Below are 57,671 nucleotides of genomic sequence, written 5' to 3'. Positions count from 1 at the left end.
GCGACGTACTCGTCGGGCGACCCGCAGAACATCGGGCCGTGATCGTCGATAGCGTCGTCATGGTAGAGGCTGCGCAGGAGCCGCAGATCGCCCCGGTCTATCGCATGGCAATAGGTCCAGGCGAGTTGCTGGAGCGCGAACTTATCGACCATCTCCGAGCTGTCGACGACGTGCGGCTCCAGCGTCGCGGTCCTCGTCGGGGAACGACCCAAGGTAGTCATCCCGAATCTCCTAGAGGCCGTACCCGCCGGACACGTTCAGCTGCTGCCCGGTGATGTAGGCCGCGTTGTCGGATGCCAGGAACACCGCGGCCCGACCGATTTCCTCCGGCTTGCCCCAGCGCTTGAGCGCAAGCATATGCAGCGTTTCGTCGATCCACTTCTGGTCGAACTGGCCCTGCTCCAGCAGCTGCGGGAACATGCCGGCCTCGATGACACCGACCAGGACGGAATTCGCGCGGATGTTGTAGCGGCCTTCCTCGCGGGCGAGGCCCTTGATCAGCGACTCGTTGGCGGCCTTCGGCGCGACCGACAGGCCGTCGCGGTCCGGCCAGCGCAGATGGCCGGCAGAGCCCAGCGTGACGAACGAACCGCCCCCCGAGGCGCGCAGGTGCGGCAGCGCGGTCTTGGCGGCATTGAAGAAGCCCATGACCTCGACATCGATGGCGCGCTTCCAGTCGTCATGGCCCATCTCGCTGATATGGAGCTGGTTCACGAAAGGCCCGGCGGCCCAGACGATGGTGTGTACGCGGCCGTGGATTTCAATGGCTGCGTCCAGCGCCGCCTGGATCTGGGCGACATCGGTGACGTCGACCTGATGCGTGCTCGCGTCGACGCCCTCTTGCCGAATCTGGCCGGCGACGCGCTGCGCCACCTCGGCCTTGCTCCGGTAGGCGACTGCGACCGGCACACCCGCGCGTGCGAACTCAAGGGCCACGCCTTGCCCGATGCCACCGCTACCGCCAAATACCAAAGTGGCGCCTTCCGGGAATCCGCTCTTTCTCATCGTTGCCTCTCCTTTCCTCGGTAGATCGACAGGTTGTCGTTGAGAAAAAGTATCAGCAGCAGACCCCACATGAACCACCCAATGCGGGGCTATTAAGAAAGTATCTCCGGGCGATACTTCAAGGTGTCGCGCTGCGGTACGCCGCCCGCACGACGCACCGAACGGCCGACGTCACTTGGCCCAGAAGATTCGCGGATCGGTCAGGCGAGCCATGCACAGCATGCTGTACCACTCCGTCTGACCCTCAGGCAGGGCGCGATCGTCGCTCGCCAGCTCGCGCATGCGTTGCGAAAGCGACGCCATCATCTGGCGCAACTGGTCTATCGACCCGCGCGACAACTTGACGGTTTCGAGCTGCCAGAGCGACTGCGGGTCGTGGAAGTCCATCGCCTCGAAATGCCGGCGCATCGCGTCGTCCACCGCCCGCCGCAACGGGCCACCCGGAATCCACTCCGGATGCCGCACCGTCAGCAGACGGACACGGTTGCCGGGAAACAGGTCGAGCAAACGGAGTTTTTCGAGCCGCCTCAGGTGAAGGAAGATGCCCGCCTCGTCCAGCTCGAACTCCAGCTGAATCTCCCGGGGCGTCCAGTCGTAGCGCAACAGCAGAAAGATGAATGCCGTGAACGGAGCATCGGCCAACCCCTGTTCCTGCTCGATGCTCAAAGTCTGAATCCTGCTATCGCTGCGCCGCGCCGCCAGTTCGGCAAGATCGATCAGGCGCACGCCCGCCATGGCGCAAACCGATTCGAGCATCGACACGCTCAACCCATGCCCGGTCAACTTGCGCTTGATGGTCGTCTCGCTCAGGTTCAACTGCTCGGCGATATCGCAATAGCGGATATTGCGATCCTTCAACAGGCGCTTGAGCTCCACGAGCAGCAGCGATTCATCGGTGGCGCCATCGAGGTTCTTCGGATGCATTGGGGCGTGTTCCCGTCGCACATTCGGAGCGTTGCAACGCCGTGCCGAGTTGCGCTGTTCGGTGGGCATGAAGGGTCGGCACGCACTATATCTCCCGCCAACCTGGCTGAGTAGGCGATGCGCTCCTGGGTGCACGCCCGCCGCGGGGTTTGGCAAAAACCGGCAACGCTTACGCTGGGCTTTTTACGCACGGTCCCGCAAAACGGGCGGGATCATCTCAATGGAGGGACTGGCTTTCACCGTGATCGTCGGCGAAGGTCTTCGCCACTTGATGGAACGATTCGTGGATCGCAAGGAAGGCAGCCACGATGTCGGGGTCGAAATGCGAGCCGCTGCCCTGCTGGACGATGCGCACCGCCTCTTCGTGGGGAAACGGCGGTTTGTAGACGCGTCGGGAAATCAGGGCGTCGTACACGTCGGCGAGCGCCATCAGGCGCGCCGAAATGGGGATAGCGTCGCCTGCCAGACCTTGGGGATAGCCGGAGCCGTCCCATTTCTCCTGATGGGAGTACGCGATCTCACGGGCAAGATGCAGGAAGGTGCTGGGCTCCTCCATGAGCTGCTCGGCCTTGACGATGGCGTCCCTGCCCAGCGTGGTGTGGGTCTTCATGATCTCGAATTCATCGGGAGTCAGCTTGCCGGGCTTGAGCAGGATCGCATCGGGCACTCCAACCTTGCCGATGTCATGCAGCGGGGCGGACTTGAACAGCAACTCGGTGACTTCATCGCTCAGAAAGTCGAAAAACCTGGGATGCGTCTGCAGCGCCTGTGCCAGCAGCTTGACGTAGTGCTGGGTGCGGCGGATGTGGTTGCCGGTTTCGTTGTCACGGGCTTCGGCAAGCGACGCCATGGCCATGATGGTGACGTCCTGGGTCTTCTGGATCTGGCGCGTACGCTGGGCGACCTCGTCCTCCAGACGCATGTTCTGGTCCCGGAGCTGGTCGGCGGCGGCCTTGAGCGCCAGGTGGTTGCGTACCCGGGCCAGCGCGACAGGTGGCGAGATGGGCTTGGTAATGTAGTCGACCGCACCGCAGTCCAGCCCCATCTGCTCGGCCTCGGCATCCGTCCTGGCGGTCAGGAAGATGATGGGAATCTGTTGCAGGGCCGGGGTGGCTTTCAAACGACGGCAGACCTCGTAGCCGTCCATGTCCGGCATCATGATGTCGAGCAGGATCAGATCCGGCAGCGGCAGCATGGCGGCCGCCTGCAAGGCGCGCGTGCCATTGGTGGCGATGCGCGTGCGGTAGCGGTCCTTGAGCAGGCCCGCCATGAAGGCGATGTTCTGCGGCGTGTCATCGACGATCAGGATCGTTGGCAGAGGGGCGGCATCCTGCACGCTGCTCATGGGGTGAATTCCTCAAGGGTGATGCCAAGGGGTTGGACCGTGCGCCGCAGGCGCTCCAACGCCACGTCGAAATCATAGTTGGTCACGTCCGACTCGAAAGCCGCGAAGTCGCCGTTTGCCGTAAACAGCGTCTTCAGCACCTCCAGATGGTCGAAGAGGTGATCTACCGCCTCTCCATCGGCAGATGCCAGAAGTGACGCCAGCTTGCCGGCGGCAGCCTTGGCATCGCCAGGGGAAACCGGGATCGCCATGGGCTGCCCAGGGCTGTGCGGCGCGACCGCCGGGCCAGCCTGCTTGCCGATCCAGCGCGCAATCGTCTGCAGGACCAGGGCCGGCTCCAGCGGTTTGGCAATGTGATCGACCATGCCGGCGTCGAGGCACTGGCGGTACTCATCGGCCAGGGCATGGGCGGTCATCGCAATGATGGGCAGGCTGTCGAAGTGGGCCTCGGCGCGAACCAGACGCGTGGCCTCAAGACCACCCATCTCCGGCATCTGCAGGTCCATCAGCACGACGTCATAGTGCCGCGGGCCCTTGCTGCGGAGGATCTCCAGGGCTTCGCGCCCGTTTCCGGCAAGCCGTACTTCGGCTCCCGCGCCTTCGAGCAGTTCGCAGGCAATCTGCTGGTTGATGCCATTGTCCTCCACCACCAGCAACCTGGCGCCGCACAAGGGCTGATGCGCCGCATTGCCTGTGCCGATGGACGCGCCCGCCGCTGTGCGCGCCGAAAAGAGCTGGATCAGAACATCGGCAAGAGAGGATGCGCTCACCGGTTTGTACAGCACGGCCTTGATGTTCTCCGGATGGCCTTGCGCCCTGTCCGTTTCATGTTCGTCCCCGCCGAAGGGCTGGAGCAGGACGACCGGCAGCGCGGGCTCTTCGCGAGCCAGCATCTGCGCCGCCGCAACCCCATCCATCGCGGGCATCCCGCTATCCAGGAGCACCACGCCGAAGGGGGGATGTGCTGCCGAGCGGATGGCATCCCGGGCCTCCTCCTGGGAGGAAACCGCCTGGGGTTTGAGCCCCATGGTTTGCAGCATCTGCGACAACAGCCCGCGCACGGCTGCGTTGTCATCGATGACCAGGGCATGCATGCCCTGGAGCGCCTCCGGCAGGGTGTGACGTGGTAGCAAGGCGCCCTGCTCCCGGGTAAACCATGCCGTGAAGCTGAAGGTGCTCCCCTGACCAGGGGTGGAGTCGACAGTGATCGTTCCGCCCATCAGGTCCACGATGCGCCGGCAGATGGCGAGCCCAAGCCCCGTGCCGCCGTATTTGCGCGTCGTCGACCCATCGGCCTGACTGAAGGCGCTGAACAGATCGCCCTGCTGCTCGCGCGTCACACCGATGCCCGTGTCACTGACCTGGATCTGCAACTGCACGCGATCACTGTCGTGGCCCGCCTGGCTTACCCGGACGACAATCTGCCCATGCTCGGTGAACTTGACCGCGTTGCTGAGCAGGTTGGTGAGCACCTGGCCGAGCCGCAGGGGATCGCCGCACAGCGTCAGGGGCACGTCCTCGGCGACGTCGCAGAGCATCTCCAGCCCCTTGCTCGTGGCTTTCTGCGCAACCAGGGCGATGCTGCCACCCAGTACCTCGTCCACGCGAAACGGTACGTGCTCCAACTCGAGCTTGCCGGCCTCGACCTTGGAGAAGTCGAGGATGTCGTTGATGATCCCGAGCAACGCCGTGCCGGCGTTGTGGATCTTTGCGATGTAATCGCGCTGCTTGGGCGACAGCTCGGTCTTCTGGGCCAGGTGCGCCATGCCGATGATGGCGTTCATCGGCGTACGGATCTCATGGCTCATATTGGCCAGGAACATCGATTTGGACTGGGTGGCCTCCTCGGCGGTCTGCTTGGCGATGCGCAGATGCGCGAGCAACCGCTCCTGCTCGTTGGTCAGCTTCTCGAGATCCTGGGTGCGGGCCACCACTTTGGCCTCCAGGTCCCGCGTGGCCTCCAGCAACATCACGCGCATGTGCTCCTGGGCACCGACCAGTTTGTCGATTTCGCGGGTATGGGTGGATAGCTGCACCGGCTCATCGAGTTGCATGTTGCCGATACGTTCGCTTTCCGCCGCCAGATGGTCCACCACGTTGGCGAACCGCCTGGAAAAACGATGCGCCACCAGGAACACCAGCCCCAGCACGGCCAGGATCATGAGGCCCATCGCCGTGGCATGCCAGTTGGTGGTCAGGGTGAAATCGCTGCGCGGTCCGAGTGTTGCAACCTGCAGGCGCATATCGCCGAACTGCAACGGCCGGAACCTGGCGATCCAGGGCTCGGAGGCGACATCGAAGAAAACCGGAGCGTCGACGGGGTTGCCCTGCGCACGCCATGACGAAAGCGCGGCGGCCAGTCTGGTCGCCCCCGCCTCTTCCGCCGACTTGGAGAGCCAATCCGCAGGATTGTCCTCGGGGGACGCCGCCAGGAAACGGGGACGCGCCAACAACCTGGCATCCTGGGTCAGCAAGGCCGCACTGCCGTTGATACCGACCTGGAGCTGTGAAGTGAAGCGGGAGAGGTCATACAGGAGCAGGTCCAGTGCCACGACCCAGGACTCACCGGCCTGGGCTCCACCCCCGCGCAGTGTGGCGGTGATGCCGATGTCCTTGCGCTCGAAGAAGGGGTATGGCGCCGTCCAGTGGACCTGGTCCGCCGAAGCGGCCTGGGCCTCCTTGTACCAGGGACGCGTGCGGGCATCGTAGAGGCGCACGATACGCTCCTCGCGCAGGAGTCGGCCCGCATCGTCGTAGTGGAACCAGCGCTGCACGGCGCCATCCCTGGGAATATTGGCGACGCGCACGATCCAGCTCGCACCATGGTCCGACTCCGGGTTGAGTTCGATATAGCGCCCCTGTCCGTCGGCGAAGATCACCCCGGCAATCTGCCGCTGAGCCCTCAAGGCCGGGATGAGCAGTTTGGCGAAGGCGTCGGGTGCCTCGGTATCCAGCACTCCGCTGCGGCCCCATTCCCGCAGGGTGTTCAACTGTTCGGTGGCTCGGCCAAACAGCGCACCGACATCGCTCTCCACCTGCTCCGATGCCCGGGCCATTGCCGTATTGGCCAGTTCGTCCTGCGCGGGACGGGTCACGACGAGGTAGGTGGCAATGGCAAAGATCGCGAACGCCAGAACCACGATGCCGAGGATCCGGTAGAGCAGATAGTCGTGGATGGCCGGCCGATCATTGGATCGACTGGCGCGTGCTCTCAGCCGAGCGAGGATGTCTGCGAACCCCATGCACTCCCCCTCCCTTTACAGTGGCTGTCCGTGCTGAGGATCATTCTGGCATGTGCCTCGAAAAAATACCGCCATGCCATAACCCATACGGGTTCGAGAAGCTTGCCCGGGGATGTGGATGTGCCCGGCAGCCCGCCAGCCCGCGAAGGGGTCACCGTCCTGAAATCGGGGGGGCTGAATGCGTCCTGCGCTGCAACGATCAGGGCGCACCTGCGTGAAAGTCCGATTCGGGTTGAGTCCTCAGTCGAAAGCTACCGGGGGACTATGCTCCGTCTTAATCAGAAGAAGCATGGTCTGCTATCGGCCATTAGCGGACATTCATCAACGAAAGGACTGGCTCGATCGTCCACGCAGAAGAAGCACCTCGCATGTGCTTGGCACGGTCTTCACCAGGCCGTTCATTCCAATGCGCTACTCTTCGATGAGTAGCTGAATATTCCACTTGGAGAGTCATGCCATGTCGCTGGACAGAGCATCACAGGAGTTGCGCGTAACATTGGCAGAGCTGAGCTTTCGAAATGAGGCTTCGGCAACAGTATTGGAGCTGGCCGCACTGGAGCTTCCGCCCGGCCAGGCAGACAAAGTGAGAGAAGTAATCAAGTTGCTAAGAGCTGATGCCGGAAAGATTCGCATTCTGGCCGAGCGCACTCAGGCCGGAGAGATAGCGGTGCTGCAATGAAAGAGGCGGAGCGACAGCTACGCTCTGCACTGCGAACGGCCTCGTTCAACAATGCCGCAGCGGCCGATTTGATCCGAACCTTTGCAGCCATGGTAAGAGACAAAGGGGCAGCGGGGAGACTACAGGAAATGGCCGGTCAGCTGGATATCGATGCGGATACGCTTGAGGTCTTTGTGTCTGAAATCAATGAAGGCAGGATCTCGCGCACACCGTAACCGTAGATCCCACAGGCGCCCGGCCCTTCGACGAAACCGTGACCTGCTCCAGATCAGTGGCGTTTGCTCCCTGCCTCATTGAACAACCTTAACGTGACGCTAGGGTTTAGAGGGCTCCAGTTCTATCACGCCATCAATTCCCTCAAGCAAGGCAAGAAGACGGTGGCGTAAGGAGTAAAGCTCCGCAGCCACTAAAGCCTGAGGGCGACCTGCCATGCTCAAGAATGCACTAAGAGCCGCATCAGAGTTTCCAACCAATGAAATTAGGTGCTCACCTCGTGGCCCCGAGGTACCGGCTACCCAGTTCTTGACTGTCCGCTCGTTAGCATTAGTCCAGCGCATCAATGTCTTGGTTGCTTGATGCGTAGCTCCTAGCTCGCCTTGCAAGGCGATAGAGATCTGCTTGGCGTATTGTTCTGCGCTTGGAAAAAAATTGCCCGTTTTCGTAAACATTTTTCCTACCCCCGTCTTCTACCTTTTGTTAATCAACACCAGCGAAACGCTGGATGAAGACTGACTGGGGCATTTGCCGATGCAAACATTCATTGGCTCTGAAGAAGATAGGAGAGCGTCAAGACTGCGCAAAGCTGCTGCGTATGTGCGAATGTCTACCGAGCATCAGCAGTACTCGACCGAAAACCAACTCGATACTATTCGTCTTTATGCCGCCGCCCATGATCTGGAAATTTCTCGCACATATACAGATTCGGGAAAAAGCGGCCTGCGGCTTGAGGGTCGAGATGCTCTTAAGCAGTTATTCGATGACGTTGAAAATGGACTCGCCGACTACTCAACCATTCTTGTCTACGACGTCAGTCGTTGGGGGCGCTTTCAGGATCCCGATGTCAGCGCAAGCTACGAGGTTCGTTGCCGACAGGCAGGGGTGTCTGTTCAATACTGCGCTGAACAGTTCACTAATGATGGATCACCGGTCTCGAACATCATAAAAAGTGTAAAACGGATGATGGCAGGAGAGTACAGCCGAGAGTTGTCTGTAAAAGTGTTTGCAGGCCAATCTCGGCTGATAGAACTTGGCTATCGGCAAGGTGGTCCAGCAGGATTTGGTCTCAGACGACAATTAATAGACGCCAACGGAACCCCTAAGGGCGTGTTGGATTCTGGAAAGCATAAAAGCATTCAGACTGACCGCGTGGTTCTCGTTCCGGGCCCTGATGATGAGATCGAAATAGTTCAATGGATCTACAGACTATTCGTTGAAGAGGGGCGCAGCGAACGAGAGATTTCAGACTGGCTTAACACCCGTGGAGTTTTAACTGACAGAGTGCGTCCATGGACCCGGGGCACCATCCACCAAATACTGATCAATGAGAAATATATTGGAAACAATGTATGGAATCGCTGCTCCTTTAAGCTCAAGCAGCAAAGAGTTCGCAACAAGCAGGATGAATGGATTAGGGCTGATGGTGCATTCCTACCTATAGTTAATGCAGTATTATTTCGCGCAGCTCAAGAAATAATTCAGACTCGCTCATACAGAATGTCTGACGAGGAAATGCTGAATAAACTACTGGAAATCTACGCACGAAACGGCTATTTGTCAGGACTTATTATTGATGAAACTGAAGGATGCCCATCCAGTAGCGCATATCAGCATAGATTCGGAAGCTTGCTGCGCTCCTACGCCCTAATTGGCTACACCCCCCAGCGCGATTACGAGTACATCGAAGCAAATCGCCGTCTTCGCCAGATGCATCCGACCTTACTTCAACGTGTCATAGGTGACATTTCGGCAGCCGGCGGGCACGTCGTGATTGATCCAAAAACTGATCTAATACAATTAAATGAGGAATTAATAATTTCTCTGGTGTTGTGCCGTTGTCAGACCTCAGCGATTGGGGCTAGGCGCTGGAAAATTCGCTTCGACCTAGGCGCAGCTCCCGACATCACAGTCGCAGTTCGCATGATAGAAGGAGAAGAGTCACCCCTCGATTATTACGTCCTGCCAACCATCGATATAGTTTCATCGAACTTGCGACTTGCAGAATCTAATCCTTCAAGCCTTGAAATCTATCGCTTTGACAACCTTCAGATCCTGGCTGAACTATCACGTCGCTCAGCGTATAGGAGAGTTGCATGACGGCCATCCCCAGCAACCGCAAAGCACCTCTGCACGTCGCCGAAGAGTCCTCCATTCGCTTAATCAATCTAGAACGTATTCGAATCCTCAACCCAAGGGGGCGTAACCGACGGGTTTTCGCCAAGTTGGTTGAAAATATCTCAGCCCTTGGCCTTAAGCGCCCTATTACTGTGACCCCAGTAAATGATGCTGCCGAGGAGTGCTACGAGATTGTCTGTGGGCAAGGCCGGTACGAGGCATTTCAAGCCTTAGGGGAAACAAGCATCCCTTGCATTGTCGTCAGTGCTCGTGAGGCAGACCGATTTCTCATTAGCCTTGTCGAGAACCTGGCTCGCCGCAAACACTCCAATCGAGATCTGTTGAACTCGATCCAAGTGCTTTGCGAGCGCGGCTATTCAGCTGTGGAAATCGCTGCCAAAACCTGCCTCGATACCGGTTATATCACCGGCATCCTAATGCTATTACGAAATGGAGAGGATCGGCTGATTGCGGCCGTCGAGAAAGGGTGGCTACCCATTAAGTTCGCCACGGATATTGCACGCGCCAGTGACAGCGAAGTCCAACTGGCCATGATAGAAGCTTACGAAACAGGGCTGCTCAAAGGAGATCAACTGCTTCGGGTACGTCGACTGATTGACCGTCGTAAGGCGTTAGGTAAGCGCTTTAGTCCTGTGTCAGGTAGCGAGCGTCTGAATACTCCACAGAAGCTACTCAGCGCCTACCAAGCCGAGGTTCGTCGGCAGAAAGTGATGATCAAGAAGGCTGATATCAACGAACAGCGCTTGCTCATCATTGTGACGGCCCTGCGCAAGCTGTTTGCAGATGAGTACTTCTGCACCCTGCTCCGCAGCAAAGGGATACAGGACATGCCCAAACCTCTGTCGGACCGAGTTCAGGGGGAAAACTCATAATGGGTAACGTCAAGCAGGCCTTTGAGCAACGCGTTATCGTCGTACCTGTTGAGCGCATCCTACCTACTCGAAAACTGGGAAAAACGACTTACACGAGCAAGAAGTATTTGAGCATCCTCAGCTCAATCCGCGAACTCGGAATCATCGAGCCCCTGGCTGTACACCCTAAGCCGGTGATCGACGCTGGCGTGACCTCGTACATCTTGCTCGATGGCCACATGCGCCTTGAGGCACTCAAGGCGCTGGGAGGTACTGAAGCACTATGTTTGATCTCAACCGACGACGAGGGCTTCACCTACAACCGGCAAATAAATCGACTAACGCCTATTCAAGAGCACAAAATGATCCTTGCAGCACTGAAGAAAGGTGTCTCAGCGGATCGAATTGCACAAGTCCTAGGCATGAATGTAAATCGCATCCATGCGCGCGCCAATCTTCTGAAAGGTATTGCACCCGAGGTAGTGGAACTGCTCAAGGTTCGAATGGTGGCTAATGAGGTCTTCACAGTGCTGCGTCGGATGAAGCCTATCCGCCAGATTGAAGCCGCGGAAATGATGATCAGTGCGAATTGTTTTACCCACAACTATGCGCGAATGGTTCTAGCTGCGACCCGCCCCGAATTCCTGGTCACACAGAAAAAATCGACTACCGAGATCAGCTCAGTCGACATTACTCGTATGGAACGAGAGATGGAGAACCTCCAGCATGACTATCGGCAGGTGGAAGATACCCTTGGTGAAACTATGCTCGTCTTGGTCGTTGCTAAAGGCTACTTAATGCGCGTCTTGCGCAATGAGTCGATCGCTGGCTATCTCCATCAACATCATGCTGATTTGCTAGAAGAACTGGTGTCCATCATGGAGGCAGTTAGCACCGATGCTCGGCATCTGGAGCGGGAATAGCTGTGTCCGCTATGGGTCGTCAACAGCCGCACACTAAAGACGACACTGCTCCCCCAGCAACCAACCTAACCCGGCTGCGCATCCGGCCCGCTGCACGGCAGGTGCAGGGTAAAGCGGGTGCCGCTCCCCACCCCATCGGCTTCGTCCGCCGCCACGCTTTCCACGTGCAGGCGTCCGCCCAGCACCTCGGTCACGATCTGGTGCGAGATGTGCAGTCCCAGGCCGGTATTGCCACGGTGGCGGCCGGTGGTGAAGAAGGGTTCGAGGATGCGCGGCAGCTCATCGCGCGGGATGCCCTTGCCGTTGTCGCTGAACCTGATGACCACGCCTGTCGGCCCATCGGCGGCAATGGCAATGCTGATGCGCCCCGCCCTGCCCTCGGGGAAGGCGTGATCGAGGGTGTTGCCCAGCAGGTTGGAGATGACCTGCCCCAGCGGCCCCGGGTAGCTGTCCATCCAGAGTCCTTCCGGCAGATCCAGCACCAGTTGAACCGGCTGGTGAGGGTCCCAGCGGCGCAGGCGCACATCGGCGTCGAGTATCGCCTCGGCCAGGTCGAAGCGACGTTTCTGCAGCGTGGTGCGATCCATCGCCACCTGTTTGAAGCGCTGCACCACGCCCGCCGCGCGGGTGGTCTCGGCCTGGGCGATGGCCAGGGCTTCGCGGCTGTCCGCCAGGAAGCGATCCAGGTCGGAACGGCGCAATCCTGCGTCGAGGCGCCGGAGCAGTTCGTCCAGGCCGCTCTGTGCGGTGGAGAGCGCAAGGCTGGCGCCGCCCAGCGGTGTGTTCATCTCATGGGCAACGCCCGCGACCATCAGCCCCAGTGAGGACAGGCGCTCGACCCGCGCCAGCTCCGCCTGCATCGCCTGCATGTCGCGCCCGGCTTCGATCAACGCGCTATTGGCCCGCTCCAGCTCGCTGCGCCGCAGTGCCTCAGTCTCCATGCTGCGCATCAGGCGCAGGATGAGGAACCCCGCAAGGCCAACGATGGAGAGCGCCAGCACGGCAACCAGCAATTTCCAGCGCCAGCCCAATGTACCGATGGCCGAGTCCGGCACCTCCACCAGCACGCGCAAGCCGAAACGATGGGTATCGACCTTGGCCCCTTCGCGGCTGTTCAGCACTTCGGCGCTGTTCAGGTCGATCCACGACCAGTCGCCACCCTCGCCGATCCAGTGACCGTTCTTGCGCGCCTGCATCGCCTGCCACAGACCGGGCTGGCTGACGCCCAGGCGGTGCTCGCCGTTGCCCAGTTGCCAGTTCCACTCGTCCTCGGCGCGCGGCCCGACAATCCAGTAACCCTCACGGTTCACCAGGTAGAGTTTCACGCCCTGCCGGGAGCCCAGCATGCGCAGGCGATCGAGCAGGCGCTGGGCACGGTAGTTGAGCACCACCACGCCCCGGCGGTTGCCTTGGTCCAGTACCGGGCTGGCCACGCGCAGCGTCGGTTGCAGCGGTTGTTCGACGACGCCGTGTTCGGTGTTCAGGTCCAGTTCGGAGAAGTAGATGCTGCCGGCCGGCAAGCCGACCGCCTCGCTGAAGTAGGGAGCCTCGGACCGGTTCTGCAGTTGCTCGGGCAGCACCAGCTCCACATGGCCATCGCGATTGTTGACGCGCAGGCGCTCATCGCCGTTTTCGTCGATCCAGCGCACCTGGTCGTAGTTGATGGAGCTGCTCGAAAAACTGAGGAACAACCGGGCAGCCATCGAATCGGGGCGGGTGTCGGTGCTGATCAATTCCGGCGGCAGGTCGGCGAGGAAGACCACGTCATGGCGCAGCAGGTCCAAGGACCGCGTCAGAATCTGCACCGTCTCCTCGCGCACGCTGTCGCGGGCACGCAGGGCCGGCTCGCGCGCCACGCGCTCCAGCTCGTTCCACAGCAGCGGCAGGCCCAGGAGCAGGAGCAGCAGCCAGGGGACGACCAGGGTCAGCAGGTGGCGCCGGTGCTGCCGCAGGAAGTGGCCATTGAACCGCAGCCAGCCATGGCGCTCAGTGGGCTGGATTACGGCTTCTTCAGCTATGCCGTTCACGTAAACGCTCGATGAAGGCATCCAGCGGTTCGGGGCGGCCGAACAGGTAGCCCTGGGCACGCTGGCAGCCATGTTCGCGCAGCCAGGTCGCCTGCTCGTCGGTTTCCACCCCTTCGGCCAGTACGCACATCTGCATGCGATGGCCGAGGGCGATGATCATGTCCGCGATGCTCTGTTTGTCATCGACCAGGCCGATTTCGCGGACGAAGCGCTGGTCGACCTTGAGGGTCGAGGCGCAGATCGAATTCAGGTAGCTCAACGACGAATAGCCGGTGCCGAAGTCGTCGATGGCGATGGAGAACCCGGCCTGCTCCAGGCTGCGCAGGATGTTGCCGCCGGCCTGCTGGTCGCTCATGGCCGCCGATTCGGTGACCTCGAGCTCGATGCGCTGGGGGCGGATGCCGTGCTGGCGGACCACCGCCACCAGCTCCTCGGAAAACTCCTGCCGCGCCAGTTGCAGGGGCGACACGTTGACCGCCAGGGGAAGATCGGGGAAGCCGGCTTGGTCGAGCGCCCGCGCAGCCGCGCAAGCCATTTCCAGGATGCGCTTGCCCAACGGCACGATCAGGCCATTGGCCTCGGCGATGGGGATGAACACGCCGGGCGGCACTTCCGTCCCGTCGGCATCCGCCCAACGGGCCAGGACCTCGGCGCCGCACACCTGCCCCGTGGCCAGGTCCACCTGGGGCTGGAGGACGATACGAATGCCCTCGGTATTGCGCAGAGCATGGTAGAGCGCATGGGACTGCTGGAAACGCTGGCTGGTCTCCTCCTCCATGCCCGGCTGGTATTCGCACAGCAGCGACGCCTGGCTACGCGCCCGCTTGAGCAGCAGCAGGCCCGCGGCGATGGCGCCACGGGCCGAGCCGTTGTAGGCGTCCAGGTCCAGGCGCGCCGCGCCGATGCCGATGAAGGGGGAATGCGCGCTCTCGTCGAACAGCTCCAGGCTGCGGACCTGTTGGGTGGAGAGGCGCTGGGTCGGACCGAGGATCGCGAAGGTATCTTCATGCAGGCGCGCGACCAGGCAAGGCGGCGCAAAGCTGGCGCGCAGGCGCCGGGCCATGCCCTGCAGCATCAGGTCGCCCTGCTCGACGCCCAGCGACAGGCTGCCCTCGGCGTACTGGTCGAGGTCCACCAGCAACAGCGTGCGCCCGCACGGCGGGGGCAGCGCCAGGACGCTTTCCAGCTCGCGGAGCAAGGCGTTGCCATTGGGTATCGAGAGGAGTTCGTCTTCGTAGGCGATACGATCGAGGCGGCTGCTCAGGGCTACGTTGATCAGGCCGGAATTGACCTGGGTGGAGAACACCCGCAGCAATTCGCGCTCGGTCTCGTCGAGATGCCTGTCGGTCGCCAGGTAAGCGGCCGCATGGGGCACGCCGTGGGTGCCGGGGAAGAACAGCACTTGGCTGTCGGCCGTGGCGATGGCGGTTTCTTCCTGCATGGCCCGACTCAGCAGTGCACGGATCGGCTGGTCGTCCAGCGATGCCAGCGGCCGAGCGAGGTTTCCGGCGAAACGGCCGGCTGCCGCGCTGATGCTGGCGTGCAACGGCACTTCCTCATCCTGCCCGGCCTGGACGCAGACCAGGCCATCCGGCGCCACCCCGAGCAGGCCTGACAGCTCGCAGATCATCCGCGCCGAGAAATCTTCCAGCCCCCTGGCCAGGGTCAGGCTGTTGCTGGCTTCGACTATCGCCTGCAAGCCGCGCTTGGCCCGGCTCAGCGCGCGAATCTGCTGCCAGGTGCGCAGGTTGCCGGTAAGGATGCTGTGCAGGCGCTCCTGGCTCATGTCGGTCTTGAGCCAGTAATCGCTGATGTCCAGGTGGTCCAGTGACGCCTGCATCGGCGCCATGCCGGGCTGGCCGGTCAGCAGAATGATCCGCACGTCGGCATTGCCCTGCACTTCACGGACATTGCGCACCAGACGCAGGCCGGCGTCGTCGCTTTCCATCACCACGTCGAGCAGGACCACAGCCAGCTCCGGTGTCTCCACCATCAGCTTGGCCGCCTCCTCCGCCGACCCGGCAGTCAGCAGACGCAGCGATTGGTCCTGGTAGCGGTATCCCAGCAACGCCGCCTGCAGCGAGCGTTGAAAGCCAGGATCGTCATCGACGCTGAGCACCAGCAAGGGCTCTGTTTCGGTCAGCTCTCCGGCCGGTTCTTCCGGGGAAAACTGGAACATGCCCTCGTCGTCATTCCCTCGCATCGCTCTCTCCTTGTCCCGCGCGTCGACGGCCTTTGCGGACCCGCATGCGTTATCGGTATAGAACAGGGGGTGGCATTAGGCCAGTAGCCTCGGAACTGCCCCGACGGCCTGTGCGGAGGACCTTCGGCGCTGGGGCAATGGCGCCATATTTGCGACGCAATGAGGCGCAGGATCGGGGGAGATTATGCGTTTTCGAGCGCTGGATACGATCCAGGCAAATGCACGCCATTTCGCAGCGCACTCATGAAGAATCCCCCTCAAGCCGCACATGTCGACACGCCGTGAGCAGCGCCAGGTCATAGAGGATCTTGAGTACGCCGCAGACGAGCAGCGGCGCGGTGAGCCAGCCCAGCCCGATCAATCCGCTGGCGAGGGTCGGGGCAAGGGCCGCGGCGAGACTGCGCGGCACCGCCGTCAGGCTCGCGGCGGCCGCTCGTTCCGCCGGCGTGACGACGGCCATGACATAGGCGCTGCGCGTGGGTACGTCGAGCTGCGACAGCGCGCTGCGCAGCAACAGCATGAACAAGGCGAGCGGCAATGACGGCATGAAGGCCGCCGCGATCAGGCACAGGCTCGATGGGATGTGGGTGAAGACCATGGTGTTCAGCAGGCCGATCCTGCGCGCGAGCGGCGCCGCCGCCAGCTGGGACCCGGCGCTGAGCAATCCGGTGCAGAAGAAGAACTGCCCGGCGGCGCCGATGGAAAGATCGAAGCGCGTCATCAGCCAGAGCGTCAGCAGCGCGTTGACCACCAGCCCGCCCGCGAACGCATCGACGCTGAACAGCAGCGCGAGGCGCACGACGATCCAGCGCGACGGCCCGAGCGGCGTGCGAGCGCTGGTCGGCACGCGCCTATGTGTGGGCATGTGCCGGTACAGCGCCAGGATCGCCAGCCCCGCCAGTGCGTAGAGGACGAACATGCCGCGCATGGACGGGAGTGCGGCGATGCCGAAATGGGCGGCGATCCATGCGGGCGCTCCGGCCAGCAGCGCGCCCAGAGCGCCGGAAAGCGCCCCGACCAGGCTGTAGCGCGCGAAGAGTGCCGTGCGTGCCCGCGCATCCGACGCTTCGGCCAGGCAGGCATGCTCGATGGGCAGGAACAGGCTGACATCCCCGGCGCTTGGGTTCATGGTGCCGAGGAAGGCCACCACGAGCAGAGGCCAGAGCGTCGAGAAGCTGGAAAAGCCGATGCCCGTGGCCACCATCACCCCGGCCGCGACCAGCAGCAATGAGCGGCGTGGAAAGCGATTGCCCAACATGCCGACCAGCATCGTGGCGATCGCGGAGCCCAGCAGCGTCGATGTACTGATCAGCCCGACCGAGAGGGTCGACATGCCGAGCGCGAGCAGGTAGGCCGGCAGCAGCACCGCAACGAAACCGTCGCAAAAGCCCCGCAGACTTCTCGCCAGCAGCAGCCGCCACACACCCGTCTCGACGCCCGCCAGAGCGAGCCTTGAGCAGAGGCGTGTGATGAGTGGAATCATCGCGATATCCCCGAGGCGCACCCGCAGCTTGAAGACGGGTGACCATCCGGCCGAAGCCGTATTATAGTAGAGATTACAACCAAACCCGTTGATTACTCTACATGAATACTTGGCTCCTGCTGGTGCTCGGCCTGCCGACCGCCAATGCGACCGAACGCATGCGCGCCTGGCGAGCGCTGAAGGCCTGCGGGTCGGCAGTGCTGCGCGACGGGGTCTACCTGCTGCCCGACCACGCCGGCGGCCGGGAAGCCCTCGAAACGATCGAGCGGGAGGTACTCGCCATCAATGGCACCGCCTATCTGCTCACGCTCAGTGAGTCCAGCGAGCGCTTCATTCCGCTGTTCGACCGCAGCGAGGAATACGCCAGGCTGCGCGACGATATCGCCGGTTGCCTCGGCGAACTGACGGACGACAACGCCCTGCAGACCGCACGGCAGGTCCGCAAGCTGCGCAAGGCGTTCAGCCAACTGGCCGCCATCGACTTCTTTCCCAACCCGGCCAGGCAGCTCACCGATTCGGCCCTGCAGGCGCTGGAAACCGCCATCAGCCGCGCCCTCTCGACGGACGAACCGAGCAGCCACGAAGAGACCATCACGCCGCTCGCGCCGGAAGACTTCCAGGGCCGCCGCTGGGCCACGCGCAAACGCCCCTGGGTGGACCGCCTCGCCAGCGCCTGGTTGATTCGCCGCTTCATCGATCCGACGGCGCGGATTCTCTGGCTGGACTCCCCGCACGCCTGCCCCGCCGATGCACTGGGTTTCGACTTCGACGGCGCCACCTTCAGCCACGTCGGGCAGCGCGTCACCTTCGAAACCCTGCTGGCCAGCTTCCAGCTCGAAAGCCCCGCCCTGACGCGCCTCGCCGCCGTCGTTCATTACCTGGACGTCGGCGGCAGCCAGCCCGCCGAGGCATCGGGCATCGAACGCGTCCTGGCTGGGCTGCGGGAAAGCATCACCGATGACGACGCGCTGCTGCAGGCAGCCAGCGGCATCTTCGACGGCCTGTTGACCGCGTTCGCGACTGACGAGAAGAACCATGACTGACTCCACCGCACCTGCCGCCGAAAAGGCTATTGCCCCCAGGGCGCCCATCGGCCTGTTCGAGGCCTTCCTGTTCTGGCTGAAGCTGGGCTTCATCAGTTTCGGCGGCCCGGCGGGACAGATTTCGATCATGCACCAGGAGCTGGTGGAGCGCCGCCGCTGGATCAGCGAACGACGCTTCCTCCACGCGCTGAACTACTGCATGTTGCTGCCGGGGCCGGAGGCGCAGCAGCTCGCCACCTACATCGGCTGGCTGATGCACCGCAGCTGGGGCGGCGTGATCGCCGGAGCCCTGTTCGTGCTGCCGTCGCTGTTCATCCTGATCGGCCTCTCATGGGTCTACGTCGCCTTCGGCGAAGTGCCGGTGGTGGCCGGCATCTTCTACGGCATCAAGCCCGCGGTGACCGCCATCGTCGTCCATGCGGCGCACCGGATCGGCTCGCGAGCCCTGAAGAACGCCTGGCTATGGGCCGTGGCGGCAGCCTCCTTCGTCGCCATCTTCGCCCTCAACGTGCCCTTCCCCATCATCGTGCTGGTGGCCGCGATCCTGGGCTATGTCGGCGGGCGGCTGCTGCCGGGCAAGTTCGTCATCGGCGGTGGCCACGGGGCGGCGAAGACCGGCTACGGCCCCGCGCTGATCGACGACGACACCCCGGCGCCCGAACATGCGCGCTTTCGCTGGGGCCATCTGCTGCGCCTGGCCCTGATCGGGGCGGCGCTCTGGCTGCTGCCGATGGGCCTGCTGGCGGCCTCGTTCGGCTGGCAGGGAACCCTGACGCAGATGGGCTGGTTCTTCACCAAGGCCGCCCTGCTGACCTTCGGCGGCGCCTATGCGGTGCTGCCCTATGTCTACCAGGGCGCGGTTGGTCATTTCGGCTGGTTGTCACCCACCCAGATGATCGATGGCCTGGCCCTGGGCGAAACCACGCCGGGGCCGCTGATCATGGTGGTGGCGTTCGTCGGCTTCGTCGGTGGCTACGTGCAGCCGATGTTCGGCGCGGACCATCCCTTCCTGGCGGGCGCCATCGCCGCGAGCCTGGTCACCTGGTTCACCTTCCTGCCATCCTTCCTGTTCATCCTCGCCGGCGGCCCGTTGGTGGAGTCGACGCACAACGAGCTGAAATTCACCGCACCGCTGACCGGCATCACGGCGGCCGTCGTCGGCGTGATCCTCAACCTCGCCCTGTTCTTCGGCTATCACGTGCTCTGGCCGAACGGATTCGGCGGCGCTTTCGACTGGCCGTCGGCCGTGATCGCCATCGCTGCGGCGCTGGCCCTTTTCCGCTTCAAGCGCGGCGTGATCCAGGTGCTGTTCGGCTGTGCCCTGGCGGGTCTGGCGGTGCATTTGCTGCGCGGTTGACGGCCTCTGCCGACGATCCATCGCAGCGTAGGGCGGACGGGCGCGGTGTATCGGCGTACAACCGCGAACGGTTGTACGCCCTACGCTCCCGGCCGTTCCGATGTTCCCGTAGGAGAGACCGGGGTACGGTTCGGGTGCGGGAGCAGTCGTATTCCTCCGGACAATCCGCGCCTGCGCTTCCCCCTCACCCCAGCCCTCTCCCTCAGGGAGAGGGGGCAGCCCGTGCCGGCTGACGCTTACGTTTCATCCTGCACCGAACGGTCCCCTCTCCCCTCGGGAGAGGGTTAGGGTGAGGGGCTCTTGGGCTCGCAGGAGAGACAGCGGCGTCTGGCGAGCTCTTGTCCGCGATCCGCCGGCAAGGCCGGCGCTGTATCGGGTTCGCGAGCAAGCTCGCTCCTACGAAAGGCGCACCGGCGCTGGGGCATGCCTGTAGGAGCGAGCTTGCTCGCGATCCGCGGGGCACGATGTCCATTGCTGACAGGCCCCATGCTGAATTCCGGCTGGTGCCCCTTCAGGCCGGCACAAGCGCTGCTCACGATGAAGCCGCGGCCCCACGCTCACCCCAGGATCAGATACGCCTTGCGCACCTTCTCGATGATTTCCCACTCGCCGTGGGTATTCGCGGCGAAGTAGATCGAATCACCGGCCTTGAAGGCGATGGGCTCGCCGCCGTCGGGGGTGAACACGCCCCGGCCTTCGATGAAGTAGCTGTACTCGGCCTGCATGATGGCCCGGCGCAGGCGACCGGGGGAGCACTCCCAGAAGCCGCTGGAGGCGTTCTGCGAGGCGAGCTCCTGGTGCGCGGCGGTGCTCGCCATCGGGATCGGCGCGCCGATCGGGATGCCGGCCGGAGCGGGCTCGGAGAACTGGGCGTTGTCGAGACGGAACAGTACGGGGGTCATGGGTTTCCTCAGGCTTTGTCTTCCAGTCCAGCGGGCGCAAACCGGGCCATCAGTACGTCGAACTGATTCGCCGGCTTGCCATTGAGTTCGGCGCGCTCCTTACGGATGACGGCCTTGCGTACCATCGAGCCGCCGATGAAGCGCACCGGCTCGGGTGGGAACGACTTGCAGCGGCGGCCGACCAGGGCGCAACCGCTCCACTGATCCTTGCGCCCCAGCGCGAGGCTGGCCAGGATGCGGCCGCCCAGGCGGCTCGGGCCGACGCCGTTGCCGCTCCAGCCGATGCCGTAGTGAATGTTGTCGCTGCCGGCGATGTGGCCGAACACCGGCAGGCTGTCGTAGGTGCGGTCGATCGGACCGGACCAGGAATGGGTGACCAGCGTGTCGTTGAGCATCGGGTAGGCGCGGCGCAGGTCGGCTTCGGTCAGGGCGATGCCCTCGGGGTCTTCGCTGAATACCGGCCCCATCTTCGAGCCATAGCTCAGCGAGCCGGTGCCCTTGCCGAAGGCGATGCGCTCGTCGGGCGTGGTGCGGTAGTAGTCGACCAGCAACTGCGAGTCGGTGATGGCTTCCGCCCCGCTCCACCCCAGGCGCTCCAGGCGCTGGCCCAGCGGCTGGGTCACCACGATGGAGCTACCCACCGGCACGAAAAGCTTCGCCAGCTCCGGGATGGCGGCGGACCAGGCGTTGGTGGCCAGCACGACCTTCCCGGCCTCGACCCGGCCCTTCGCGGTCAGGAGCGTAACCGGGTGCCCCGGCTGGATCTCGGTGACGGGCGTGTTCTCGAAAATCTCGACACCCGCCTCCAGCGCCACGCGCCGCATGCCCCGGACCAGTGCGGCCGGCTGCACGGTGGCATTGCTGCGTTCCAGCACGCCGGCGATGTGCACGTCGGACCCCGAACGCCTCGCCACCTCCTCGCGGGACAGCCGTTCGAAGGGCTGGAAGCCCAGGCGCTCGCAGGCGGCCAGGGTGGCATTCCAGCTGTCGACGTGGGCCTTGCAGGTTGCCGTCCAGAGCCAGCCCTTCTGCCGGAAGGACGCGTCGATCCGGTGGCGCTCGCAGAACTCGCCCAGCTCCGCGATCGCGCGCTCCGCGCTGGTCGCGAGGAAGGTCGCCTGCTCGGTGGAGCAGAACGAGGTGAGCGACTGGATCTTCGGCCACCACGACATGACGAACCCGCCATTGCGCCCCGACGCGCCGCCGCCGCAGACGTCCTGCTCCAGCACCATGACCCGGCAATCGGGCTCGTGCTCCTTGATCGTCAGGGCCGTCCAGAGGCCGACGAAGCCTCCGCCGACTATCACGATATCGGCGCGATGGTTGCCCGAGAGCGGAGACGGCAATTGCAGGTCGGGCTCGGCGGACAACATCCAGAAACTGCGCTTCAGCGGCGGCACGGCTGGAAATTTCATCTCGGGTCTCTTGGCAAGTGAAATCGTCGGTCGCGCCAGCCGGGCGATACGCGTCCTCGCAGGACAACCCACTGGCTGGCGATGGGTCCGGAGGCTATCCGCAGGCAATCTAAAAAACAACGATATTTTTTACTTAAAGAAAATTTTGTAGTTATTTTTTAACAACGCAGATTTCTCCTATTTATCGTCCTTTTCTTCCTAGCTCGCAGCTCCCCGCCCCCCGAACAATCAGCACCAGGCCGGCCACGTCGGCCGCCATGACAAGACAGGAGGGGTTGCCTTGGACATCCATCGCGAAGGCAGGAGCGCCCGCTACAGCCAGTGCGTGCGCTTCAACGAATGCATCGAAACCTCGGGCATCGTCGCCCGTGATCCGAGCCAGGACATCGCCGAACAGACCCGCGACGTGCTGGAACAACTGGAAGCCGTGCTGGACCTGGCCGGCGCCGACAAGACGCGCCTCGTCCGCGTGCAGATCTGGCTGGCCGACATGGCCGAGTTCGACGCCATGAACCGCATCTACGACGCCTGGGTGGACCCGGAGCATCCGCCGGCGCGGGCCTGCGTCGGCGCGGCCCTGGCAGACAGCCGCTACCGCCTGGAGATCCAGGCCAGCGCCGTGGCCTGACGGCGCTCCCCGCTCAATTACAAGAACAATCACACCTGGAGGTGCCTGTGCTGCACGACGTCGTTTTCCTCGACCGCGACGCGTTCCCCGCGAGCGTGAAGATCAGGGAACTGCCCTTCCCCCATCGCTGGAGCTGCCACGACTACACCGCGCCCGACGAGATGGTGGCGCGCCTGTCCACCGCCACCGTGGCCATCACCGGCGGCGTGCCGATCACGGTGGCGCAACTGGAACAACTGCCTGCCCTGCGCATGATCTCCCTGGCGCTGACCGGCACCGATATCGTCGACCTGGACTACTGCCGCCAGCGCGGCATCCATATCACCAACGTCCCCGGCTACGGCACCCACGCGGTGGCCGAGCACGCGCTGGCGATGATCTTCGAGCTGTTGCGCAACGTCGGCCGCTACCACCGCCTGCTGCTGGATGAACGCCAGCGCGGCCAGCCGCTGCAGCCGACCTACTTCGACTATCCCATCCGCGACCTGCGCGGCAAGGTGCTGGGCATCATCGGCCACGGCCCCATTGCCCAACGCCTGGGCGACCTCGCCTCGCGCCTGGAGATGCAGGTGTACTTCCACGACCGCGACGGGCACTACCAGGGCGAGCGGTACCTGCCCCTGCAAGCGCTGCTCGCGCGCAGCGACGTGGTCTCCCTCAACTGCCCGCTCACCCCGCAGACCCGTGGTCTGATCGGCCGCCAGCAATTGGAGTGGATGAAGAAGGATGCGCTGCTGATCAACACCGCACGGGGCGCGGTGATCAACGAGCCGGACCTGATCCGGGCGCTGCAGGACGGCGAGATCGCCGGCGCCGCGCTCGACGTCGTGACCCACGAGCCGATCACCCTCGACGAGCCGCTGCTGCACCTGGCCGCCACCCACAACCTGATCCTCAACCCCCACGTTGCCTGGAGCAGCGCCGAAGCCATGCAAGGGCTGATGGATAGCGCACTGGAGAACGTCGAGGCCTTCGTCGCCCGGACGTCCTGAAGCCCCTGCCAGAGTCCGTTCAGGGTCTCGCCGAGCGCAGCGCAGGCAGCCCCTGGACAAGCTCTTACCCCTACAAGAACAACAAGAGGCAAGCCATGCAAAGCGTCGACCTATCGAGTTCCCCCGCCGTCGAAAACTCCCCTATCCGCCCGCTGCACCTCCAGGCCGCCGTGGGAGGCGTGGGCGGCCAGTTCTGCGATGGCTATGTGCTGGGCATCATCGGCATCGCCATCAGCCTGGCGACCACCCCGCTGGGGCTGGATGCCCTGTGGCTCGGCCTGCTCGGCGGAGCGGCCCTGATCGGCCTGTTCCTCGGCAGCCTGCTGACCGGCCCGCTGGCCGACCGCTACGGGCGCAAGCACATCTACCGCTGGAACATGGCGCTGTTCTTCGGCGCCTCCATCGCCCAGTTCTTCGTCCAGGACGCCCAGCAGCTGCTGGTCCTGCGCCTGCTGCTGGGCTTCGCCCTGGGCTCGGACTTCGTGGTCGGCGTCTCGCTGGTGGCGGAGCTGGTGCCCCGGCGTTTCCGCGGCCCCCTGCTGGCGTTGATGGCGGTGTCCTGGACGCTCGGCTTCACCCTCTCCTACATCGTCGGCTACCTGATGCAGTCGTGGGGCGATGACGCCTGGCGCTGGATCCTGGCCAGCAGCGCGGTGCCGTCCCTGCTGGTGCTGCTGGTGCGCCAGGGCACGCCGGAGTCGCCGCTATGGTTGATGAAACAGGGGCGCTACGCGGAAGCGCAACGGGTCGTCGAACGCCTGGGCGGCGGTGATCTCCCGGTGGAGGAACGGGGCACGGCCAAAGCCTCCTGGGGCCAGCTGTTCAGCCCCGAGCACCGGCGCCGCACCCTGGTCGGCATGGTGTTCTACACCTGCCAGGTGATCCCCTACTTCGCCATGAGCACCTTCATCCCGAGGATTCTCGAAGCCCTGAAGATCGAGGACAGCTACACCGGCGGGCTGGTCTACAACATCTTCCTGCTGGCCGGGTCGGTCGTCGGCCTGCTGCTGATCAACCTGCTCACCCGCCGTGCCTTCCTCATCGGCACCTTCAGCATCAACGCCGTCGCGCTGTTCGTCCTGGCGACCTGGAGTGGTATGCCAGGGCTCTACGTGGTGGGCGTGTTCGCGGTGTTCGCCTTCGTCATGGCGGCCTCCGGGGTACTGGAGTTCGCCTACACCTCGGAGCTGTTCCCGACTCAGTTGCGCGCTTCGGGCGTTGGCATTTCGGTGGCCGCCAGCCGGGTCGGCGCGGCGTCCTGCACCTTCATCCTGCCGGTGGTGATGGAGCGTTTCGGCGCCTCGGCGGCGATCGGCCTCTGCGTCACGGCGCTGGTCATCGGCACCGTGGTCTGCCAGCGCTGGGCACCGGAAACCAACCCGCGCTACGTCGGCTGACCCACTGACCGCCAACGGCCCGCCCGCGCACCGCGCCGGCGGGCCGTTGGCGTCTTGTCATTGCAGGCGTTCGGCGTCGTGCCGCAGCTTGCGGAACAGATGCGGCGTCTCGCCATAGCTCCGGCGGAACTGCTGGATGAAGTGCGAGGCGTCGGAGAAGCCCGTGGCATAGGCGATCTGCGTCACGTGCAGGCTGGTGTCGCTGAGCAGCTTGCGCGCCTCCTGCAGGCGCAGCTTGCGCCAGAACTGCGCGGGCGGCTGGCCGGCGTTGGCCAGGAAGGCGCGGTTCAACTGCCGCTCGTTGCTGCCCAGTTGCAGGGCCAGCTCCCTGATCGTGCAGTGGCTGTCGAGATGGGCGCGCATGTAATCGAGCGCGCGCTGCACCAGCGGGTCCTGGTAGACATGCGCCACGCTGTTGTCGGTGCCGCGCCGGATGTCCTCGTCGGCCACCAGCAGGTACTCCAGGCTCTTCTGCGCGCGGCGCTTGCCGCAATGACGGCCGATGATCTCCGCGGCCAACTCGAATGCCGAACCGCCGGGACAGGTGAACACGCCGTTGTCCTCGATGTAGCTCTTGTCGACCACCGCCTGGGTCTCCGGGAACAGCGCGGCGAACTGCTCCTGCACGGTGAAATGCACCGCGCAGCGACGCCCCTTGAGAATGCCGGCCAGGCCCAGGGTGAAGTAGGAGGCGCACAGCGCCACCAGCGGCACCTTGCGCGCGTGCAGGCGGCGAATGTAGTCGAGCAGCGCGGGCGCCGGGTTCATCACCCCGGACAGCAGCCCGCCGGCCAGCACCACGTAGTCGTACTCCGCATCCGGGTCCAGGCGCCGGGTCGGCGCAATCGGCAGGCCGCAGCTCGCGCTGACCGGTTCGCCCGCCACGCTCAGCCATTCCCACTGGCAGAGAATCTGCCGGCTCTCGAAGGAACGGTCGGCGGCGAAACGCAGCGCGTCGACGAAACCGGCCACCGGGGTCAGGGTGAACTGATCGATGAGGACGAGGGCGACCCGCAGGTCGGGCTTGAGCACGTGCTCGAGCGAGTCCTCATCGGGCGTGGGGTGGCTTGGGTTCATCGGCAATCGGGTCGACGGGCGGATCGGGGGACCATCCTATGCCCAAGCCGCGGACGCGGACAACAAGGGCGGCCGGGAAGCCGCAACGGCCCCCTGCCCGCCCCTGCGGCCCCTTACTTCAGCTGGCCGCCATCGAGCTGGCGCTCCCGCTCGGCCAGGCCATTGGCCAGGGTCTTGAGCTGGGTATCGGCCAGGCCGCCGGGCAGCGGATCGATGCCGGCGGAGGCGAAGATCTGGCCATAGCTATTGCGCAACTCGGCGTAGGCCAGGTCGCGACGCAGGTCGGCCTGCAGGGCATTGAGCTCGCCCTGGATCAGCTCGAGTTCACCGATACCCTGGGCCTGCTGGCGATTGCGCAGCTGGCCGACGATCTGGTTGTCCAGGCTGGCCAACTCCTGGGTGGTGAGGAACTGGCGACGCGCCTCGCTGTAGTTGGCGTTGGCCACATACAACTGCGCCAGCACCGCCATGGACATCGCCTGGCGCCGCGCCGCATTGACGTCTTCGCCCGCCTTGGCCGCGTCGATTGCGGCCGGTGCGGAGAGCACGTTGAACAGGTTCCAGGTGACCTTCACGCCATAGTCGGCCCAGCGATCGTTCACCAGGAAGGAGTTGCTGTCGTAATGCCCGCCCGCGGAGAACTCCAGGCCCGGCAGCATACGCAGCATGGCTTTCTTGGTTTCGGCGGCACTGATGCGCGCCTGGTAGTCCTGCTCGCGCAGCTCCGGACGGCTGGCCAGGGCCTGCTGTTCCAGCGAGTCGAAGTCGGCCTTGAGCTCGGGGACGTCGTAGCCCTCGGGCACCGCCAGGGTCAGATCGGTACCCAGCGGCAGGTTGATCAGGGTGGCCAGCTCCGTCTTCGCCAGGGACAACGCGCGCCGCTGCTCCTCCAGCTGTCGGCTGGCCTCGATCAGCGCGCGCTGGTAGCTCAGCGCCTGCACCGGGTCGCCGATGCGCTGCTGGCTCATCTGCTGGCTGTCCTTGCGGGCGCTGTCGACGCGCGCCATCAGGCTGTCGATCTGCCCCAGCAGGCGTTGCGCGGCGATGGCGCGCCAGTAGGCCGAGCGGACGTCCTGGATGATCGTCTGCACCACCTTGCGGCGGCGCTCCTGCACGATCAGGCGCTGGTCGGCCTGTTGCTTGGCGCTGACGTAGCTGACGCCGAAGTCGAGCACGTTCCACACCATGGTCAGGTCGGCGACGTCGCGGTCGCGGTCCTGCGAGGTGGACGGCTCCAGGGACTGGGTGTTGGTCAGCACGCTCTGGCTGCTCGACGCACTGACATTGTTGCGGCCGACGTAGCCGGCCTCCAGCGCCATGCGTGGCAGCATGTCGAAGGTGGCAAGGTCGAGCTGGCGACGCGACAGCGCCTCCTCCATCACCTTCAGGCGCGACTCCAGGTTGTACTTCACCGCACGGGCCATGGCGTCGTGCAGGGTCAGCGGGCCGCTGAGGGGCTCCTGGTCCTTGAACATCGCCTTGAGGTCATCGCGGGCGCGCTGCTCGCTGACGCTGCGGTCGATCGGCTGCGTGGTCACGGCGCAGCCGCTGACAGCGAGCGCCAGCAGGCTGACGCTCAGTAAGGTCATCTGTCTCTTCATCCCTGGCCGTCCCCCTGGTTACGGCTTTTTGTTGCTCTGTGTGCGACGTGCTGTGCAATGGTCATCAGGATGCTTCGCGGTCCTGGGCAATCTGCCCTAGCGCCCAGGCCAGGTCGCGCATCGGTTGTTGTTCGGTTTCGTGGATCTCGTGCAGCTGCTGCGCCAGCGTCGGCGCGCCGAATATGCCGCGCAGCCCCTGGTCGATATCGCCGCTGCGGCGCTCGAACACCCTGAGTGGCGTGCTGTCGTCGAAGCCGTCTCGGTTGAAGATGCCCGACAGCGTGCTGCTGCCGAACACCCCGGCATCGCCGCCGCCAAAGCCGAGGAAGCCTCGGGCGCTGCCGTCGCCGAAGCTGGCATCGCCAAACACCTGGGCCAGGAAGCTCTGCGCGGGCTCGCCGTTGCGGATGAAGATGTTGCCCAGCGTCGGCACCTCGCCAAGGCTCGGCGGCGTGAACAGCGATGGCGGCAACAGGGGCGAGAGCGGCGGCGGCGCGACGATCACCGGCACGCTGGGCTGCAAGGGCGTCGGCGTCGGTAGCGCTGGCGGGGTGGGCGTCGTTACGCGGAATTGCGGATCACCGTCGGAGAGGGCTCCGATGGCATAGCTCTCGCCATTGAACGCCTGCGCCAGCACGTTGCCCACGCCGTCGATGATCCCGCCGGCGTTGACCCTCAGCCCGAGGTTACCCACGCCCCGGATGTCGCCGACGCTGACGCGCCAGGTCCTGGCGTCGACCTGGGTCACCGAGCGCACGCTGCCCTTGGCGATGGCGCTGGTGACCACGGTGAAGTCGGCGCTGTCCACGCCGCTGACGTTCTCGTCGAAGCTCACCAGGAAGTCCACCGTCTTCGCGTTGGTGGGCGACGGGTCGAGGCGCACCACACTGGTGACGCTGGGCGCCCGCGTATCGACCAGTACGGCATGGCTGTCGCCGACGTTGTTCAGACTCGGATTCATGTCGTTGCCGACGGCGTCGCTCAGACGCCCGCCATTGGCAGACAGGCCGGTCACCTGGATGCCATCGGCGTCGTTGTCACCGGGCTGCACGGTGTAGCGGAAAACCAGGACGGAACTGCCCGAACCGCTGAGGTACTGCGCAAACACCGTGCGGCCGCCATCCAGGGTGATGGCCAGGCGCGGCGCGCCGGTGCTGGTGTCGACGGTCACCGCCTCGCTGAGGTTGACGGTGAAGTCGAGGTTCTGTCCCGCCACGTAGGTTCCGTTGGCCGGCACGCTGACACTGGTGACGGTCGGCGCGACGCCATCGACGGCGATGTCGTGCTGCGCGGCGATGGAGTCGGCGCCAACGGCAGCCGGCAGGGTCAGGATGGCATCGCGGTTGCCGGCATTGCGGATGCTGCCGCCGTTCAGCGCCAGCGCGCCGCTGGACTGCTGGTTCAGGTCGGCGCTGAGGTCGCCGGCCTGCACGGTGTAGCGGAAGGTCAGCGTATTGCTGCCCGAACCGGACAGGTAGATTGCGCTGCGATCGATCAGACCGGTTTCCAGCAGCAGCGTGGGGACGCCGCTGCCGGCGTCGACGATCACCACCTGGTCGAAGGTAACGGTGACGGTGATGACGTCGCCCAGGTGATAGCTGCCGTTCGGGTTGCTGACGCCGATATGGGTGACCACCGGGTTGAGCGGGTCGACGGTGATGGCGATGGCGTCGGTATCCACCAGGGCGCCACCGCTGCCGCTGTTGCCCAGGTCGCTGGTGCTGATCTGCAGGCCGGCCGGACCGTTGTAGCCGCCGGTGGGGGTGAAGGTCAGGCCGTTCAGGGCGGCATTGATATCCGCCAGGCTGCCGCGGAAGACCAGGCTGGCGTCCGCGTTGCCGTCGCCGCTGATGAAGGTCAGGCCCGTGAGGCTGCCCAGGGTGAGCACGCCGTGGCTGGCCGTGAGGGTCACCTGCAGTTCGCCACTGCCGGCATCCACGTCGCCGATGCTGATGAGGTTGCCATTGCCGACGCTGAACACCAGGCTGCCGTCCTGGTCCAGGCTCTGTGCGCCCGGCACGCCATTCACCGGCGCGTCGTTCACCGCGCTCACCGCCAGGGTGACGCTGGTGCTGTCGGTCAGTGCGCCACCGCTGCCGGTATTGCCGCCATCGTCGATGCCGATGCTGAGGGTGACGTTGCCGTTGGCATTGGCGGCCGGCGTGAAGCTCAAGCCATTGGCGGCGATGAAGGCATTGATGTCGGCGACGCTGCCGACCAGGGTCAGGCTGCCGGTGCCCGAGCCGGACACCGTTACGCCCGCGCCACTGCTGGCAGTGAGCGCACCGCTGGCGACACTGAAGTGCGCGGTGACGCTGCCGCTGCCCGCATCCACATCGGTGAAGCTGATGCCGCCCAGCGGCTGCGGTGTGTCCTCGACGACTGGGATGCTGCCGGGCGCGCTGATGACCGGCGCATCGTTGACCGCGACCACCGAGACGTTCGCGGCGATCGCAGCGCTGGTGCTGTCCACCCCGCCACTCGCGGTGCCGCCGCTGTCGCGGACGCCGACCAGGGTAACGCTGCGGGTTCCGCTAGCCGGCGCCTCGCTGCTGTTGCGGTAGCTCATCCCATCGATGACGCTGCTGGCGGCGGCGGTACTGAGGCCCGCATGGGTCAGGGTGACGGTGGCGGTTCCGCCGACGACGCTGACGCTGTAGGCGATACCGGTAGTCGAGGTCAGGCCGTTGGCACCGTTCACCAATGCGATGTCGGTACCGTCGATGCGCAGGATCTCGCTGGCGCCATCGGCCAGCCCACTGACGGTGAAGGTCAGCCCGGTGATGCTCTGGCCGGCTTCCACCGTATCGATGCTGACGCCGCTGAACAGGTCCACGGCGCTGCCGTTCTCGGTGAGGGTGACGCTGCCGCCGGTGGCATTCACCAGGGGCGCATCGTTGACCGCCACCAGGCTGACCAGGGCGGTGCCCACCGAGGTGGCACCCTGGTCATCGGCGAAGGTCCAGTCCAGGCCCACACTGGCGACCGGGTCGTCGGAGGCGTTGGCGTAGGTCAGCTGCTGCAGGATGTGGTTCACGTCGGCGCGGGTCGGCGTCTGGCCGTTGGCATTGGTGAAGGTCAGGGTCAACTGCCCGGTCACGCTGGTATCGAAGCTGGCGATCACCTGGCCGTTCTTGACCAGGGTATTGCCCACGCGGGTGATGCCGTTGCCCGCCTGGAAGCCGAACAGGTCGCTGGCATCGGCACCGGTATGGCGCACCACCACCAGCGATGCCCCGCTGTAGTCGCCAGCGCCGCCATTGAGCGCGTCGAGGTCCGCATCGGCAACGCTTGCATCGGAGTCGATGACGATGGCGGCGCCGCCTTCGGTGTAGCTGCCGCCGCCGCCCAGGTTGCTCAGCACAGGGGCGGCGTTGGCCTCCACCGCGCCGATATCGACGGTAGTCCCGGCTGAACGCGCCTTGCCGTTGGCATCGATCGGCAGGGCCTCGCTGGTATTGCCGTCCTTGTCCAGGTCGAAGGTGTCGGTGGGGAGAGCGGCCTTGCTGCCGGCCTTGAGCAACGCGCTGCCCGCCTGAGGCTTGTGGGTCAGCACGGTGCCGCCGTTGTTTGCCAGGTTGCCCAGCAGCAAGCCGGCGGTGCCCTGGTTGTTGAGTACACCAGTGGCCGTGGTGATGCTGACGTTGGAACCGAAGAAGCTGTTGGTGGCGGTTTCGACGGTGTTGCCCACGTCGTCGGCGGCGCCGCCGGTGGCCAGGGGCGAACCGCCCACCGCCGCGGTGGCGCCAGCGCCCGAGGTGTTTCCGGCCACCACCGTATTGACGAAGGTTTCGATGCCGCTGGCGTTGATGCCACCGCCAGTGGAGGTCGAGGCGTTACCCACCACCGTGACGTTGTAGAAGAAGGCGGTGCCGCTGGTGACGCGGATACCGCCCCCGAATGAACTGGCACCCAGCGCGGCGTTACCACTGAAGGTGCTGTTGATGATGACCAGCGGATTGGTGCCACCGAACTGCAGGCCGCCGCCGTGGGCGCCCGTGCCGGTGGTGGTGTTGCCGCTCACCGTGCTGTTGATCAGGTTGAGCGCGCCGTTGTTGGATACCACCCGGATGCCACCACCAAAGGTGTTGCTGGTGTTGCCGCTGATGGTGGAGTTGATCACGGTCACCGTGGAGGCGGTGGCATACAGGCCGCCACCGCCGCCGCCGATGTCGGTGTTGTTGCTGATCACCGAGTCGCGCAGGGTCAGGCTGCTGCCTGCGCCGATGTACAGGCCACCACCACCGCCGCCGGTAACACCCTGGGTCAATGTCAGCCCGGTGATTTCGACGCCGGTGACGCTCGAGCCCACCGCCATCACACGGCTGGCGTGGTTGCCGGAAAGGGTCACATCGGCAACGCCGTCGTCGTTGAGATCGCCGTCGATATTCAGGTTGCTGTAATGGATATCGAGCTGCGTGCCATTGAGGACGATGGTGCCGCCCTGGTTGCCGGCCAGCGCGCCGTTCAGGTCGAAGGTGATGGTGTCGCCCCCGCGCGCCCAGAACAGGGCCTCGCGGATACTCAGGCCATTGCCGTCCGCCTGGTCGGCGGCGAAGCTGGCGGCCGTGCTCTGGTCGGCGCCGGTATCGAGGTCGGAGGTGACCACCAGGGTGGAGTTGTTGACCGTGACCGCCACCAGGTCGGTATCGCTGTTGCCGACCGAATCGGTGGACTGCAGGCTGATGCTGCGGGAGCCCGCCCCATCCGGGATATAGGTCAGGCCCTCGAGCGCCGCGTTCACCTCGGCGGCCGTACCGCTGAGGGTGACGCTGCCGGTGCCGTTGCCCGTGATGATCGCCGTGCCGCCGGTAGTGGCGTTCAGCGCACCGCCCGCGACGGAGACCACCACCGTCAGTTGGCCGCCATCGCTCACGGTGAGCGCATTGCCGTTGGCGCTGCTGAACACCAGCGGGGTCACCGTATTGGTGGTTTGCGCGGCAGGCACGGCATTGATCGGCGCCTCGGTGTCGATCACGTAGTTGTTGGAGTCGGTACTGCCGCTGCCGGTGTTGCCGGCGGCGTCGGTAAAGCCGCTGTTGTTCAGGCTGATGAGGTTGGCGGTGCTGACGATGCCGGCGGTCGGCGTCAGGGTCGCCGTCCAGGTGATGCCGCCATCGCTGGAGCTGAGGTTGCTCAGCGTTCCGTGGGCCACGGTGAAATCGGCGGTCGTAAGGCCGGTGACGGTTTCGCTGAAGGTGATGGTAACGGTGCTGGTTTCGCCCACCGCAAGGGAGGTATCGCCAACGACGATGGTCGCCGTGGGGCGCAGGGTATCGACGGCGTAGTTACCGGAGTTGGTGGAACCCGTGCCGGTATTGCCGGCCCCATCGATCACCCCGCCGTTATCCAGGGTGATGACATTGCTGCTGTCCTCGGTGCTGGCAGCCGGCGTCAGAGTGGCAGTCCAGACGACGTTGTCCGCCGTGCTCAGGTTGCTCAGGGCGCCGTTGGCTACCGTGAAGTCGCCGACGTCCAGCCCCGTCACCGCTCGGTTGAAGGTGATGGTGACGGTGGTGGTCTCCCCTGCCTTCAAGGCGGTGTCGGCCACCACGATACTGGCGGTGGGACGCAGGGTGTCGATGGCGTAGTTGTTGGAGTCGGTGGTGCCGACGCCTGCATTGCCAGCCTGGTCGGTGTAGCCCGTGTTGCTCAGCGAGATATGGTTGCTGCCGCCCTGGAAGCTTGCGCTCGGGGTCAGGGTCGCGGTCCAGGTGATATTGTCCGACGTGCTCAGGTTGCTCAGGGTGCCGTTGGCTACCGTGAAGTCGCCGAGGTCCAGCCCGGTCACCGCCTCGCTGAAGGTGATGGTGACCGTCGAGCTCTCGCCCGCGATCAGGCTGGTGTCGGTCACTACGATGGTCGCTGTGGGCGGCACGGTTTCGACGACCGACACCGTAACGTCTGCCTGGCTGGTGGTGGCGCTGTCGCCGTCGTTCACGGTCACGCGGACGGTACGCGCCGCCTGGCCAATGCCATTGCTCGCATTGATGTTGTCGTAGGTGAGGTTGCGCACCAGCGCCTGCACCGCCGCTGCCGTGGCATTGGCGTTGAAGGTCACCACCAGGGCGCTGCCGCCGGTTCCGCCGGAAACGCTGCCGATGACCGTGCCTCCGAACGTGACATTCGCGCCGGAAACGCCGATCTGCCCTGCCCCGGTCCCCTGATTGAGAATGCCGAGCACGTCTTCGGCCGACACGCCGTTGGCTACGATGGAGACGTTGAGGCTGCCACCATTGAAGTCGGGCGAGTCGCTGTCGGTGACCGTAGCGTCGCTGGTGCCATCGAGCAGGATCGAGCCATTGCCCTGGGTGTAGGTGACGCTGTCGCCCCCCAGGTTGCCTAGAACGGGCGCGGCGTTGATCGGCGCGGTCAGGGTGATGTCATTGCCGGTGCCGCCGATGTAGCTGACGGTGAGTTCGGTGCTGTTGCCGCCGGCGGTCAGCACGCTGCCTTCGGTCAGGCCGCTGAAGGCGCCGGTTACCGCATCGGACGCGTCGTTGACGATGATGTTGTAGCTGTCGCCGCTCGCCGGGACATAGCCGTGGGTCGCGACCAAGGTGGCGCCGCTGACATTGACCGTGCCATTGACCAGCACCTGGTCGTAGCCGGTGCCGGCCGTGGTGCCATCGATCTCCACCGCCAGCGTGCTGCCCGCATTCATCTGCAGGTTGCCGTTGATGGTGAGGGTGCCGACGCCGTTGTTGACGCCAGTGATACCGGGCGACAGGGTGCCGCCGCCCTGTACCGTCACGCCGCCGCCCAGGATGCCGCTGCCGGCCAAGGTGGCGCCGCTGGCCACCGTGGTCGCACTGGCCGTGCTGCCGGTAACCGACAAGGTACCGGCGGATACGGTCGTAGTACCCAGGTAATTGTTGCTGCCCGAGAGCGTCAGCGTGCCGCTGCCAGCCTTGGTCAGGCCGCCCGTGCCAGTGTTCGACGCGGTGAGACCGACGGCCTTGCCGGCCGCCACGCTCAGGGTGCCGCCAGCGCCGCTCAGGGTGAACGTGTTGGCGAGGGTGGTGTCATCGCTGATCGACAGCGTGCCGCTGTTCAACTCGATCGCGCCGGTGCCGATGTTGCCGGCGTTGGCGATCGCCAGCGTGCCGTCGTATGCCCGTACCGCCCAGCCTTGGGAACCGTTGGCGCCCGACAGCGTCAGGGTACCGGTGCCGTCCTGGACCAAGGCGCCAGAACCTGTGATGGAACCGCTGAAGTTGCTGCTCGCTCCGTTGACGCCGACCATCAGACTCTGGCCGCCCAACGCCACCGTGCCGGCGCCGAACAAGCTGTCGATTGCCTCGTCGGCTGAAATCGTCAGGGTTGCGCCGGACGCCACCGTCACGCTCGCGCTGTCGCTCAGTGCACCGCCCACGCGGTTGAGGGTCAGACCGCCGCTGGATACCGAGGCGGCGCCGGTGAAGAGGTTATTGCCGGTCAGCGTCATCGTACCGCTGCCGGCCTTGGTCAGGCCGGACGCGCCGGACATCACGCCGGCATAGGTCGTACTGGTATTGTCGCCGCCGGTGGTCAACTGGGCATTGAGCACCACGCTGCCCGAACCGGCCAGCGAGCCGATGGTTTCGGCACTGGCCAGGGTCAGCGTGGTGCCGGCCGACAAGGTCACCGCGCTGCCGTCGCCAATCGCCGAGCCACCACTGAGGGTCAGGCCGCCGGCGGTGAGGTTGACTGCGCCAATGTGGGTGTTGATGCCGGACAGGGTCAGCGTATTGGCGCCAGCCTTGGTCAAGGTGCCGCTGCCACTGAGCACGCCACTGAACGTGGTATTGCTGCCGGTACTGATGGTCGAAGCGCTGGTCACCGCCACCGCGTTGTCGATCGTCACGGCCGAAGTTGTGGCCAGGGTTCCGCCGGCCAGGGTCAGGGTGCCAATGGACAGGTTATCGTCGGCGCCAATGCTCAGCGTGCCCGCGCTGACGGTCATGCCGCCGCTCATGCCCGCCTCGTTGGCGGTGTTGCTCAGCACCAGCGTCCCGGCATCCGTCTTGTTGAGGTTGGAGCTGCCACCCAGCGCGCCGCTGAGGGTCAGCGTACTGCCGCTGGCGGCACTGATGTCGGCGTCGCCGGCGAAGGTGATGGTGCCGCTGAGGGTGCTGCTGCCGCTGATCAGGTGCAGCGCGCCGTAATTGATGCTGGAAACCGTCTTGCCGGTACCGGCGATGGTGAAGGATTCCGCCACGGTGAGGATGCCGGCGATGCGCACGGTGGCGCCGCTGGCCACGCTGGTGGCGCCGGCAGTGGTGCCCAGGGCGTTCGCGTGGGACAGGATCAGCGTGCCGCTCTGGACGTCGGTCAGGCCGCTGTAGGTGTTGTTGCCGCTCAGTTCGAGGATTGCCTGGCCGTTCTTGGTCAGGGTGCCGGTACCGGAAATGACGCCCGAGAGCACCAGCGAGGTCGCCCCGGCGCCACCGCCGACGTTGATGGTGCCGCCACCGGAGCCCAGCACGATGGCATTGTCGATGGTGAAGCCAGTGGCATTGTTGGTCAGCGTGCCGCCATCGAGGGTCAGGGTGCCGGAGGACAGATAATCGTCGCCGCTGACCTGCAAGTTGCCGCCGCTGACGGTCATGCCACCGGACATGGACGCTTCGTTGCTGACGCTCGACAGCACCAGCGTGCCGCCGCCGGCCTTGTTCAGCGAACCGCTGCCGCCCAGGGTGCTGGCGATGCCCACGGTACCGCTGGCATTGCTGAAGTTCAGCGTGGTGCCGCCGCCCAGGGTGATGGTGCTGCCGCTGATGACCAGGCCCGACGCCGCGTCGGCGTTGAGGTTCAGGCTCTCGCTGATCGACAGGTTGCCGGCCAGCGCCACGGTAGTGTTGAAGTTGCTGGTGAAGACCAGGGTCTGGGTGCCGGTGGCATCCGCCGCGGCTATGGCCACCGCCTCGCTGAAGCTGACGCCATCGTTCACATTGATGGTGGCGGTGTCGGTGGTGTTGGTGACGTAGATGGTGTCGCTGGTGACCGTGACGTTGGCCGTGGCGGTGGTGGTGCCATCGCTCAGGGCGATTCGCATGTTCGCATCGCCCGCCGGCGTGTCATTGCGGTAGCTGATGTGTTGCAGGACGTTCTGCACCAGCGCGGTGGTGGCCGCCGTGCCGCTGCTGTTGAAGGTGATGGTCAGTACGCCGCCGGTATTGGTGTAGGTGGCGAAGGTCAGGCCGCCGGCCTGCAGGTTGCCGGCGCTAATCGTGAAGCTCGCGCCCGACGTGTTGAAACCCAGTTGATCGCTGGTGACGGCGGTGCCCTGGCGCTGCACGCTCAGGGACGCACCCGACCAGTCGCCGAGGCCGCCGTTGAGCGAGCCGAACTCGGTGTCGCTCGCGGTGGCGTTGCCGCCCACGTCGAGCCCCACGGTATTGCCAACGCCGGCCCAGGCCAGGCTGTCGCCATTGAGGTTGCCCAGGCTGGGAGCCGAGTTGATCACGATGCCCTTGTTGGCGCCCAGGGAACCCGCCGCGCCCGGCGCCGACAGGCTCAGGTTGGCATCATTGGTGGCATTGTCACGGATGCTGCCGCCGTTGAGGGAAAGCGCGCTGCTGCTGATGTAATCGAGGTCGGCGCTGGTGTCCCCGGCCTGCACGGTGTAGTTGAAGGTCAGCGTACTGGTGCCCGAACCACTGGCGTAATTGACGACACGGTCAGTGCTGCCGGTTTCCAGGGTGAGCTGCGGCGTGCCGGTAACGTTTACCGTCTCGCTGAAGTTCACCTGGATGGAGATCACGTCGCCGGCCTTGTAGACGCCGTTGGCGGTGCTGGAAGTGACGGAACTGATGGTGGGAAGCAGGGTGTCGACACTATACGGACTGGAATTGGCGGTGCCGCTACCGGCACCCGCCGCACCCGTGACGCCTGCAAGGTTCACCGTGAGCACACTGCTCGTGCTGCTGGCATTCGCATTAGGCGTGAAGAGGGCGGTCCATGTGGAGCCGTCGCCGACGGACGTGAAATTGCCAAGGGTGCCGTTGGGGGCGGTAACATCGCTGGCGTCGAAACCTGTCACGGCAGTGCTGAAGGTGAAGGTGACGGTAGAGGTGTCGCCCACCTTCAGCGCGTTGTCGGAGAAGGTAGCGGAAACCAGGGTCGGGGGAACTACCGGATCGGCGACTTGAATGGCGTCCAGGCCAACCCACAGGCGAGCTCCCTGGCCGATGTCACCTTCATTGCCAACGGGCGTGATCCTGACCTCATCGACATTGCGGAATATGGCCGGAGTCAGCCCATTGGACTGATTGATGAACTGGACCACCTGAGAATCTCGGTTGATGGTCACCGATCCAAGCGAGTTGCCATCCCGAAACGCCGTGAACGTCAGTTGGCTATGCACCGCCAGTGCATCGACGATTTTGAGTCCCGTGAAAGAGAAGTCCTGCCCACCCTGGCTACGAATGACAATTATCGGCGAGCCGTTATTTCCATCGCCATATATCCCATCGTCATTGGGTGTCGCGCTGCCATCGAAACTCAGATCGCTACCGTACTCCCAGGTCGCCATATTGTTGATATTCCCGGTCGTCGCGGAGTAAATCTGCAACGTCACCCCAGGGACATCCACGCTCCCTTGCATTCCATCGGTAACCGTATTGCCCAGATTGGCGTTATCCGCGCCACTGAAATCGACTGTGCCCGAGAACAGGCGCCCGCTGAATGCCTCCTGGGCCGTCTTCGAGAACGGCACCGTGGCCTCGATGGCACCACTGGAGACTTCGAGCGCCCAGTCGCCGCCACGGGACGCAGCTCCCGTCGCATCGTTGGAGGCGGCGACATCCGCACCGGTGAGCTGGGCGATCCGATCGATGAAGGCTTGCCCAGCGGCCCCGCTGCCGACATCGCAGCCATAGAAGAGAATGTCGCCGTTGGCGTCGAGGCTTCTGCCGATGCTCCCCAGATCCGCCGCGCGGGCCTCCAGGGTCGAGCGATCCAGCGTCACGCTGCCCAGGGTGACCTGCCCCGGCAGGCCATGACTGACGACATGGATGGCATCGATGCCAGTGCGGCCACCCAAATAGTCAGCGATCTGCTTCAACCCGTCGCCCTTGGGGTCCAGCACGACGACCTCGGTGCCGGGCTTGAGATTGACCAGCAGTTGCTGGTAGTTGTTAACCTGGCCGTCGACGAATACCACGTCGTGGCGACTGTCGGAGGTGCCAGCAGGGGCGGCAGCCAGGTTGTCATGGGTAGCGGAGGCATCGGCGGTGGGCTTGGCATCCGGCGCATCGACCGGGGCCTTGGTATCGGCCGCTTCACCGACGGTAGCTGCCACCGCGCCGTCGAACATCATCCGGGCCTCCAGCGCCAGCGCCAGGGCAGACCGGGCCGGCTGATGGGCCGATTGTCCGCGAGCAGTCTTCTTCCGCCACATGAAACACCTCCTTCTGCATTCGAGGGGCAGGGCCATCTGGGCCCTCCCCGTTTGTTGCCATCCCGGGCGCCAGATGCGCCAACAGGGATCAGTTGCGCGAAGGGAAGATTCCTTCCAGCGCAATGATGAAGTTGATCCCCAGGTATGGACTGAGCACCGAGAACGGCAGGCCGTTACCGGCAGCAGCCACGGCGACGGTACCGGTCGGCGTGACGTTGCCTTGCAAGGTCACGCCACCGAGACTCGCCTTGGTGGCATCCGGGGCGGTACCGCTGAACAGGCCGCTGAAGGCCACATTCGCCGGTCCCGCCTTGGCAGTGGTGGCGGACAGGTAGGTGGTTGCGCCCTGGGCGGGTGGCACCATCGGGCTGGCAGTGCTGGTACCGACGTCGATGGCGGCGCTGCCGGCGACTGCGCTGGCGCTCCCGGTGAAGGTCGCGGCATGCACGTGGGTAGGCAGTTGATTGCTCGTCAGAGTGACGTTTTCGGTTCCGCCCACCTGCCCCAGCGCAACGGAACTGAGTCCCGGCGGTGCGCCGGTGAAGCTCGCGCCGACCGGAGTCCGGCTGCGCAGATCAGGCAGGCCAAAGGTAGTCTGGCCGTTACCGCCATAGGTCGTCCCCAGCAGCGAGAACAGGGCGGTATTCTGCGCAATGCTCATAATCTGCCCCGCGCAGAAGGCAAATCCGCGCGGCGCGAAGTTGCCGCCGAACATCTTGATTTCCCCCAGAAACGGATCACTCATTTGTCACCTCTCCTTCGGCCTTTCGCTGGTAATGGCGAGTGGCGACACTCGCCCGGATCGTGTCAGGCCCCTCAGGTGGGCTTGTCCATGTGGAATACCGCCTGCAGTACATTTCGCCCCTGCTCGTCAGGCAGCCCCGGGGCCATCAGCACCAGCCAGCCGTCTTCGCCCGGCAAGGCCAGACGAAACAGTGCCTGGGGCAGCCAGGTGCCTTCAGGGAGAGCGAAGTCGGCGCAGAAGCATTGGTGTCGCGGGGTCATCGCGATGCCTTCGGTGACGGTCAGCAACTCGACATCGAAGCGCTGTTCGGGCGTAACCCAGAGATCGAAGGTCATGCCCTTGGCTTGTTCGAGGGCTTGCTGGGTGGGCATTGGCAGCATGGGGAGCTCCTGAGCAGTCATCCGTGTACGGCTGCACGGCGACTCATGGCCGGGCGCCGCATCTTGAGGTAAACGCCGTTCTCGCCTTCCACCTCGAATCCATTGCGCTGATAGAGGCGTTGCGCCGGGTTGTAGCCCTCCACATACAGGCCGACGCTGAGCCCTTGCCGGTCGGCGCGCTCCAGCCATTGGCGCAGCAGCCCGCCGCCGATACCCCGGGCCCGATGGGCCGGCAATAGCGCGATATCGATGATCTGCAGGTGGGAGGCAGTCCAGAGCAGGTAGGCACGCCCGATGGGTTCGCCGTCGGCTTCGATCACCAGGTAATCGGCGTCGGGATGATGGGCCTGGTAGAAGTCGTGCTGGGCATTGAACTGCTGGGTGAGGAAGGCGTCGACATCGGCCTGGTCCCAGGGTACCTGGGCCATTTCATCGGCACGGGTGGACGCGTAAAGCTTCCGCAGGAACGCCATATCGGCGTCCACCCTAGCGCGCAGGTGCAATACGGGAGATGACATGTGTCGTGCATCCTTGCAGACAGTGCCCGAGGCGGGCGAGTCGGCTTGCTGTTATTTTTTACGCGACTTCAACCGCCAGAGAGTAACCGAAGGTGAAAGCCATTCGCCACCCTTTGGAAAATAATCAATAGAAGCAATCCTAAATATGCGAAGGAAGAGTCCGCTCTATACGTCGTAATTGCTCCAATCCTTCGTAGGCTTCACCAGCCCAACACTTCACGGCCGCCCTCACCTGCTCACTGGCCTCATCCCGTTTGCGCTGACTGTCCGCCGTGAACCACATCGACGGCTGCTTGGCATCGAACGCGGCGACGGCCTGCAACCGTGCCAGGTCCTCGTCCTCCACGCCCAGAAGCCCCGCCAGGCGCCCCCAGACCGCGCCGGGCAATTCGCTGTAGTTCAACGCAACGCCGCCGTGGCGACGGCAGAGTTCCAGGCCGCCCTGGAGGATTTCGCCGATCATCCGGCAGCTGTACTCCACGGGCGTCATGGCATGGGCGTCCGGCAGCCGCCGATCCAGGGCTGACGGGCCCAGCAGCCCGGGAACCCGATGCATGCCGGGCTGGCGCAATTGCGAGACGACGATCTCCAGCGGATCGCGATAGAGGAATATCCGTGGAACCTGCGGATAGAGCGCCGCCAGCAGAGGCGCCTCGAACACATTCCAGGCGTCCAGCTTGACCATCAACTGCTGCTCCGTCCCCAGTCGCCGCTGCCCATAAGCTGACAGCAGGGCCTCGATGCTCCGCCCCTGCCAGTCGGCCGCGGCGGCATCGAGAAAATGCGCGCGCAGCAGGTTGTCCAGTGGTGGCGGCTCCGACAGCACGATGTTGCGCGGCAGCCCGGCCAGCATCTGCGCCATCAGGGTCGAACCGCAACGGGAGGCGTGGAAGATCAGCGCCGCGGGCGCCAGGCCGGGGCTGGCGGCCTGCCAGTCGCGCAGGACCTGGATTCCGGTCTCCCGGCGAAACGCCTGGTTGAAGGGCAGCCGCAGGGCGTCGTCGACGTCGTCGCGGAAGAACGGCCGGGTCAGCCGCCGCTCACCGAACCAGCACCAGTCCACGCGCCACTCGGCGGCCTGCCGCCACACGCGAATGGGCATCCAACCGCTGAAGTCACTCATGGCCGTCACGCTCGCCATTGCTCGCTCCAAGCACTGCGCCCCTGGCGCATGGCGCTGCGCACTTCAGCCTCGGAAAACGCAAGACCCAGCTCCGCGCCCAGGCGCACGCTCTCGCGCAGGAAGTCGCGGGTGTCGCCCAGGGCCTGCAACTGCGCGGCCAGGGCGGGCTCCGCCGCCACCCGCTGACGGAACGCAGCGAACGCCCGCCCCGCGCGTCCCGGCTGCAACTCCGGAGTCCCCGCCAGCCCCCGCTCCAGCAGATCGAGCAGCCAGGGATTGGGCGCGCAATCCAGCACCAGATGGATGCGCTCACCAGGCCCCGGATTGTCGACCCGATGGGGCCGCGACAGATCGATGAACCAGCACTCGCCAGCGCCCATCGGCACCTGCAGGCCGTCGACCAGGAACTCCACGCCGGCCGGGCTCAGTAGCGGCACATGCAGGCGCAGGTCGCCATCGGGCCGCCCAAGGTCGGGGTCGCAATGCTCGTGGATACGCGCCCCCGGCCCCAGCCGCAGCAGGCGGGCGCTGCGCACCAGGGTATGAAAACTGTCCAGCAGCCCGTTCCAGGCGGCTTCGCGTTGCCACCAGCCGCTGCGCACCGGCGCGCCATGACCGGGCGCCAGGGGTAGCGGAGCATCCTCGGGGGCGATCAGCGCGACGCCACTCCAGTCGCCTTCGTAATAGCCGGTATTGAAATGCGTCTGCCAGGCCCCGGCATCCACCCGCGACAGGGCCTCCAGCAAGGGCGGCAGCTCGAACACCAGGGGCAGCCGCGAACAGCGGGGTAACGAACGTGAAGTCATGGAACGTCCTTGCTCCTTGGCAGAGGGTCAGAATCCGCTTTCCCTGACACCGAGGGCCGCCAGCCGACGCCAGGCGCTCCCCAGCAGAGACTGTCCTGCCCCCTCCAGCACCACCACGCCGCGCAGGGGCTGCGCCGGGTGGAAGGAAGCGTCCAGCGGGCTCAAGCGCACGCCATACTGGGCCTGCACCGGCTCGGCGCGGCGCTGCTCGTCGCGGCGCACGGCGATGGGGCCGTGGTGATCGGAACTCAGGGCCTCCAGCTCCAGGTAGGGGACGCCGGTGGCGTCCACTTCGTCGAGGCGCACCGCCAGCGCCGGGCGCGCCGGGTCGTCGGCGATGAAGCGGCCCTCGGCGCCGGACTGCACGCGCCAGAGACTCTCTTCGGCCAGATAGCCGCGCAGGCGCTGGCCGGGCTCCACCACCCGCGCCAGCACCTCGCCGGGGTTGAACCAGCGTCCCAGCGCCAGGTCGGGCAACAGGTCGCGCACCACGCCCGCCTGCGGCGCCCGAATCTGCAGGCGCTCGCGCTGGGCCGCCAGCCCCCGGTATTCGGCCACGGCCTCGGCCAGTCGCTGCTCGATGATGCCGGTATCGCCGACGGTTTCGCTGCGCGCCGCCTGCCGGCGCAGTTGCAGCTGGAGTATTTCGATCTCGCGGCGGGCAATGGCCTGCTTGGCCTCCAGGTCCGGAGACTCCAGCTCCAGCAGCACGGCGCCCTGCTCCACCGCCTGCCCATCTTCCACCCGCAAGGCCTTCAGGCGGGCGGCCACGGGCGCGTGCAGGGCCGTGGCGCGGGAAGCCTCCAGCATCGCCGGAACCTCGACCGAGGCCCGCCAGGGCACGGCCAGCAACGCCAGCGCCAGCACCAGGCCGATCCCCACGAAGAACACCTTGCGCGGCTCGGCCTGGTCGCGCCGTTGCCACCACTCGCGCAGCTCCCGCCAGATCGGCAGGCCGATGAACCAGACCAGTTCCACCAGCATCAGGAAGATGCCCAGCACCTTGAAGAACAGATGGTAGACCGCCAGTGCAATGCCGAAGAACAGCACCGCGCGCCAGATCCACGAGCCGAAGCCCCAGATCATCAGACGCCGCGCCATGGCCGGCGACCAGGGCTCCGGCGCCCGCTCGCCGTAGCCGAACAATGCCTCGCGCAACCGCCAGCGGCACAGGGCGAAGGCACGGGCCTGAAGGTTTTCCACCCCCAGCAGGTCGCTGACCAGGAAGTAGCCATCGAAGCGCATGAACGGATTGAGGTTGATGATCACCGTGGTGACCCAGGTGGCGCTGGCCAGCATGAAGGCCGAGGTACGCGCCGGACCGTCCGGCAGCAGCGACCAGGCCAGCAATGCCAGGACCGCCAGCACCAGTTCGGCCAGCACGCCGCCGGCGCCGATCAACAGTCGCGAGCGCCGGTCGCTCACCCGCCAGGCGTCGCTGACGTCGGTGTAGAACATCGGCAGCAGCACCATGAACGCCACGCCCATGCTCTGCACGCGGCAGCCGGCGCGCTTGGCCATGAAGGCATGGCCGAACTCGTGGCAGAGCTTGGCAAAGGTCAGCGCCACGCCGAACGCCAGCGCCCCGCCCAGGCTGAACAGGTGCGGAAAGGTGGCGATGAAACGCTGCCAGTCCCGCGCCACCAGGAACAGGCCCAGGGCGAACACCAGGGGCAGCCCCCAGCGCAGCATCCACCCGCCGTTGCGCTGCAGCACCGGCCAGGCACGGTTGAGGAAGGCATCGGGACGCCACAACGGAATGCGGAAGAACAGGTACTGGTGCAGCACCTTCTGCCACAGGCTCTGGCGCATCGCCGCTGCCTTCATCGAATAACTGGCGCGCTGCTCCGCATCGAGCGCGGCGATCAGGTCATGGCCACGCAGGAAGCGCAGCATTTCCTCCACCTCAGCCGCGCCCAGCATCTGGCCGGGCTCGGCATTGGCCGCCTGCAGCACCCGCTGCGGATCGCCCAGCGCCCAGTGGCGCAACAGGCGCACGGCGGCGCTGCCGAGCTTGAAGTAACGCCCGCGCAAGGGGTCAGCCAGGGTCCACTGCGGCGCGCCGTCCAGGCCCGGCGCGGCGGGCGAGAGCTGCAGGTCGGGACGCAGCGCCGGCAGCATCACAGGCCCAGGCTCTGGCGCAGCGCGGCCAGGGGCCGGCGCAGCAGGTAATAGGCCAGCGGCGCGCGATCGCCAAAGAGCTTCGCGGTGCCCCGTAGGCCGATGCGCGGCGGCGCGTTGAGGAAGGCCGCATCCAGCCGGTAGGCCAGTTGCCCGGCGGCGGTCGACTGCGCCTCGTAGGCGGCGCGCTCCAGCCGTGCGTCATGGCGATTCAGGGGGTCGCTGTCGAGGAACAGCGCCACCTCGGCCCCCGGCGCCAGGGAGATGGCGTCGCCCACCGGCAGCTCGATGCGCAGCTCGGCCTGGGCCGGGTCGGCGATCTGCATCAGCCGCTCGCCGGTCTGCACCGGCTTGCCGGTGAGGCGCTCGGCATCGGCGAACACCGCGATCCCGGCACGCTCGGCGCGCACTTCGCTGCGCGCCAGGAGCTGCCGGGCGTAATCGCGCTCGGCGCGCTTCTGTTCCACCCGCGCCGCCAGCAGGTCGACCCGCGCGCTCGACTCGGCATCGGCAAAGGCCCGTTGGGTGCTGGTTTTCAACTCAGCCTCGGCAACGCCCAGCGCACGCTCGGCGACGTCCGCCTGGGCCTTGAGGCTGGTGGCGTCGAAGCGCACCAGCAGGTCGCCGGCCGCCACCGTCTGATTGGGTTTGACCAGGAATTCGGCGATCACGCCATCCAGCGGCGCCGCCACCACGCGTCCGCCCAGGGGCACCACTTCGGCCGGCGCCAGCACCGACTGGCGCACCGGCACCAGCACCAGCAGGCACAGGCCGCCCGCGATCATCAGCAATTTCTTCTTCGGCCAGCGCAGGCGCCAGGGCTTGCGCGGCTGCAGCGCCAGCCACGCGTGGGCATAGGTGCTGCCCAACTGCGTCAGCAGCGCCTGCTCCGCGTCGTTCCAGGGTTGCTCGCGGGCGAGCCAGAGGCCGCCGAAGACTGCGCCCTGGCGATCCAGCAAGGGCAACCAGAACACCTCGCCCGCCGACAGCGCCTGCCAATCCGCCTGCTGCTGGGCGCCGAGGGCCTGGAAGTCCACGGTTCGGGCGGCGTTCAGCGCACCCTCGGCCTGCAACTGCGCGCCGGCCTGCTCGACGAAGGCGACGAAGGGCGAGTTCGGCTCTACCACGCTGATGCCGGTGAGCGCCCTGACCTTGCCGGCGATCAGCAGCGCCGCATGGCGAAAGCCGAACAGCGCCTGGGAGTCATTGACCATGTGATAGGCCAGCTGCTCCACCGTACCGGCGGCCCGCGCCTGGCGCTCAAGGCCGAGGAACTGCGCGAAGACGCGCTCCAGCATGCCGACCTGCGGCGCGTTCATGGCGTATCCGCGAAGCGCGCGGTGCCACTCATGCCCGCCAGCAACCCCTTGGCATCGGCCGGCAGCGCAGCGATCAGCGGCAGCATCTGGCTGCCCTCGTCGATCCGCGCGCCCAGGCGTTTCACCTCGACCTGCAGCGGTTGGCCGGTTTCATCGGGAACGAAGGTAAAGGACTGCCCCACCTTCAACTGGGACACCCAGCGCGAGGGCACCAGCAGACGGATTTCCAGGCTGCGGTTGTCGACGATCTCCAGCAACGGCGCACCGCCGGAAACGCTCTCGAACGGCTGCGCCTTGCGCTGCACCACCTGGCCGTCGAAGGGCGCCACCACCGCGCAGCGGCCCACCTGGACCTTGTAGACCTGCGCCTGGGCCTGTGCCTCGGCGAGCTTCGCCTCGGCCAGCGCCACTTCGAAACGCCCCACGGAATTCAATGCCGCCAACTGGCGGTTATGCCCCAGCTGCTCGCTGGCCGCCTTGGCGCCGGCCTGCGCGGCACTCAGCTGGGCCTGGTAGGCCGAGCAATCGAAGCGCACTAGCACATCGCCCTTGCGGAACGTCTGCCCCTCGGCGAAGGGCATCTCCAGGATGCGCCCGGACAGCTCGCTGGAAAGCATCGCCTGGTCCCGCGCGCGCAGCACGCCGCGCACATCCCCGGCACCGGCAGCGGACGGCTGAGGCGCCGCCAGCAATGGATCTTCCGAAGCCTGCTCCGAACCCTGAGCCGCGCACACGCCGTACAACGACAGTCCTAATCCCAGCCACGCCCATCCACGCATCGCTTGCCCTCCCCGGCAGTCGGCGGAGTGTACGGCAGTCCTATGGCGCCGGAAATTGTCTGACGCAATTTTCCTTCATTCGGAAAAGTCAGACCTGCCAGGTGCGACTTCCAGACAGATTTCGGAGGGCGACACCGCGGTTCGACAGACCGGCACGCGCTGTTTAACCTGCCGCCCTCTTTTATCGCCCTGTTCATAAGGAGTGCCAGCAGGATGGCCGGGACTTATCAAGGAAGCTGCCTGTGCGGCGCGATCCGCTACGAACTGCTCTCCCCGCCCAAGGCGCTGAGCCACTGCCATTGCAGCCAGTGCCGGAAGAGCCACGGCGCCGCCTTCGCCAGCTACGCCAGCGTGCCGCGCAGCGTCCTGCGCATCCTGACGGGTGCGGAAGCACTCAAATCCTTTGCCTCATCCGAAGCCGTGCTGCGGCAGTTCTGCAGCCACTGCGGCGCGTCGCTGTTCTGGTCAAGGAGCCGGGGTGAGTTTTCCGACTGGATCTCGATCGCCCTGGGCACCCTGGACACAGCCTTTACCTCGCACACGCAAAGGCATATCCAGGTCGCTTCGAAAGCGCCCTGGTTCGAACTGCCAGATCACTGGATGCAAACGGAGTGAGTGTGAAAGTGGTCGCCAGGGAAAGACAGCAAGCGGCAGGGTCTGCATAGGCCCACAGGCATGCCAGCAGGCTGATCTGGATCGGCACCTATACTGTTTCAACTGCCTGGGTTTGCCTTCCGTGCCGTACCTCTCGTCGAACCCTGCCGCACAACCAGCAGTCATCCCCCACCGCTTCACCTCCCAGAAGACCAATAAAATGAAAAAGCTAACCTTTTTTTCAGTGGTCTCGACCCTCGTTATTGCCGGCTGTACCGCGAACTCATCGATGTACGGGTCCGACACGGCGCACTCGCAGGTCTGCAAGGCCACCAGTGAGCAGGAAATCTCGGCGTTGTTCGATCGCTGGAATCGCTCACTGCAAACCGGCGACCCACACAAGGTTGTCGCCAACTATGCCGAGCACTCCGTCCTTCTTGCGACCGTATCGAACAAACCGCGAGTGACTGCGGCAGAAAAGGAGGACTACTTCCATCACTTCCTGGAAAACAAGCCGGTGGGCAAGATCGACTGGCGAATGATACAGATTGACTGCAATACCGCGGTTGACGCCGGGCTCTATACCTTCACCTTCGGCGCGACGGGCGCCCAGGTGAAAGCTCGCTATACCTACACCTACAAGTGGGACGGCAAACAGTGGCTGATTACCAGCCATCACTCTTCCGCCATGCCGGAGAAGAACTGAAGCAACGAGGGCGCATGCCCCATTGGCCGTATCGCAATGCGGATCACGGCGCCCCTTTTCAGCCGTAAGACGGCAAAGGGGACAGATTGATCTGTCCCCTTTGCATTTTTACTCTCGCGATCATGCCGCTACAGCTCGGCAATACACATCAGACGCTCACTGCACTCAAGGTAACGAATACCGGAAAACTTGAACACGCAGTTTATCAATAATGGGTTGTGCAAGCCGTGGCGGATAAACCAATCCTCACGCAGTCTGTTACTTTTACCAACTGGAATGATGGTTACCTTGCGCGCGACTTTACCGAGGATCTCGCGCATCTGATCGATGGTAAAGAAGCGGATATTGAACAGCGGATCAATCTTCTTCTGCGAGTTGAAGTAATCGGCAAACGCCTGATTATGGGCATTATGCATGGTTGCGATAATTCTCCCTTTAGTGACGCGCGCCTGCTCCTTCGCCATACGGACAATTTCTTCATCTGAAAAGAGCCCCCAGAAACCGTTGTGAAAACTGACATCAAAATGGTTATCCGGGTACTGCAAATCAAAAGCATCCATCACCAGGAAACGTTCCTGCAATGAAGGATAAAGCTTTTTGGCCAGCGCGACTGATTCCGGAGAGAAATCGATACCGTGGCCCTCGACACCTAGTTTCGTTAGCTGAACAATATCTCGAAAGCTGCCAGCGGCGATCTCCAGCACGCGCTTCTCATGGCGCTTTCGGACAGCATCAATATAGTAGGCGTGACGAATATCATTCTGATAACGGTTGAAAATTTCCTGCCACTTCTGGTCCCAGTCCTTGGCCGTAATCAGCTTTTCTGGCTCGGCGACCTGGCTCATCTTCACTATCCTGTAATTGATTTTACAACGACATGATGGTGTGAAAGGACGGCTACTTGTACGACAGCAGGCAACTGAATGAGCTGCCAGGTTGAACAATAAGAATAAATACGGATCTGTCAGCCCCATTTTTAGCGAGGCTGCCTTGGGGTACTTCACAGATGCAACGGCAGTTGGTCAATATACACGGAGAGAGCTGCAGGCCAGTATTAAACCGATCAACGGAATGGCCATATATTGAGAGTGGCAAAGTGACCTCAAAGTGCCTTCACATGGGAAGTTTTATCCTTCCACTCCAAAGCTGAACTATTGGTCAGAATTAGAGTAAAAGAATAAATCCATCCTCATTTGCCATTTATCCTTATGTGCGAATTTGCGCATTTGCGACTTACCCGTATCGCCTCAAAGGCGGCCGGGTTCGAGTTTTCGGGTCATTGCCAAGAACCGAGTGCTCATCCCAGGTCGATGAATCCGGCCCGCGCCCCCTGGCGAAAGTCCGAACCTTACAAAGATCTCAATTTCCTGCGATCCCCGTGTTAGGCGCTGCGCAATAGGCTCGGGACGACTGTATCCCGTGAATTCCACGCCCTCGGCTGCGAGGGCTACGAGCCTATTCGCAATGTTCGAGCACCTCCCCATCGACCGCCAATTGGCGCAGATCTTTCTCACCAGCGCCCGTTGCGCCTGCTTCCGGCAGACCGCCCGCAGCCTCAATCTGCACATCACGCCGATGCGCAAACAGCTGATGAAACTCGAAGCGAACCTCGGCAGTCGGCTGTTCCTGTACGAGAACCGGATGCTGCGCCTGAGCCCCACCGGAAAGCTGTTGCAGCAGGCGCTGATCGAGCGGTTCGGCGACCTGCAGCCGGAGGTGAGCTGCAACCGGCGTCGTCGCATACGCCTCGCGGTGCCATCCGACCTGCTGGATGACTTCCTCGCCCGCGACCTGATTGCCTGGCTGCGCAAGGACGCCGCGCTGAACCTGGAGATCCTGCCCCTGGAGGGCATCCCCGAGCAGCCAGCGGAAGTGACCGTATGGATAGCCGACCCCGACAGCCCACGCCCCGACCCCGGTTTCGCCCTCTCCAAGCCGACGATGCTCACGCGCCTGCACTACTGTGCGCACATGGCCAAGCGTTACGCCGGCCGCAAGCTCCCGCTCGCGGTCACGGACCTGAAGGACTTCATGCTCGCCCAGCACTCGGCCAATGCCACGATCAGGAGCTTCGAACCCTGGAACAAGCTCCTGCGCCAGCGCCAGAGCTCGGTCACCCACGTCCATTCCCAGGCATGGGTCCGGGAGCTTGTGCGCAACTCCGCCTGCGTAGGCCTGCTCCCGGCTTACGTGGCGAAGCTGGACAAGAACCTGCTGCCACTGGAACCGCTGTTCGGGCAACCCATGGAGCGTATCGCCTGGCTGGCTGTCGCGCCCCTGGCGGCCAATCTCGAAGAAGTCGAGGCGCTCGTCTCGATCGTTCTGCGCGCCTTCGAGCAACGTCGGGAATGGTTTGCCGCCGGCGACTGAACGCACCTCGGCATACAGGGAAAAACCCGCGATAGCGTCTCGCGGTCATCGCTCTGAAACAATCGAATTGCCCCCAAAAGAAACGCCGGCCCCGCGCCAAGCAAGGCCTCGCGACAGCACCACCGCGCCTGTAACGCAAGTGACACGCAAAATGCACAGAACCGTCATCCGTCCCTCCGAGCCTGCGCCTCGTCAATCACAACACGTCGCAACGAGGAGAAACGCATGTTCGGCAATCCCACCTCTCAATGGCCCGATCGCTTGACCCTGGGCCTGCTGTTGAGTGCTGCCACCGCGTCGGCCCAGGCCGGCACCGTTACCACCGATGGAGCCGACATCGTCATCAAGACCAAGGGCGGGCTTGAAGTGGCCACCGCCGACAAGGAGTTCAGCTTCAAGCTCGGCGGTCGCCTGCAAGCGGACTATGCACGCTTCGACGACTACTACACCAAGAACGGCAATACCGCCGATGCCGCCTACCTGCGCCGGGCCTTCATCGAGATCGGCGGCACCGCCTACAAGGACTGGAAGTACCAGATCAACTACGACCTCTCGCACAACACCGGCAACGACAGCACCGGCTACTTCGACGAAGCCAGCGTCACCTACACCGGCTTCGCGCCGGTCAACCTCAAGTTCGGCCGCCTCTACACCGACTTCGGCCTGGAAAAGGCCACCAGCTCCAAATGGGTGACCGCCCTCGAACGCAACATCACCTATGACCTCGCCGAGTGGATCAACGACAACAACGGCATGGGCATCCAGGCCAGCAGCACCGTCGCCGACATGGCCTTCCTCTCCGGCAGCGTGTTCAGCGAAAACAACGACGACACCGACGGCGACAGCGTGAAGCGCTACAACCTGCGCGGCGTGTTCGCGCCGCTGAACCAGCCGGGCAACGTCCTCCATGTCGGCGCGCAGTTCGCCTACCGCGACCTCAAGGACGCCGCCGTCGACACCCGCATCCGCCCCCGCATGGGTATGCGCGGCGTCGACACCAACGGCGGCAACGACGCCGGCGACAACGGCAACCGCGGCGTATTCGGCGGCATGGAAGCCCACGAGGGCCTCTGGAAGGACGACTCGGTGTGGGGCGTGGAAGGCGCCTGGGCCATGGATGCGTTTTCCGTCCAGGCCGAATACCTGAGCCGCAAGCTCAAGGCCGACCAAGCCGAGGGCGACGTGGACGCGTCGGGCTACTACGGGCAGGTCGCCTACACCCTCACCGGCGAGCCGCGCATCTACAAACTCGACGGCGCCAAGTTCGACACCATCAAGCCGGCCAACAAGCGGATGGGCGCCTGGGAAGTCTTCTACCGCTACGACGCCATCACCGTCGACGACGAGAACGTGACCACCAGCACCGCCACCCGCCAGGTCGGCGACGCCGAAGGCAAGACCCACACCCTGGGGGTCAACTGGTACGCGAACGAAGCGGTGAAGATCAGCGCCAACTACGTCAAGGTCAACACCGAGAACGTGACCAACGAGAACGGCGACGACAGCGGCGACGGCATGGTCATGCGCTTGCAGTACGTCTTCTGATCGCGGGCCACGGAGAAATGCGCAAGGGACGCTCGGGTGTCCCTTGCCCATCAAAGAAACCATCACCAGGCTCAATCAGAAGATCACGAACTGCGACCCGGCAAACATCGATGCCCGGCAAACACTGGAATATGAATGGGTAAAAGGTAAGTTCAGACTTTCGAAAGACATCAGAGTAGAGGCGTAAGGTTTGGCCTCTCCTGCCCTGGCCGCCCCAGGATGAGCAGACAGAACCAGGGGCCACCTGGCAGAGGCCCCTGGAGCACCGCGAAGCAGCCTCTCCACGCTTGCACCCGGAGCAGGGGCTTCAGGACAAGGTGAAGGGCGCACGCGGCCAGCACACCTGCGGCGAATTACTCCGATTTGAAGCAATAGACGGCAAGCTTGTTGCCATCCAGATCACGGGCGTACGCCGCATAGGCATTCGGCGCCCAGCCACGCGGGCCGGCGGCACCTTCGTCCTTGCCGCCGGCGCCAAGTGCCGCCTCGTGGAAGGCATGGATCTGCGCCCGGCTCTGCGCCTCGAAGCTGACGGTCACGCCATTGCCGATGCTGGCGGGCTGGCCGTTCGCGGGCTTGAATACGAAGAAGGACGGCTTGTCCACGCCCCAGATCGAGCCGTTGTCGCCCAGGTCGGCCAGGCGCTTGAAGCCCAGCTTGCCGAGCGTTTCGTCGTAGAACTTGCGGGCCTTGGCCAGATCGTTGGTGCCAACGGTTACGTGGGTGAAGATCGACATGAAAGTCTCCGTGATGGATGGGTGGTGACGCGAAGGAACCGGTGCCATCCGATCGGCACCGGCATGACGCTTAGAAATGGACTACCGAGCGGATGCTCTTGCCTTCGTGCATCAGCTCGAAGGCTTCGTTGATCCTCTCCAGGCCCATGGTGTGGGTGATGAAGGTGTCCAGCGGGATCTCCCCCTTGCCGGCCTTCGCGACGTAGCTCGGCAGCTCGCTGCGGCCCTTCACGCCGCCGAAGGCGGAACCGCGCCAGACACGGCCGGTGACCAGCTGGAACGGACGGGTGCTGATCTCAGCGCCTGCTGGCGCCACGCCGATGATGATCGACTCGCCCCAGCCCTTGTGGCAGCACTCCAGCGCCGCGCGCATCAGCTGCACATTGCCGATGCACTCGAAGGAGTAGTCCACGCCGCCGTCGGTCATCTCGACGATGACCTCCTGGATCGGCTTCTGGTGGTCCTTCGGATTGACGAAGTCGGTGGCGCCCAGTTGCTTGGCGATGTCGAACTTGGCCGGGTTGATGTCGATGGCGATGATGCGCGAGGCCTTGGCCATCTTCGCCCCGATGATCGCCGCCAGGCCGATGCCGCCCAGGCCGAAGATGGCGACGGTGGCGCCCTCTTCCACCTTGGCGGTGTTCAGCACCGCGCCGATGCCGGTGGTGACGCCGCAGCCGAGCAGGCAGACCTTCTCCAGCGGCGCTTCCTCGGGAATCCTGGCCAGGGAGATTTCCGGCAGCACGGTGTACTCGGAGAAGGTCGAGCAGCCCATGTAGTGGTAGATCGGCTCACCCTTGTAGGAGAAGCGGCTGGTGCCGTCGGGCATCAGGCCCTTGCCCTGGGTGGCGCGCACGGCCTGGCAGAGGTTGGTCTTGCCGGATTTGCAGAAATTGCACTCGCGGCATTCGGCGGTGTACAGCGGGATCACATGATCACCGACCTTCAACGAGGTCACGCCCTCGCCCACCGCTTCGACGATGCCGCCGCCTTCGTGGCCGAGGATGCAGGGGAACACGCCCTCGGAATCCTGGCCGGACAGGGTGTAGGCGTCGGTATGGCAAACGCCGGTGGCGACGATGCGTACCAGCACCTCGCCCTTCTTCGGCGGCGCCACATCGACTTCAACGATCTTGAGTGGCTGATTGGGCCCGAAGGCGACAGCCGCACGCGACTTGATCATGACACTGGGTACCTATCGTGGTTTTCAGATGTGTTGGGCAGGCGCAGGCCTTCCCGAGACATCGCCGCGCTCGGCGACATCGGGAATCCGGTTTGCGCGTTTCAGACTTACGGCTGAGGGCGTTCCCTCAACCCATTCAGCACGGCGGGGCCATGCGCAGTCGGGCGCAATCCCTATCCACGCCGCTCATTCCGCGCTCCTCATCTGGTGGCTCGAAACGAATTGGCGGAAGCGCTCGGTCGGCAGGCCCTCGAACAACTCTTCGGGAGTGCCCTGCGCGTCGATACGGCCCCCCTGCATGAAGATCACCCGGTTGGAAACGTGCCGGGCGAAGCCCATCTCATGGGTGACGACCAGCATGGTGCGCCCCTCTTCCGCCAGCGAGCGCATGACCTTCAGGACCTCGCCCACCAGCTCCGGGTCCAGCGCCGAGGTGGGCTCGTCGAACAGCATGACTTGCGGATTCATCGCCAGTGCCCGGGCGATCGCCACGCGCTGCTGCTGGCCGCCGGAAAGATGGGCGGGATAGTAGTGGCGCCGATCGTACAGCCCCACCTTCTGCAGTAGCCGCTCAGCCTCGTCGATGCATTCGGCGCGAGGGCGCTTGAGCACCTGCAGCGGCCCTTCCATGACATTCTCGAGCACCGTCCGGTGCGACCACAGGTTGAAGCCCTGGAACACCATGCCCAGGCGGCTGCGGATGCGCTCCACCTGGCGCCCATTGCGCGGGGCCAGGCGCCCGTCGCTGAGGCGCTTCATCTCGATGGTTTCACCGTTGAGGCAGATGCTGCCCTCATCGGGGGTTTCGAGCAGGTTGATGCAGCGCAGGAAGGTGCTCTTTCCGGACCCGCTGGCGCCGAGGATCGACACGACGTCGCCGCGCTTGGCCGCGAGTGAGATGCCCTGCAGCACTCGCACGTCGCCGTAGGACTTCTGGATATTGGACACCGACAAGGCAATGGCTGGCTGAGCGTTCATACGGAGCTCCGCTGAATGTTCGAAGGGTTGATTGCGTCGTGACGGGGACTGGCCGGCCCGCCGTCCAGCGGACGTTCGCGCAGATGGGGCGTCAGCCGGTGCTCGAACCAGCCGATGACCCGCACGATGATGTAGTTGATGACCAGGTAGATCAGCGCCGCGCAGGCGAACACTTCGACGACGCGATACGTCTTCTGGATGATCTGCTGGGCGACGCCGGTGACATCCCAGACGGTGATCAGGCTGGCCAGCGCCGTGGCCTTGAGCATCAGGATCGCCTCGGTGGAATACGCCGGCAGGATCTGGCGCAGGGTGACCGGAGCGATGACCCGCCGCAGCAACGCCCAGCGCGACATCCCGCAGGCCAGCCCGGCTTCGATCTGCCCATGAGGGACACTGAGCAGGCCGCCCCGGATGATCTCGGCGGTGTAGCCCGCCGTGCACAGCGCCAGGGACACCACCGCGCAGCCGTATGGCGAGCGCAGGACCGACCAGGCAATGCTGTGGCGGATGAAGGAGAATTGTCCGAGGCCGTAGTAGATCAGGTACATCTGGATGATCAGCGGCGTGCCGCGGAAGAGCCAGATATAGCAGCGCGCCGGATTGCTCAGCAGCGGCGAGTGACTGACGCGCATGCTGACGATGCCCAGCGACAGCAGCAGCCCCAGCGAAAGCGAGCTGGCGAACAGCGTCAGCGTGGTAGGCAGGGCTGCCAGCAACTTGAGCATGGTATCGAGGAGGAACGGGAAATCGATCATGTGCGGCTCGCCTGCATCAGTGTTGGACGGGAGTGCGTCGCTGAGTGCGACTCACGCGAGCCTCGGCAATGCTGAAGACCCGGCCCGACAGCCCGGTCAGCAGCAGATAGCCGATGCCGCCGATGATGTAGAAGGTGAAGTACTGGCGCGTGGAGCCGGCCGCCATCAGGCTGGCGCGCATCAGCTCGACCAGGCCGATGACCGAGATCAGCGACGAGTCCTTCAAGGTCATCTGCCACACATTGCCCAGGCCGGGCAGCGAGTAACCCAGCACCTGGGGCAGCAGGACGCGGCGGATGCGCGTGAACGGGCTCATGCCGATGGCCAGCGCCGCCTCCAGCTGGCCCTTGGGAATGGCCAGGAACGCCCCGCGATAGACCTCCGCCTGGTACGACCCCGAGAGCAGGCCGACCGCGAGCGCGCCCACCCAGAACGGCGGCATGTCGATGTAGCCGGTCTTGCCGAACCAGTGGCCGATGGCCGATGCCAGCGTGGCGCCACCGAAGTAGAACAGATAGATGACCAGCAGCTCCGGGATGCCACGGACCAGCACCAGGTAGGCGTTGCCAAGCCAGCGCAGGCTTGGCCGCCGGGACAGCTTGGCGGTCGCCACCAGGCTGCCGAGCAGCGCGCCGACCAGCAGAGACACCAGTGTCAGCAACAGGGTCATGCCGATGGCGCTCAGCAATATCGAGCCCCAACCCGCCTCACCGAAGCTGAGCAATTGCAAGGTTTCCATATACATCTCCTCGTATCGATCGGCCTGCCGCTGGCGGTCGGTCACGGACCGGACCGGCAGCGGCGCGTCGATGAATCGCCAAGATGTCCAGGCCGTTCACACCCGCAGGCGTCGCCTCGCGGTTCGCCCTGGACCTCTCGAAATCAGCGGACTCAGGGCGTGATGTCGACCTTGAACCATTTCTCGGAGAGTTTCTTCACGGTGCCGTCCGCCAGCGCGGCGCTCAGCGCCTCGTCGAATTTGGCTTTCAGCTCGGGCGTGTCCTGGCGGAAGGCCAGCGCTTCGCCCGGCCCCCAGATCGGGCCACCGATCTTGAAGCCGACCATGGCCACCGACTTGTTCTCGGGCTTGTCGAGAGTCGAGAGGAAGAAGGTCACGTCGTCGAAGGCGAAGTCGATGCGACCGGCCTGCAGATCGAGGACATGCTCGCCGGACTTCTTGTACTGGCGGATGGTGGCGATGTCCTTGAAGTTGTTTTCAACGAATTCCGTGTAGGCGGTGCCTGACTGGATGCCGATGGTCTTGCCATCCAGAAGCGTGCGCAGCTTGTCGATGTAGGGCTTGTCGGCCTGGGCGTCGCCGGTGAGCTTGACCGTCTGCTCGGCCAGGCCGGCCTGGGCGATCAGCTCCTGGTCGGCCGCCGCGAGCACGCCCTGGGTGGCCGCGTAGGGCCGGGAGAAGGCAATCACCTTCTCGCGCTCGGGAGTGATGACGATGGCGTCCATCAGGACATCGAACTTGCCCGCCTGCAGGCCGGGAATCATCCCGTCCCAGTCCTGGGACTTCAGCGTGCATTGAATCTTGATACGGGCACAGAGGTCCGCCAGCAGTTCGGGCTCGAAACCGCCGATCTGGCCGTTGGGCAATGTCAGGTTCCAGGGATCGTAGGCCGCCTCGGTGGCGACGGTGACGGAGGTCCATTCCTTGGCCTGGGTTGCCGACATGAACAACCAGGCCGCGCCGACGAGGGCAACCTTGGCTGTGTTCACTAACGCTTTGCTTCTTGTTGTTGTCATATGCGTTCCCCGTTGCACGGTTACGGGATTATTCGTGGCTTCCCCTCGACATGCGGGGAAGCCTTTCTTTGGACCATCCTGTTTTGCTGGTCGTGTTACTCAGCTCGCACGCCCATAGAAGCCGATGCTTTCCTCCTCGCTGAACACCACATCCTGCTTCTCGTAGTAGGAGAAGATGGAAATCAGCCGCTCCCGCGGCCCTTGCACGGGCGTCACCCGATGCAGCGAGTTCACGCCTCGGAACACGTTCAGGGTGCCCGCTTCCAGCGAAAGGGTCTTGATCTCGGGATCACGCCCGTCCAGCACGTCCGCGATGCCGTCGTAGTTGGGATTCTCGGCGGAGCGCAGATTGCTCCGGTACTGGAACTTACCGCCCGCGAGAGGCTCCTGCAGCAGCAGCGTGGTGGTGAACTCGCTCCTGTCGA

The 57,671-nt window shown here is 64.5% G+C and carries 42 protein-coding genes (2 of these 42 running past the window's edge); 13 read left to right on the top strand and 29 right to left on the bottom strand.

What is annotated here, in order from left to right; translation table 11 throughout:
* From ACNFBT_RS20990 to ACNFBT_RS20970, 5 genes are all read right to left on the bottom strand, one after another.
* Positions 1–221: the start of a nuclear transport factor 2 family protein gene (locus ACNFBT_RS20990; RefSeq protein WP_416752654.1), read on the bottom strand. 376 nt of this gene lie to the left of the window's left edge; the window shows 221 of its 597 coding nt (coding positions 1–221); its start codon is at positions 219–221; its stop codon lies beyond the left edge, outside the window.
* A 10-nt stretch (positions 222–231) separates the two neighbouring features.
* A complete protein-coding gene (locus ACNFBT_RS20985) occupies positions 232–1,005 on the bottom strand; it encodes an SDR family NAD(P)-dependent oxidoreductase (RefSeq protein ID WP_416752652.1) in 774 nt (257 codons plus the stop codon).
* A 171-nt stretch (positions 1,006–1,176) separates the two neighbouring features.
* Complete coding sequence (locus tag ACNFBT_RS20980; protein WP_416752650.1) at positions 1,177–1,929, bottom strand: helix-turn-helix domain-containing protein; 753 nt, start codon at positions 1,927–1,929, stop codon at positions 1,177–1,179.
* Positions 1,930–2,146: 217 nt separating this feature from the next.
* Entirely contained in the window at positions 2,147–3,274 is a 1,128-nt protein-coding gene (locus ACNFBT_RS20975; protein ID WP_416752648.1) for an HD-GYP domain-containing protein, read from the bottom strand.
* Positions 3,271–6,516 carry a response regulator gene (locus tag ACNFBT_RS20970; protein ID WP_416752646.1) on the bottom strand — a complete coding sequence of 1,082 codons (3,246 nt, stop codon included), beginning with the start codon at positions 6,514–6,516 and terminating at the stop codon, positions 3,271–3,273. The genes ACNFBT_RS20975 and ACNFBT_RS20970 overlap by 4 nt, the downstream gene beginning before the upstream one ends.
* Positions 6,517–6,973: 457 nt before the next feature.
* Here ACNFBT_RS20970 and ACNFBT_RS20965 point away from each other — a divergent pair, with 457 nt between their 5' ends.
* The 4 genes from ACNFBT_RS20965 to ACNFBT_RS20950 all read left to right on the top strand — a co-directional run bounded on the left by ACNFBT_RS20965 (position 6,974) and on the right by ACNFBT_RS20950 (position 11,321).
* Positions 6,974–7,195, top strand: a complete 222-nt coding sequence (locus tag ACNFBT_RS20965) for a hypothetical protein (protein ID WP_416752644.1) — start codon at positions 6,974–6,976, stop codon at positions 7,193–7,195.
* A gap of 747 nt (positions 7,196–7,942) precedes the next feature.
* The gene (locus ACNFBT_RS20960; protein WP_416752643.1) at positions 7,943–9,508 is read left to right on the top strand and encodes a recombinase family protein; all 1,566 of its coding nucleotides are present in this window, start codon (positions 7,943–7,945) and stop codon (positions 9,506–9,508) included.
* Positions 9,505–10,419 (top strand): ParB/RepB/Spo0J family partition protein, encoded by a 915-nt coding sequence (locus tag ACNFBT_RS20955; protein WP_413347744.1) that lies wholly within the window; start codon positions 9,505–9,507, stop codon positions 10,417–10,419. Before ACNFBT_RS20960 ends, ACNFBT_RS20955 begins: the two co-directional genes overlap by 4 nt.
* Entirely contained in the window at positions 10,419–11,321 is a 903-nt protein-coding gene (locus ACNFBT_RS20950; protein ID WP_416752640.1) for a plasmid partitioning protein RepB C-terminal domain-containing protein, read from the top strand. Before ACNFBT_RS20955 ends, ACNFBT_RS20950 begins: the two co-directional genes overlap by 1 nt.
* 65 nt (positions 11,322–11,386) lie before the next feature.
* Here ACNFBT_RS20950 and ACNFBT_RS20945 read toward each other — a convergent pair whose 3' ends face one another.
* The 3 genes from ACNFBT_RS20945 to ACNFBT_RS20935 all read right to left on the bottom strand — a co-directional run bounded on the left by ACNFBT_RS20945 (position 11,387) and on the right by ACNFBT_RS20935 (position 17,034).
* Positions 11,387–13,348 carry a sensor histidine kinase gene (locus ACNFBT_RS20945; RefSeq protein ID WP_416752638.1) on the bottom strand — a complete coding sequence of 654 codons (1,962 nt, stop codon included), beginning with the start codon at positions 13,346–13,348 and terminating at the stop codon, positions 11,387–11,389.
* Positions 13,332–15,551 carry an EAL domain-containing protein gene (locus ACNFBT_RS20940; RefSeq protein ID WP_416752636.1) on the bottom strand — a complete coding sequence of 740 codons (2,220 nt, stop codon included), beginning with the start codon at positions 15,549–15,551 and terminating at the stop codon, positions 13,332–13,334. Before ACNFBT_RS20940 ends, ACNFBT_RS20945 begins: the two co-directional genes overlap by 17 nt.
* A gap of 241 nt (positions 15,552–15,792) precedes the next feature.
* Positions 15,793–17,034 carry an MFS transporter gene (locus ACNFBT_RS20935; protein ID WP_416752634.1) on the bottom strand — a complete coding sequence of 414 codons (1,242 nt, stop codon included), beginning with the start codon at positions 17,032–17,034 and terminating at the stop codon, positions 15,793–15,795.
* Positions 17,035–17,135: 101 nt separating this feature from the next.
* Here ACNFBT_RS20935 and ACNFBT_RS20930 point away from each other — a divergent pair, with 101 nt between their 5' ends.
* Together ACNFBT_RS20930 and chrA are read left to right on the top strand one after the other, a co-directional pair.
* Positions 17,136–18,077 (top strand): chromate resistance protein ChrB domain-containing protein, encoded by a 942-nt coding sequence (locus ACNFBT_RS20930; RefSeq protein WP_416752632.1) that lies wholly within the window; start codon positions 17,136–17,138, stop codon positions 18,075–18,077.
* A complete protein-coding gene (gene chrA / locus ACNFBT_RS20925) occupies positions 18,070–19,434 on the top strand; it encodes a chromate efflux transporter (protein ID WP_416752630.1) in 1,365 nt (454 codons plus the stop codon). The genes ACNFBT_RS20930 and chrA overlap by 8 nt, the downstream gene beginning before the upstream one ends.
* 557 nt (positions 19,435–19,991) lie before the next feature.
* Here the strand turns inward: chrA and ACNFBT_RS20920 are convergent.
* Positions 19,992–20,336 carry a cupin domain-containing protein gene (locus ACNFBT_RS20920; protein WP_416752628.1) on the bottom strand — a complete coding sequence of 115 codons (345 nt, stop codon included), beginning with the start codon at positions 20,334–20,336 and terminating at the stop codon, positions 19,992–19,994.
* Between the two features lie 8 nt (positions 20,337–20,344).
* Positions 20,345–21,751, bottom strand: a complete 1,407-nt coding sequence (locus ACNFBT_RS20915) for an NAD(P)/FAD-dependent oxidoreductase (protein ID WP_416752626.1) — start codon at positions 21,749–21,751, stop codon at positions 20,345–20,347.
* Between the two features lie 280 nt (positions 21,752–22,031).
* Here ACNFBT_RS20915 and ACNFBT_RS20910 point away from each other — a divergent pair, with 280 nt between their 5' ends.
* The 3 genes from ACNFBT_RS20910 to ACNFBT_RS20900 all read left to right on the top strand — a co-directional run bounded on the left by ACNFBT_RS20910 (position 22,032) and on the right by ACNFBT_RS20900 (position 24,768).
* Positions 22,032–22,379 carry a RidA family protein gene (locus ACNFBT_RS20910; protein WP_416752624.1) on the top strand — a complete coding sequence of 116 codons (348 nt, stop codon included), beginning with the start codon at positions 22,032–22,034 and terminating at the stop codon, positions 22,377–22,379.
* A 47-nt stretch (positions 22,380–22,426) separates the two neighbouring features.
* Positions 22,427–23,371: an NAD(P)-dependent oxidoreductase gene (locus ACNFBT_RS20905; RefSeq protein WP_416752623.1), complete on the top strand. Its 945-nt coding sequence runs from the start codon at positions 22,427–22,429 to the stop codon at positions 23,369–23,371.
* Between the two features lie 95 nt (positions 23,372–23,466).
* Positions 23,467–24,768: an MFS transporter gene (locus tag ACNFBT_RS20900; protein WP_416752621.1), complete on the top strand. Its 1,302-nt coding sequence runs from the start codon at positions 23,467–23,469 to the stop codon at positions 24,766–24,768.
* Between the two features lie 57 nt (positions 24,769–24,825).
* Here ACNFBT_RS20900 and ACNFBT_RS20895 read toward each other — a convergent pair whose 3' ends face one another.
* The 11 genes from ACNFBT_RS20895 to ACNFBT_RS20845 all read right to left on the bottom strand — a co-directional run bounded on the left by ACNFBT_RS20895 (position 24,826) and on the right by ACNFBT_RS20845 (position 46,620).
* Positions 24,826–25,845 carry a GlxA family transcriptional regulator gene (locus ACNFBT_RS20895; protein ID WP_416752619.1) on the bottom strand — a complete coding sequence of 340 codons (1,020 nt, stop codon included), beginning with the start codon at positions 25,843–25,845 and terminating at the stop codon, positions 24,826–24,828.
* Between the two features lie 113 nt (positions 25,846–25,958).
* A complete protein-coding gene (locus ACNFBT_RS20890) occupies positions 25,959–27,434 on the bottom strand; it encodes a TolC family protein (protein ID WP_416752617.1) in 1,476 nt (491 codons plus the stop codon).
* 76 nt (positions 27,435–27,510) lie between these two features.
* Complete coding sequence (locus ACNFBT_RS20885; RefSeq protein WP_416752615.1) at positions 27,511–38,829, bottom strand: Ig-like domain-containing protein; 11,319 nt, start codon at positions 38,827–38,829, stop codon at positions 27,511–27,513.
* 88 nt (positions 38,830–38,917) lie between these two features.
* On the bottom strand, positions 38,918–39,574 hold the full coding sequence (locus ACNFBT_RS20880) for a phage tail protein (RefSeq protein ID WP_416752613.1): 657 nt from the start codon (positions 39,572–39,574) through the stop codon (positions 38,918–38,920).
* Positions 39,575–39,645: 71 nt separating this feature from the next.
* Positions 39,646–39,954 carry a DUF6916 family protein gene (locus ACNFBT_RS20875; RefSeq protein ID WP_416752611.1) on the bottom strand — a complete coding sequence of 103 codons (309 nt, stop codon included), beginning with the start codon at positions 39,952–39,954 and terminating at the stop codon, positions 39,646–39,648.
* Between the two features lie 17 nt (positions 39,955–39,971).
* Positions 39,972–40,427, bottom strand: a complete 456-nt coding sequence (locus ACNFBT_RS20870; RefSeq protein WP_416752609.1) for a GNAT family N-acetyltransferase — start codon at positions 40,425–40,427, stop codon at positions 39,972–39,974.
* Positions 40,428–40,611: 184 nt separating this feature from the next.
* On the bottom strand, positions 40,612–41,613 hold the full coding sequence (locus ACNFBT_RS20865) for a sulfotransferase family protein (protein ID WP_416752607.1): 1,002 nt from the start codon (positions 41,611–41,613) through the stop codon (positions 40,612–40,614).
* Positions 41,601–42,401, bottom strand: coding sequence for an aspartyl/asparaginyl beta-hydroxylase domain-containing protein (locus tag ACNFBT_RS20860; RefSeq protein ID WP_416752605.1), 801 nt, complete (start codon positions 42,399–42,401; stop codon positions 41,601–41,603). Before ACNFBT_RS20860 ends, ACNFBT_RS20865 begins: the two co-directional genes overlap by 13 nt.
* 27 nt (positions 42,402–42,428) lie before the next feature.
* The gene (locus ACNFBT_RS20855) at positions 42,429–44,525 is read right to left on the bottom strand and encodes a biotin/lipoyl-binding protein (protein WP_416752603.1); all 2,097 of its coding nucleotides are present in this window, start codon (positions 44,523–44,525) and stop codon (positions 42,429–42,431) included.
* Positions 44,522–45,841 carry an efflux RND transporter periplasmic adaptor subunit gene (locus ACNFBT_RS20850; RefSeq protein WP_416752601.1) on the bottom strand — a complete coding sequence of 440 codons (1,320 nt, stop codon included), beginning with the start codon at positions 45,839–45,841 and terminating at the stop codon, positions 44,522–44,524. The genes ACNFBT_RS20855 and ACNFBT_RS20850 overlap by 4 nt, the downstream gene beginning before the upstream one ends.
* Positions 45,838–46,620 (bottom strand): efflux RND transporter periplasmic adaptor subunit, encoded by a 783-nt coding sequence (locus ACNFBT_RS20845; protein ID WP_416752599.1) that lies wholly within the window; start codon positions 46,618–46,620, stop codon positions 45,838–45,840. The genes ACNFBT_RS20850 and ACNFBT_RS20845 overlap by 4 nt, the downstream gene beginning before the upstream one ends.
* Positions 46,621–46,833: 213 nt before the next feature.
* Between ACNFBT_RS20845 and ACNFBT_RS20840 the strand changes: the two genes are divergently transcribed.
* On the top strand, positions 46,834–47,235 hold the full coding sequence (locus ACNFBT_RS20840; protein WP_416752597.1) for a GFA family protein: 402 nt from the start codon (positions 46,834–46,836) through the stop codon (positions 47,233–47,235).
* A gap of 268 nt (positions 47,236–47,503) precedes the next feature.
* Entirely contained in the window at positions 47,504–47,920 is a 417-nt protein-coding gene (locus ACNFBT_RS20835) for an SgcJ/EcaC family oxidoreductase (protein ID WP_416752668.1), read from the top strand.
* Between the two features lie 128 nt (positions 47,921–48,048).
* On the opposite strand, the gene ACNFBT_RS20830 is transcribed toward ACNFBT_RS20835, so the two are convergent.
* Positions 48,049–48,765, bottom strand: coding sequence for a class I SAM-dependent methyltransferase (locus ACNFBT_RS20830; RefSeq protein WP_416752595.1), 717 nt, complete (start codon positions 48,763–48,765; stop codon positions 48,049–48,051).
* A gap of 619 nt (positions 48,766–49,384) precedes the next feature.
* On the opposite strand from ACNFBT_RS20830, the gene ACNFBT_RS20825 reads away from it, so the two are divergent.
* A complete protein-coding gene (locus ACNFBT_RS20825) occupies positions 49,385–50,290 on the top strand; it encodes a LysR family transcriptional regulator (RefSeq protein WP_416752593.1) in 906 nt (301 codons plus the stop codon).
* A gap of 225 nt (positions 50,291–50,515) precedes the next feature.
* On the top strand, positions 50,516–51,835 hold the full coding sequence (locus ACNFBT_RS20820) for an OprO/OprP family phosphate-selective porin (RefSeq protein WP_416752591.1): 1,320 nt from the start codon (positions 50,516–50,518) through the stop codon (positions 51,833–51,835).
* A 353-nt stretch (positions 51,836–52,188) separates the two neighbouring features.
* Here the strand turns inward: ACNFBT_RS20820 and ACNFBT_RS20815 are convergent, their stop codons facing one another.
* The 7 genes from ACNFBT_RS20815 to ACNFBT_RS20785 all read right to left on the bottom strand — a co-directional run.
* Positions 52,189–52,572 carry a VOC family protein gene (locus ACNFBT_RS20815; RefSeq protein WP_416752589.1) on the bottom strand — a complete coding sequence of 128 codons (384 nt, stop codon included), beginning with the start codon at positions 52,570–52,572 and terminating at the stop codon, positions 52,189–52,191.
* Between the two features lie 70 nt (positions 52,573–52,642).
* Entirely contained in the window at positions 52,643–53,755 is a 1,113-nt protein-coding gene (locus ACNFBT_RS20810) for an S-(hydroxymethyl)glutathione dehydrogenase/class III alcohol dehydrogenase (RefSeq protein ID WP_416752587.1), read from the bottom strand.
* Positions 53,756–53,941: 186 nt separating this feature from the next.
* Positions 53,942–54,733, bottom strand: coding sequence for an ABC transporter ATP-binding protein (locus ACNFBT_RS20805; RefSeq protein ID WP_416752585.1), 792 nt, complete (start codon positions 54,731–54,733; stop codon positions 53,942–53,944).
* Entirely contained in the window at positions 54,730–55,491 is a 762-nt protein-coding gene (locus ACNFBT_RS20800; RefSeq protein WP_416752583.1) for an ABC transporter permease, read from the bottom strand. Before ACNFBT_RS20800 ends, ACNFBT_RS20805 begins: the two co-directional genes overlap by 4 nt.
* A 16-nt stretch (positions 55,492–55,507) precedes the next feature.
* A complete protein-coding gene (locus ACNFBT_RS20795; protein ID WP_416752581.1) occupies positions 55,508–56,230 on the bottom strand; it encodes an ABC transporter permease in 723 nt (240 codons plus the stop codon).
* A 152-nt stretch (positions 56,231–56,382) separates the two neighbouring features.
* Positions 56,383–57,219, bottom strand: coding sequence for a transporter substrate-binding domain-containing protein (locus ACNFBT_RS20790; RefSeq protein ID WP_416752579.1), 837 nt, complete (start codon positions 57,217–57,219; stop codon positions 56,383–56,385).
* Between the two features lie 126 nt (positions 57,220–57,345).
* Positions 57,346–57,671, bottom strand: partial view of a 2OG-Fe(II) oxygenase gene (locus ACNFBT_RS20785; RefSeq protein WP_416752577.1) — the final stretch only. It continues 463 nt past the right edge of the window; only the last 326 of its 789 coding nucleotides appear in the window; its start codon lies off the right edge, out of view; the stop codon is at positions 57,346–57,348.

The organism is Pseudomonas sp. NY15181 (genome assembly GCF_048068055.1).
Lineage (GTDB): Bacteria > Pseudomonadota > Gammaproteobacteria > Pseudomonadales > Pseudomonadaceae > Pseudomonas.
Note: the sequence above shows the minus strand (reverse complement) of the source record. Positions and strands in the feature narration are given on the sequence as shown.

What these genes read in the sequence shown, in the direction of transcription:
- ACNFBT_RS20985 (WP_416752652.1), bottom strand. Translation starts at nt 1,005, where the DNA reads ATGAGAAAGAGCGGATTCCCGGAAGGCGCCACTTTGGTATTTGGCGGT.
- ACNFBT_RS20980 (WP_416752650.1), bottom strand. Translation starts at nt 1,929, where the DNA reads ATGCATCCGAAGAACCTCGATGGCGCCACCGATGAATCGCTGCTGCTC.
- ACNFBT_RS20975 (WP_416752648.1), bottom strand. Translation starts at nt 3,274, where the DNA reads ATGAGCAGCGTGCAGGATGCCGCCCCTCTGCCAACGATCCTGATCGTC.
- ACNFBT_RS20970 (WP_416752646.1), bottom strand. Translation starts at nt 6,516, where the DNA reads ATGGGGTTCGCAGACATCCTCGCTCGGCTGAGAGCACGCGCCAGTCGA.
- ACNFBT_RS20965 (WP_416752644.1), top strand. Translation starts at nt 6,974, where the DNA reads ATGTCGCTGGACAGAGCATCACAGGAGTTGCGCGTAACATTGGCAGAG.
- ACNFBT_RS20960 (WP_416752643.1), top strand. Translation starts at nt 7,943, where the DNA reads ATGCAAACATTCATTGGCTCTGAAGAAGATAGGAGAGCGTCAAGACTG.
- ACNFBT_RS20955 (WP_413347744.1), top strand. Translation starts at nt 9,505, where the DNA reads ATGACGGCCATCCCCAGCAACCGCAAAGCACCTCTGCACGTCGCCGAA.
- ACNFBT_RS20950 (WP_416752640.1), top strand. Translation starts at nt 10,419, where the DNA reads ATGGGTAACGTCAAGCAGGCCTTTGAGCAACGCGTTATCGTCGTACCT.
- ACNFBT_RS20940 (WP_416752636.1), bottom strand. Translation starts at nt 15,551, where the DNA reads ATGCGAGGGAATGACGACGAGGGCATGTTCCAGTTTTCCCCGGAAGAA.
- ACNFBT_RS20935 (WP_416752634.1), bottom strand. Translation starts at nt 17,034, where the DNA reads ATGATTCCACTCATCACACGCCTCTGCTCAAGGCTCGCTCTGGCGGGC.
- ACNFBT_RS20930 (WP_416752632.1), top strand. Translation starts at nt 17,136, where the DNA reads ATGAATACTTGGCTCCTGCTGGTGCTCGGCCTGCCGACCGCCAATGCG.
- chrA (WP_416752630.1), top strand. Translation starts at nt 18,070, where the DNA reads ATGACTGACTCCACCGCACCTGCCGCCGAAAAGGCTATTGCCCCCAGG.
- ACNFBT_RS20920 (WP_416752628.1), bottom strand. Translation starts at nt 20,336, where the DNA reads ATGACCCCCGTACTGTTCCGTCTCGACAACGCCCAGTTCTCCGAGCCC.
- ACNFBT_RS20915 (WP_416752626.1), bottom strand. Translation starts at nt 21,751, where the DNA reads ATGAAATTTCCAGCCGTGCCGCCGCTGAAGCGCAGTTTCTGGATGTTG.
- ACNFBT_RS20900 (WP_416752621.1), top strand. Translation starts at nt 23,467, where the DNA reads ATGCAAAGCGTCGACCTATCGAGTTCCCCCGCCGTCGAAAACTCCCCT.
- ACNFBT_RS20895 (WP_416752619.1), bottom strand. Translation starts at nt 25,845, where the DNA reads ATGAACCCAAGCCACCCCACGCCCGATGAGGACTCGCTCGAGCACGTG.
- ACNFBT_RS20890 (WP_416752617.1), bottom strand. Translation starts at nt 27,434, where the DNA reads ATGACCTTACTGAGCGTCAGCCTGCTGGCGCTCGCTGTCAGCGGCTGC.
- ACNFBT_RS20885 (WP_416752615.1), bottom strand. Translation starts at nt 38,829, where the DNA reads ATGTGGCGGAAGAAGACTGCTCGCGGACAATCGGCCCATCAGCCGGCC.
- ACNFBT_RS20880 (WP_416752613.1), bottom strand. Translation starts at nt 39,574, where the DNA reads ATGAGTGATCCGTTTCTGGGGGAAATCAAGATGTTCGGCGGCAACTTC.
- ACNFBT_RS20875 (WP_416752611.1), bottom strand. Translation starts at nt 39,954, where the DNA reads ATGCTGCCAATGCCCACCCAGCAAGCCCTCGAACAAGCCAAGGGCATG.
- ACNFBT_RS20870 (WP_416752609.1), bottom strand. Translation starts at nt 40,427, where the DNA reads ATGGCGTTCCTGCGGAAGCTTTACGCGTCCACCCGTGCCGATGAAATG.
- ACNFBT_RS20865 (WP_416752607.1), bottom strand. Translation starts at nt 41,613, where the DNA reads ATGGCGAGCGTGACGGCCATGAGTGACTTCAGCGGTTGGATGCCCATT.
- ACNFBT_RS20860 (WP_416752605.1), bottom strand. Translation starts at nt 42,401, where the DNA reads ATGACTTCACGTTCGTTACCCCGCTGTTCGCGGCTGCCCCTGGTGTTC.
- ACNFBT_RS20850 (WP_416752601.1), bottom strand. Translation starts at nt 45,841, where the DNA reads ATGAACGCGCCGCAGGTCGGCATGCTGGAGCGCGTCTTCGCGCAGTTC.
- ACNFBT_RS20845 (WP_416752599.1), bottom strand. Translation starts at nt 46,620, where the DNA reads ATGCGTGGATGGGCGTGGCTGGGATTAGGACTGTCGTTGTACGGCGTG.
- ACNFBT_RS20840 (WP_416752597.1), top strand. Translation starts at nt 46,834, where the DNA reads ATGGCCGGGACTTATCAAGGAAGCTGCCTGTGCGGCGCGATCCGCTAC.
- ACNFBT_RS20835 (WP_416752668.1), top strand. Translation starts at nt 47,504, where the DNA reads ATGTACGGGTCCGACACGGCGCACTCGCAGGTCTGCAAGGCCACCAGT.
- ACNFBT_RS20830 (WP_416752595.1), bottom strand. Translation starts at nt 48,765, where the DNA reads ATGAGCCAGGTCGCCGAGCCAGAAAAGCTGATTACGGCCAAGGACTGG.
- ACNFBT_RS20825 (WP_416752593.1), top strand. Translation starts at nt 49,385, where the DNA reads ATGTTCGAGCACCTCCCCATCGACCGCCAATTGGCGCAGATCTTTCTC.
- ACNFBT_RS20820 (WP_416752591.1), top strand. Translation starts at nt 50,516, where the DNA reads ATGTTCGGCAATCCCACCTCTCAATGGCCCGATCGCTTGACCCTGGGC.
- ACNFBT_RS20815 (WP_416752589.1), bottom strand. Translation starts at nt 52,572, where the DNA reads ATGTCGATCTTCACCCACGTAACCGTTGGCACCAACGATCTGGCCAAG.
- ACNFBT_RS20810 (WP_416752587.1), bottom strand. Translation starts at nt 53,755, where the DNA reads ATGATCAAGTCGCGTGCGGCTGTCGCCTTCGGGCCCAATCAGCCACTC.
- ACNFBT_RS20805 (WP_416752585.1), bottom strand. Translation starts at nt 54,733, where the DNA reads ATGAACGCTCAGCCAGCCATTGCCTTGTCGGTGTCCAATATCCAGAAG.
- ACNFBT_RS20800 (WP_416752583.1), bottom strand. Translation starts at nt 55,491, where the DNA reads ATGATCGATTTCCCGTTCCTCCTCGATACCATGCTCAAGTTGCTGGCA.
- ACNFBT_RS20795 (WP_416752581.1), bottom strand. Translation starts at nt 56,230, where the DNA reads ATGGAAACCTTGCAATTGCTCAGCTTCGGTGAGGCGGGTTGGGGCTCG.